Here is a 54,805-nt window from a genome sequence, read left to right on the forward strand (position 1 = left end):
CCACCAGGCCGTTGGCGGCGATGCTCACCGTGGAGCCCGGCGGCACTGTCAGCGCGCCGTTGTCGCCCACCACCGGGCGCCCGCCCATGGTGGTGAGCTGGCCGTCGGCGCCGATCTGCAGATTGCCCACGCGGGTGTAGGCCTCGCCGCCGTCGGGCGTCTGCACCACCAGCCAGCCCTGGCCGCTCACGGCCACGTCGAGCGCACGGCCGGTCTCGGTGAGCGGGCCGTGGGTGAAGTCGGCGCCGGGCGTGGTGGCCGCCACGAAGGCGCGCGTGGGCGCCTCCTCGCCGACCACCGGCACCGCGCGGAAGTTGGCGATCTGCGCGCGGAAGCCCGGCGTCGAGACGTTCGCCATGTTGTTGGCGACGGCGGCCTGCTGTTCCATGACCTGCTTGGCGCCGCTCATGGCGACGTACAACATGCGATCCACTGGGTGCTCCTGGTGTCGGTCTTGCTGAAGCGCCGCCTCAGCGGATGTTCATGAGCGTCTGCATGACCTGGTCCTGCGTCTTCACCGTCTGCGCATTGGCCTGGTAGTTGCGCTGCGCGACGATGAGGTTGACCAGCTCGGAGGTGAGGTCGACGTTGGATGCCTCCAGCGCGCCCGACTGCAGCGAGCCGAGCTTGGTGCCCTCGCCCGGCGTGCCGGTCAGCGGGTTGCCCGAGGCCTGCGTCTCGGCCCACACGTTGTTGCCCTTGGGCTCCAGGCCGTTCGGGTTGGCGAAGGAGGACAGCACGACCTGGCCCAGCAGCTTGGTCTGCTCGTTGGAGAACTTGCCGGTGATGGTGCCGTCGGCGTTGATCGAGAAAGAGGTGAGCTCGCCCGAGCGGTAGCCGTCCTGCGCGAGCTTGCTCATGGCGTTGGCGGCGCCGAACTGCGTGGTGCCCGAGATGTCGAGCGTGGGAGTGAGTGCCGCGGCGCCGTTGGTGAGGTTGAGCGTGCCCAGGCTCAGCTGGCCGCTGGCCGGCGCGGTCATCTTGCCGGCGGAGTCGAAGGTCAGGGTGCCGAGCGCGGCGCCGGCGTTCAGCGCCGCACCGTCGGCCGTGCCGTACACGCTCCAGGTGTTGGCGGGCGTCGCGTTCTTCACGAAGTAGACGGACACGTCATGCGGGTTGCCCAGCGAGTCGTAGATGGGGCCGACGGCGTTCGAGTAGTTGAAGGTGTCGGAATCGGCCGCGTTGAAGGGCGTCTTGGTGGGCGCGGTCTTGCGCGCGTCGAGGTTGAACTCGGCGTCGATGCCGGTCGTGGCCTTGGGCGTCATGGGCGTGGTCGGGATCTGGATGGCCGCCGGCGTGCCGCCGCTGATGCCGCCGTTGGCGTTCGCGCCGAAGCCGGTGAGGCGCAGGCCCGAGGCGTTGACGATGTAGCCGTCCTTGTCGCGCGTGAACTGGCCGTTGCGCGAGTACATGACTTCGCCGGTGGCGCTGGTCAGGCGGAAGAAGCCGTCGCCGTTGAGGATGGCCACGTCCAGCGGGCGGCTGCTCGACTGGGTCACGCCCTGCGAGAAGTTCTGCGTCACGCCGGAGACCGAAGCGCCCAGGCCGACGCGCGAGCCGGCGTACACGTCCTGGAAGGTTGCGGCGGCCGACTTGAAGCCGACGGTGCCCGAGTTGGCGATGTTGTTGCCGATGACGTCGAGGTTGGCCGCGGCCACGCCGAGTCCGCTGATGCCCTGGGAAAAAGCCATGATGGTTCCTTGTCTGCCGTTGGATGCGGCGCGTTTGCGTTGGATGCGAAGAGGAAGGGAAAGAAGACGCTCAGAGGAACAGGCGCACGTCGGACAGGCTGATGTTGTTGCCTGTCATCAGTTCGAGCGTGACTCCGGCAGCGCCCTGCTTGACCGCCGCCACCTGCGAGAAAGTGAGCGCCGTGGCCTTCACGGTGGTTCCGCTGTTGCTTGCGTCCACGGTGAAGCGGTAGGCGCCCGCGGGCACCACGGCGCCCGTGTCGTCCTTGCCATCCCAGGTGACGGCGTTGACGCCTTCGGTCATGGAGCCGGCGTTGATGGTGCGCACGACCTTGCCGGTGGAATCGACGATCTTGATGTCGACGTCGGAGGCCGTGCCCGGCAGTTCGACGGCGAAGGCCTGCGACGCGGGCTCCTTGCCTGCCTCGGGCTCCTTGGTGGTGAGCGAATCGCCCGGCGACAGCACGTTGTAGCCGATCAGCGAAGTGGCCTGCAGCAGCTGGTTGGAGCTGGTCTGGTTCACCAGGCCCGAGAGCGTGCTGTTGAGCTTCTCGATGCCGCTGACGGTACTCATCTGCGCCAGCTGCGAGGTGAGCTCGGCGTTCTGCATCGGGTTGAGCGGGTCCTGGTTGTTCAGCTGCGTGACCAGCAGCTTCAGGAAGCGCTGCTCGCTGTCGACGTTGGAGGTGCTGCTGTTGCCGCCAACCGCCGAGGTGGCGTTCTGTCCGGTGATGGACGAGGTATCGGAAATGGCCATGGCGCGTTCGTGCCTGTTCTTTCTTGTGCGTCTTGCGGGACTTGGGGAGTTACTGGCCGAGGGTCAGCGTCTTGACCATCAGCGTCTTGGCGGTGTTGAGCACTTCGACGTTGGCCTGGTAGCTGCGCGAGGCGGAGATCATGTTGGTCATCTCCTCGACCACGTTGACGTTGGGCATCGCCACGTAGCCTTCGGCGTTGGCGTGCGGGCTCTTCGGGTCGAACACGAGCTTCGGCGGGGACGGGTCTTCCACCACGCCGGCCACCTTGACGCCGCCGATGTCCCCGGCGCCGTACGACGAGGGAGCGACCTGGAACACGACCTGCTTCGCGCGGTAGGGCATGCCGTCGGGGCCGGCCACGCTCTCGGCGTTGGCCATGTTGCTCGCGGTCACGTTCATGCGCTGCGACTGCGCGGTCAGGGCCGAGCCGGCCACGTTGAAGATGTTCATGGAGGTGCTGTTGAAGGGCATGGAACGGGCTCTGGCTGCTTACTGCTGCACCGCAGAGAGCAGCGACTTGATCTTCGCGTTGATGACGGTGAGGTTCGATTCGTAGCGCAGCGCGTTGTCGGCGAAGGCGATGCGCTCGACGTCCATCTCGACGGTGTTGCCGTCGAGGCTGGACTGGTTGGGCACGCGGTAGAGCAGGTCCTTGTCGGGCATGGCCTGCGCCTGTCCCGCGAGATGGCGCGACGAGGTGGTGGCCAGCGACATCGACTGCGATGCGCGGCCGCGCTCCACGGCTTCGCTCAGGCGTGCGCTGAAGTCGAAGTCGCGCGCCTTGTAGTTGGGCGTGTCCGCATGGGCGATGTTGGCCGCGAGAACCTCCTGGCGTTCCGCGCGGAGGTTGAGGGCTTCGCGGTTGAAGCGAAGCGCCGCATCCAGCTTGTCGAGCATGTTTGTTCCATCCGTTGAGGCGTCGCCAGTGCGCGGGGCGCAGCGACAGATGGAAAGCGAGTCTATGCACGAGCCGCTTTTGCAATCGCCCGAACAAAGGGGGTTTTCGCCTGCTGCTCGCAACTTCGATAGCCGCGCGGATTTCTAGAATTTCCGTGCGGCGGCATGCGTTGCTCCTGTGTGACGCACCGCCGCCGAAGCCACCACCCACACATATCCGATGACCCTTCCAACGCTTGCCGAGCTTCGCGACCACGCACTGCGCACCGTGCTGCCCGCAGCGGCATTGGCGCTGTCGTGCTGCTGCGCGGCCAGCGCAGCAGGCGCAGCCGAAGGCGCTGCTTCCGCCGACGCGGTCATCGAGAAATACCTGCAGGCGCAATCGGCCGGGCTGCCGGGCAAGGTGACGATCAGCCTGGAAGGCCGCGGCACCTCGGCCCTGCCCGCATGCGACGCGCCCGAGGCCTTCCTGCCGCCGGGCGCGAAGCCGTGGGGCCGCGTCTCGGTGGGCGTTCGCTGCCAGGCGCAGCGGCCCTGGACGCGCTTCGTGCAGGCGCACGTGTCGGTGGAAGGCAGCTATTTCGTGGCCGCGCGCGCGATCGACGCGGGCCGGCCGCTGGGCGCGGGCGACGTCGCGGAGCGCACCGGCGACCTCACGCGACTGCCGCGCTCCATCGTCACCAGCGCGGCCGAGCTCGCCGGCGTGGTCACGGCCAACCGCGTGGCGCCCGGCGCGCCGCTGCGCAAGGAGCTGCTGCGCGGCGTCACCGTCATCCAGCAGGGGCAGGCGGTGAAGGTGGTGGCGCAGGGCCAGGGCTTCGTCATCAGCACCGAGGCCAAGGCCATGACCGGAGCGGCTGCAGGCGCCGCGGTACAGGCCAGGACGCTGGACGGCCGGCTGGTCAGCGGCGTGGCGGACGAAGAGGGGCAGATCCGGCTGGCGCAATGACGCGCCGCACAAAAGCCGCCATGCACGCCATTCCTAAAGTTCTTGCGCGGGCTGCCGATATACGGGTCAGCCCCTGAGGAATCACCTTGAAAATCGATCAACCCGCCCCCTCGGCCACGCCCCTTCACCGAACGACGCCAGCCACCGCCGGTACGGCAGGCACGACCGCTTCGGCCGGCGCCGACGCCGCCCAGCGCACCGCGAAGGCGGCGGCACCTGCCCCGTCGGCGCACGTCCACTCGCTGCCCAGCGCCACGGGCGCCGCCAGCGATTTCGACGCGGCCCGCGTGGCGGCGATCCGCGAGGACATCCGCGCGGGGCGCTACCAGATCCGCCCCGAACGCATCGCCGACGGCCTGCTGGCCAGCGTGCGCGACCTGCTCACGCCCGGCGCGCCCGATGCGCCCGCGGGCAACGGTCAGGACGTGAAGAAGGGCGAAGGCGAATGAGAAAGCAGCAGTCCGACCTGCTGGCCCACCTGCGCACCGAGGCCGCCTGCATCGAGGAATTCGTATCGGTGCTCGACCGCGAGGCCGAGGCCATGTCGGGCGGCAGCTTCACCGACCTGGCGGCCATCGCCGCGGAAAAGACCGTGCTGCTGGACCGCATGGCCGAACTCGACGCGCAGCGCGAGGCGCTGCAGGCGGCACTGGGCTTCGGGCCCGGCCGCGAGGGCGCCGATGCGGCCGCCGCCGCTGCCGGCCCGCAGGCGCGGCAGGCCTGGGAGGAACTGCTGGAACTGGCCGGGCAGGCGCGCGGCCACAACCTGCGCAACGGCTCGATGGTCTACGCGCATCTCGATTTCACCCAACAGGCACTGCACTTCCTGCAGGCCAGTGCGCAGCTGTTCTACGGACCGGACGGCGTGCGCAAGACGCAGGCGGGCTCGGGCAACCGCCTCGCGGCGGGCTGAGCGCGTGCGGGCGGCGCTGCTGGTCGCGCTGTGGCTGTGCGCCGCCGCCGGGCACGGCACGGCGGGCGCTGCCGGGGGCGTGGCGATCTCCAACCTGGCGCCGGGCGTGCAGCCGGGGGACGCGGTCAGCGTCGGCCAGCTGAGCCAGACGGGCGCGGTGCTGCGCGACGTTGAGCGCGTCGCTTATTCGGGCACCGCCATGGCCGTGGCGATGACGGCCGCCTACGTGCCCGCCCTCCAGCCCGGCGAGAAGACCGTGGGCCTCGCCTTCGGCAGCTACAGGGGCTACACGGCGGTGAGCCTGGGCTTCAGGACTCTTTCGGATGACGGGCGGACTGCCTGGGGCATGACCCTCGCCAGCGCGGGGCGGGACTGGGGATTCAACGCCGGCATCGGCTGGAAGCTGCCACGCGCCGGCGAGCGCTGAACGCGGGCAACCCTCATCACCCACCGCCGCCACCAACACATGGAAGCTTTCGACATGAACAACGATGCTCGCGGCGACGCGCGGCAGGTGGCCATGGTGGGTTGCGACGAAGCCCAGACGCGCGCGTGGGGCCAGAAGCTGCGCCTGATGGGCTGCACGCCGGTTTCATTCGACAACAGCGCCGACTTCCTGCATGCGGCGACGCACGGCACCAACCACTTCGACCTGTTGCTGGTGGTGCTGAAGGACGAAGGCGCGTGGCCGGTGCTGACCTCGATGTGCCAGGCGCTGCGGGTGCCGATCTTCCTGGTCGCCAATGCGCTGCAGCGCGAGCTGCTGGCCGAGGTGCTGTCGGCCGCCGAGCCCGAGTCGAAGGGCCCGGGCATCGATTTCGCGGTGCTGCCGGTCGACGATTTCGAGGTGGAACTGCGCGTTCGCGAGGCGCTGCGGCGCAACGACACGCTGCTGCATCCGCAGGCGACGAGCGCGCTGTTCGGCGACTACCGCTTCATCGGCAACCGCAAGGTGGTGGTGCGCAAGGGCGAGGAAATCCGCCTGAAGCCGCGCGAGTTCGAACTGGCGCTGCTGCTGTTCCGCAACGCCGGACAGCTGCTGGAGCGCGATTGGCTGCTGGGTTCGCTGTGGCCGGATTCGCGCGTCGAGCGCAAGAGCCGGGTGCTCGACTGCTGCGTGGCGAACATCCGCCGCAAGCTCTCGCTGCACAAGGCGAACGAGTTCGTGCTGCACTCGGTGTACGGCCGGGGCTACGAGCTGCGGCACGCGGCCGTGCAGCCGATGGCTGGCACCGGGACCGTGGACGACTCGGGCTTTCCGGATACGTCCAACGAGCCGAACTGGCTGGGGGAAGCCGCCCGCGCTTAGCGCAGGCGGCAAGGAAGACGTGACGATCGCCGGCCTCGAGGAACCGCCCGCATCAAGCGGCGCGGGTGCCAGTGGCAACCTCTACCAACGCCAGCGGACCGTCGACTCCAGTATGGAACTGCAAACTTAAGCCGGGCTGAATCGGGCGAGGGCCGGACGCCGCCGGGGCAGGCCAGAATCCTGCGCATGCAATTGCAGATCGATGCGCACCAGGTCCACCTCTGGCACCTGTACGTGCCTGAACAGGACGACCCCGCCGGCGACGCGGCCATCATGGCCCTCCTGACGACCGAGGAGCGGGAGAAGCACGGGCGTTTTCATTTCGCCCGGGACAGGCGCCGCCATCTGATGACACGAGGGCTGATCCGCTCACTGCTCTCGCGCTACGTTCCCCAGGTCGCTCCAGCGGACTGGCGCTTCGAGAACAACGAATACGGTCGCCCGCGGATCGCCAATGCGCTGCCGCAGGCGCAGCGCATCCGCTTCAACATTTCGCACAGCGCGTCGCTCGTGGTGGCAGCGCTGGCGGTGGAGCGCGAAGTGGGCGTGGACGTCGAGCACACGGCAAGGAACGCGCCGCTGGAGGTCGCCGGGCATTTCTTCTCGGCAAAGGAGGCGCAGGCGCTGCAGCAGCTTCCGGCCGCGCAGCAGCCGTCGCGCTTCTGGGATCTGTGGACGCTCAAGGAAAGCTACATCAAGGCGCGCGGCATGGGCCTTTCGATTCCGCTGGACCGCTTTTCCTTCGACCTGGACGGAAGCGGCAGCCAGGCCATCGGATTCGGGCACGCCCTGGAGGACGACGACGCCACCGGCTGGCAGTTCTGGCGGCTGCAGCCCGACGACGCCCATGCTGTCGCGCTCTGCCTCGAGCGGGCACGCGATGGCCGCGAGGCGCGGATCCTGTGCCTGAAGGCGACGCCGCTGCTCGCGTCGGTGGAGGAATTCCCGGGCACGGTGACGCGCCGATCGGCGGCCGCCTGAGGCCTGCCCGCCGGCTGCTACTGCCGATCCTTGTTCGCCTCGAATTCGGCGCGGTTCCACAGACCGAAATACAGCACCTCCGACCATTGAAGGCCGGGCGGATGCTTCGTCGCGCCGTTGCGGTGCCGTCGCAGGCATTCCAGGCAGGAGGCCGCTTTCCGCGGTACCTGGGAGCGGTCTTTTGACCCGGGTCAAAAGCTTTGGCGCCAAATAAATTTAATTCTTAAGAATTAACAATTAAGAACTCCTTACCCAACATTACAGAATTACGAGTGAATTGTTCCCAATTGAAACCGTTGCGTCCGCTCCCGTGCCACACTGTGGGGCACTCGGAGCCATCCGGCTTGCACTAGCGACAGGATCGAACCATGTCTTTGTCCATCTGGGCCAGGATTCGCCTGCCGGTTGTGATCTTCATACTCGGCACGGCGCTGTCGATCGCCCTCGGAATTTATGCCCATCAGGAAATCGGGCGCAGCGCGCGGACGCGCTTCGACGCTACCGCCCTCGATCTGGCGCGGAAGGTCGAAAGCCGGTTCGACGACTACATCGCCGTCCTGATCGGCCTGCGCGCGCGCTTCAATACCTCGGAGGGAGTGACCCGCAGCGACTTCCGGGACTACGTCTCGGGCCTGAACCTGCCGAGCGCCTACCCCGGCTTCCAGGCAGTCAACTACGCGCCCCGCGTCATGCCGGAGGACAAGCAGCTCTTCGAGGAGCAGGTTCGCGGCGACGACAGCCTCGACGCGGCCGTCAGCTCCGGCTTCGCCATCAAGCCGGGCGGCACGCGGGATATCTATTACCCGCTGGCCTTCATCGAGCCTCTGGCGGGCAACGAGAAACTGCTGGGCAACGACCTGGGCGCCATGCCCGACCGCGGCGACGCACTCGAACAGGGGCGCGACACCGGCGGGCTCGTCACCTCCGGCCGCAAGATCCGCATCGCGGGCCGCGGCTCGGACGTCGGGCTGGCGATGCGGCTGCCGGTGTACCGCCCGAAGATGCCGGTCGATACGCTGGAGCAGCGGCGCCAGGCCTACATGGGCTCGGTGGGCGCGGGCTTCAGCATCACGGGCATGCTGCGCGACGTGATCAGCATCGAGGCCGCGAAGACGCTGCGCCTGCGCCTGGCCGACGCCGGTCCGGGCCGGGGACCGATCGGAACGCGCATCGAAACCAGGTTCGTGACGCCGATCGCGTTCAGCGACCGGCAGTTGCTGTTCGACAGCGCCGCCCTCGCCAAGCCCGTTGCCGAACCCGCGAACAGCCTGGAGCGCACGCTCGGCTTCGAGCTGGGCGGCCGCTCCTGGGTGGTCGAGGTGAAGCAGGACGAGAGCCAGATCCTCGGCCCGCTGGACAAGACCATACCGTGGCTCGTGTTCGTGGGCGGCCTCGCCACCAGCACGCTGCTGGCCGGCATCATGCTGTCGCTGGCCACCACGGGCAGCCGGGCCCAGGTCCTGGCGGACGAGATGACCAGCCACCTGCGCGCGAGCGAGCGGCAGCTCGAGGACGCGCAGCACCTGGCCAGCCTGGGCAGCTGGACGCTCGACCCCGAAACCGGCGCGCTGCAATGCTCCGAGGAGGCGCGGCGCATCCTGGGCTTTGCCGACGACCCCTTGCCGCTGGACCTGCACGCCCTGCTCTCGCGCGTGCCGAACATGGAGCGCGGCACGGTCGAGCGGCAGATCGCGCTGGCGTCCCAGTCCACCGAGCGCAGCGAGTTCGAGCACAGGCTCTGCCTGCCCGACGGAACCGAACGCTGGCTGCATGTCATCGCGCAGTCGGGCGAAGACGCGGGCAGGAGGCTGGTGCGCGGCACGGTGCGCGATGCCACGCGGCCGCGCAAGGATGCGCTGCGCCAGAAGCTCGAATACAAGATCGCGCGCCTGCTGGCCGGTGACGGCAGGACCGAGACGGTGATCGCGCTGGCCCTTGAAGCGATATGCACCGACCTGCGCTGGGACTGCGGCGCGCTGTGGAGCGTCGGCGAGGACGGCCTGGCCCATTGCGCCGTGGCCTGGCATGTGGACAACGACCCGGCGGTGCGGGGCTTCGTCGAGGCCAGCCGCCTGCTCACCTACCGCTCCGGCGAAGGCTCGCTGGGCCGCGCGTGGGGAATCGGCAGCGTCGTGCGCATCGACACGCAGGCATCGCCGAGCCACTTCACCCGCGACGCGATGGCGCGCGAGGCGGGGCTGACCACCGGCCTGGTGGTACCCATGGTCGCGCCCGAGGCGACCACGGCGCTGGAACTCTTCGGCGCCAGTCCGTACGTCGCGGACGCCGAGACGCTGGAGTCGCTGCGCGTCATCGCACTGCAGATCGTCCAGTACCGGCAGCGCAAGCAGGCCGAGAAGACCCTGCGCTTCATGGCCAGCCACGACGAGCTGACGGGGCTGCTCAACCGCTCGGCGCTGCAGCACGAGCTGGCCCGGGCCATCAGGCGCAGCAACCGCCAGCAGAAGCAGTTCGCCGTGATGTTCGTCGACCTGGACCGCTTCAAGCACATCAACGACACGCTCGGCCACGGCGTGGGCGACGAGATGATCAAGACCTGCGGCAAGCGCCTGAGGAAGCTGCTGCACGACAGCGACGTGGTGGCGCGCTTCGGCGGCGACGAATTCGTGCTGCTGATGGAAAACCTCGACAGCGCGAACGACGCCGCAGTGCTGGCAGAGAAGGTGCTGGACCGCTGCGCCGAGCCCTTCATCATCGAGGGCCGCGAGCTGCATGTGAGCGCCAGCGTGGGCGTGAGCATCTACCCGGAGAACGGCGGCGATGCCGAGACGCTGCTGAAGAACGCCGACACCGCCATGTATCGCGCCAAGGAAAAGGGCCGCAACACCTACCGCTTCTACGCGGCGAAGATGAACGCACAGAGCACCGAGCAGCTCATGCTGGAAAGCGCCCTGCGCCACGCCCTGGAGCGCGGCGAACTGGAAATGCACTACCAGCCGAAGATGAACCTGCAGACGCAGCGCATCGTCGGCGTGGAGGCGCTGATGCGCTGGCGCCATCCGGTGCTGGGCATGATCCCGCCGGTGCAGTTCATTCCGATCGCCGAGGAGCTCGGCCTGATCGTGTCGATGGGCAAGTGGGCGCTGGAAAGAGCCTGTGCCGACGCGCTCGCATGGCAGAAGCACGGCCTGCCGGAGGTGCTGACCAGCGTCAACCTGTCGCCGCGCCAGTTCGAGAGCCGCACGCTGGTGGCCGACGTCAAGGCCATCCTGGAGTCGTCGGGCCTCGATCCTTCGCTGCTCGAGCTGGAGATCACCGAGAGCGCGATGATGGCGAACCCCGAGCACGCGGCAAAACTGCTGCGGACCATCCGCGACATGGGCGTGGGCCTGGCCATCGACGACTTCGGCACGGGGTACTCGTCGCTGTCGTACCTGAAGCACTTTCCGCTCTCCACGGTCAAGATCGACCGCTCCTTCATCAACGACCTTTCGCAGGACGCGGACGCGCGCGCTCTCATCGACGGAATCATCACGCTGGCCCACGGGCTGCGGATGAAGGTGGTGGCCGAAGGGGTGGAGACGCCCGTCCAGTTCAACTACCTGCACAGCCACGGATGCGACGAAGCCCAGGGCTACTGGCTGTGCAAGCCTGTGCCGGCCGACGAGGCACGCGATTTCATGGCGCGTCACCTGCGCACCCAATTTGCCCCGTCGGCGCTGGCCTGAAGGCCGCGCCTTCGCGGCAATCGTTACCGGGCACGTTCGCTCGGGCTTCCCCGAAACTTCACAGGAGCATTCATGACCGATTCAACCCAGAACAAGCCGCTGGAACAGACGATCGCGGCGATCCACGCGCTCGACCTGACGCCGATCAAGTTCAAAGCCACCCGCGAGGAGGACGGCTACGGCTGGTCGGCAAGCTACGCGGACCAGATGGAAGTGGCATACAAGCGCTACCTGATCCTGCACGCGAAGCACCCCGAGCTGACCCTCGCGCCCGAACAGGACGTCGACCGCTTCTGGCACATGCACATCCTCGACACGAGGAAATACGCCGCCGATTGCGAAGCCACCTTCGGATATTTCCTGCATCACTTCCCATACCTCGGCCTGCGCGGCGAGGACGACGCGAAGGCGCTGGAGGCGGCCTTCCAGCAGATGCAGCGACTGCTTGCCGAGGAGTTCGGCGAGCCGATGCCGGCGGCTGCGAAGGATTCGGCTGTATGGTGTTCGGCGGAGGCCACCAAGACCTCGGCTGCATGGTGCTCGGCGGAGGCCGCCAAGACCTCGGCTGCATGGTGTTCGGCGGAGGCCACCAAGACCTCGGCCGCATGGTGCTCGGCGGAGGCCACCAGGACCTCGGCCGCATGGTGCTCAGCGGAGGCCGCCAAGACCTCGGCTGCATGGTGTTCGGCGGAGGCCACCAAGACCTCGGCCGCATGGTGCTCGGCGGAGGCCGCCAGGACCTCGGCTGCATGGTGCTCGGCGGAGGCCACCAAGACCTCGGCCGCATGGTGCTCGCTCGAAGCGGGCAAGGCTCAGCCTCAGGCCGCGTGGTGCTCGCTCGACAAGGAAGGCACGATCGCCACTGCCGCCACCGCCCGCCCTTCGGCGCAGGCCGGCACGGGCGCTGCGGCGAACGGCTGAGACCGGCAGGAGCCGGACTATCCGCAGTAGGCGCGGACGATCTTGCCGCTGGCCGCGTCCGTCTCGATGGTCACGCGCTCGCGGCGATAGTCCATCGTCACGGGCTGTCCCGGCTGGATCTGGCGCACGATGGACGCGCCTGTCGCCTGCCGGGCATCGGCGTCGCTGATGCGGCTCTTGCCCGTCAGGGCGGCTGCGGCGTCCTGGCGACACGCGGCGGGCGCTGCGGGCGCCGCGGCGGCATCCTTCGCCTGCGGCACCGAGCAGGCGGCGATCGACAGGATCGCCAACGCCGCAGCAGCGCTGGAAATCAACCTGGGATGGAGCTTCATGGCGGATCCTTTCCTGGGAGTACGCAGAGTCTTGCAGGCAGACCGTCGATCCAAAAGAAAACGGCCTGATCCACGTTCTACATGGATCAGGCCGTCATTTTTTGGAGGAGAGGGAGGGATTCGAACCCTCGGTACTATCGCTAGTACGCCTGATTTCGAGTCAGGTACATTCGACCACTCTGCCACCTCTCCGGTGCTGTCGAGCCTGCGATTCTAGCAGACAAAAACGGGGCTTTTGAAGCCCTCGCCATCAAGCCTTCAAAACTTCGAGCCCGCCGAGGTACGGACGCAGCGCCGTGGGCACGTTGATCGAGCCGTCTTCGTTCTGGTGGTTCTCGAGCACGGCCACGAGCGTGCGGCCCACTGCCAGGCCCGAGCCGTTGAGGGTGTGCACGAGTTCGTTCTTGCCCTGCGCGTTCTTGAAGCGGGCCTGCAGGCGGCGCGCCTGGAAGGCTTCGCAGTTGGAGACGGAGCTGATCTCGCGGTAGGTGTCCTGCGCGGGCAGCCAGACTTCGAGGTCATAGGTCTTGGTGGAGCCGAAGCCCATGTCGCCGGTGCACAGCAGCACGACGCGATACGGCAGCTCCAGGGCCTGCAGCACGGCTTCGGCGTGGCCGGTCATCTGCTCGAGCGCGTCGTAGCTCTTCTCGGGGTGCACGATCTGCACCATCTCGACCTTGTCGAACTGGTGCTGGCGGATCATGCCGCGCGTGTCGCGGCCAGCGCTGCCCGCTTCGGAGCGGAAGCACGGCGTGTGGGCGGTGAGCTTGATTGGCAGCTGCGACTCGGGCACCACCTCGTCGCGCACGAAATTGGTCAGCGGCACCTCGCTGGTCGGGATGAGGTACAGCGCCGAGTGGTCGGGCGCGGGCTCGCCGTCCTGGCCGCCCTTCTTCGCGGCGAACAGGTCGCCCTCGAACTTGGGCAGCTGGCCGGTGCCGCTAAGGGTGGCGGCGTTGACGATGTAGGGCACGTAGCACTCGCTGTAGCCGTGCTTCTCGGTCTGGATGTCGAGCATGAACTGCGCGAGCGCGCGATGCAGGCGGGCGATCGGGCCCTTCATGACGGTGAAGCGCGAGCCAGCGAGCTTGGCGCCCGTCTCGAAGTCGAGGCCCAGCGGCGCGCCGAGGTCGACGTGATCCTTGGGCGCGAAGCCCAGCGGCGTGGCGTTGGCGCCCGCACCGCCCTTCGGAGCCCAGCGGCGCATCTCGACGTTGCCGGTCTCGTCCTCGCCCACCGGCACGCTGGCGTGCGGCAGGTTGGGCACGGCCAGCAGCAGCGCGTGCAGCTCGGGCTGGATCTCGTCGAGGCGCTTGGATTGCGATTCCTGCTCGGCCTTCAGCGCATTCACTTCGGCCATCAGCGCGTCGGTCGATTCGCCCTTGGCCTTGAGCGGGCCGATCTGCTTGTTCAGCGCGTTGCGGCGGGCCTGGATTTCCTCGGTGCGGGTCTGCAGCGTCTTGCGTTCGGCTTCGAGCGCGGTGAATGCCGAAACGTCGAGGTACGGCTGGTTCTTCTTGCGTTTTTCGAGGCCGGCCACTGCGGAGGCCAGGTCTTTGCGGAGCAGGGTGATGTCGAGCATGGGGGGATTTTAGGTGGGCGTACGCTGGCCGAAGGCGGCAGGCTGACGATGCCCGCCGACAGGGTCGGCGTGGCCCGGAGGGTGAACCGCGAGAAGCCGGAAGCCCTCAGGCGACCGTGGCGGGATCGACATTCGCCCCGCAGACGATCAGGCAGACCTTCTCGCCCGCGCGCGGCTTGTAGGCACCGGTCTGCAGCGCCGCCAGCGGCAGCGCGGCGGCGGGTTCCACGGCCAGCTTCAGTTCCTTCCACAGCCACTGCTGGGCCGCGCGGATGGACTCGTCTGACAGCAGCAGCGCGTCCTGCACCTGCTGCTGCGTGATTTCCCAGGCGATGGCGCCGATGCGGCGCGCGCCCAGCGAATCGGCCGCGATGCCGCCCACCTCCACGTCGACCGGCTCGCCGGCCTCGCGGGCACGGAACAGCGTAGGCGCCTTCTCGGGCTCCAGCGCGACCACGCGGGAGCGCTTTTCGAACCAGCCGGCCAGGCCGCCGATCAGGCCGCCGCCGCCCACGCTCACGAGCACCGCATCGGGCAGGCCGCCCTGCTGCTCGATCTCGCGGCCCAGCGTGCCGGCGCCGGCCACCACTTCGGGCTGGTCGTAGGCGTGGGTGAGCAAGGCGCCCGATTCCTTCTGGCGTGTCAGGCAGGCGGCCAGCGCGTCGGGGTACAGCTCGCCGACCACCACGACCTCGGCGCCCAGCGCACGCAGCCGCGCGCGCTTGGCTTCGGGCGACACGCCCGGCAGGAACACCTGGCAGGGCACGCCCAGCGCGCGCGCCGCCGCAGCCGTGGCGATGCCTGCATTGCCGCCCGAGGCCACGATCACGCCGCCTGGCGGAATCTCGTTGGCCAGCAGCCGGTTCATCATGCCGCGCGCCTTGAAGCTGCCGCTGACCTGCATGTGCTCCAGCTTGAGCCAGATTTCCGCGCCGCTCGCGTCGATGCCGAAGGCCGAAGCCGGCAGCTTCCACAGCGGGGTCTGGCGCAGGAAGTGGCCGGCACGCTCGGCCAGGCGTTGCGATGCGCTATCTATTTCGGAGCGCCAGCCGGCGGTCTGCGTGGTGTTCAAGAGATGTGTCCAGGGGGAGGAATGTCGTCGAGCTTGAGGCCCTTGGGCAGCGGAAACTTGATGGTTTCCTCGATGCCGTCCATCTTGCGCACCGACACCGCGCCGAGGGCGCGCACGCGGTCGATCACCTCGCGCACCAGCACTTCGGGCGCCGAGGCGCCGGCGGTGATGCCGATGCGCGCCTTGCCCTCGAACCACTCGGGCTTGAGCTCGGCGGCCGAATCGACCATGTAGCTCTGGGTGCCCAGGCGCTGCGCCAGTTCGCGCAGCCGGTTGCTGTTGGAACTGGTGGGGCTGCCGACCACGATCACGAGGTCGACCTGCGGGCTCATGATCTTCACCGCGTCCTGGCGGTTCTGCGTGGCGTAGCAGATGTCCTGCTGCTTGGGTTCGCGCACCTTGGGAAAGCGCTCGCGCACGGCGGCGGCGATGTCGGCGGCGTCGTCCACGCTCAGCGTGGTCTGCGTGACCACGGCGAGCCTGTCGGTCTGCGACGGGGCGACCCTGGCGACGTCTTCCACGTCTTCAACCAGGTGGATGCCGCTGGAGAGCTGGCCCATCGTGCCCTCGACCTCGGGGTGCCCCTTGTGGCCGATCATGATGAACTCGTAGCCTTCCTTCGCGAGCTTGGCGACCTCGACGTGCACCTTGGTCACCAGCGGGCAGGTGGCGTCGAAGATCGAGAAGCCGCGGTCGCGCGCCTCCTGCTCCACCGCCTTGCTCACGCCATGCGCGCTGAATACCAGCGTCGCGCCGGGCGGCACGTCGGAGAGCTCCTCGATGAAGATCGCGCCCTTGGCCTTGAGCTCGTTCACCACGTAGGTGTTGTGCACGATCTCGTGGCGCACGTAGATCGGCGCGCCGAACTTCGCGATGGCGCGCTCGACGATCTCGATGGCACGGTCCACGCCCGCGCAGAAGCCGCGCGGCTCGGCCAGGATGACTTCGGAGATTCCGGGGTTCATAGCACGCCGATGAGCTTCACTTCGAAGGTCACGGGCTGGCCCGCGAGCGGATGGTTGAAGTCGAAGCGCACCGCGGTGTCGTTCGATTCGATGACCGCGCCCGCGTAGCTGCCCGTGCCGTCGGGCGTGGGGAACTGCACCACGTCGCCGACGGCGTACTGCTCGTCGGGGTCGCCCATCTGGGCAAGCAGCTTCCTGGCCACCCACTGCTGCATGTCGGGATTGCGCTCGCCGAAGGCCTCGCCCGCGGGCAGCTCGAAGGTGGCGTGCGTGCCCTCTTCCAGGCCCATCAGGCGCTGCTCCATGGCGGGAGAAAGCTCGCCGGTGCCCAGCGAAAGCGTGGCGGGCTTGTCGGCGAAGGTGTTGATGATGTCGCCCGCAGGACCGGCCAGCCGGTAGTGCAGGGTGAGAAAGGAGCCGGAATTCACGACTTGGGACATGGTGCAGCGGAGGTGTGCGGAGACAGGGAGGTGTCCCGATAAACTGGCCTCATTTTAAGGACCGGGGCTTCCACCCGGCTCCGCCAAGGTTTCACCCGGGGTTTCATGTCTTTCAAGGATCTCCCTCTCGATGCCCGTCCGCGCGAAAAGCTCATCGCGCGCGGCGCGGCCGCGCTGGCCGACGCCGAACTGCTGGCCCTGCTGCTGCGCACCGGCGTGGCGGGCAAGAACGTGCTGCAGCTCGCGCAGCAGCTGCTCGAGCGCTTCGGCGGGCTCTCGGGACTGCTGCACACCGGCGCCGACGACCTCAAATCGGTCAAGGGACTGGGCGGCAGCGCCAAGCGCTCCGAGCTGATCGCGGTGCTCGAGCTGGCGCGCCGCGCCATGGGCGAGAAGCTGCGCGAGCGCGCAGTGTTCGACTCGCCCGACGCGGTCAAGCAGTATCTGCAGCTGCACATCGGCCCGCGCCCCTACGAAGTGTTCGCGGTGGTGTTCCTCGACGTGCAGCACCGCATGCTCGCGCTGGAGGAAATGTTCCGCGGCACGCTCACGCAGACCAGCGTCTACCCGCGCGAAGTGGTCACGCGCGCCATCCACCATCACGCCGCTGCCGTGGTGCTGGCGCACAACCACCCGAGCGGCAGCATCGAGCCCTCGCGCGCCGACGAATCGCTCACGCAGACGCTGCGCGCCGCGCTGGCGCTGGTGGACGTGCGGGTGCTCGACCACATCATCGTGAGCCCCGGGCAGAGTTTCTCCATGGCCGAAAAAGGACTGCTCTGATGCCCGCGCGCGCGCCCTCGATCAAGAACCTCGCCGACCTCAAGCAGGTGCAGCGCGTACTCGCCGAAACCCGCGAGCGCGAAGCCGCCGAGGCCGCGGCCAAGGCGCAGGCCGAGCGCAAGCGCGCGGCCGAGAAAGACCTGTTCACCCGCGCCATCGGCGCCACCGAGCCGCTGCGCCGCAAGGCCGTGGTGCCGCTCGCGCCGGAGCCGCCCGCGCCCATCCCGGTGCAGCACCAGCTCGACGAGCAGCGCGTGCTGCGCGAATCGCTCTCGGACGAGTTCGACGTGACCACGCTGCTCGACGTGGACGACGCCATGAGCTTCCGCCGCCCCGGCATCGGCACCGACGTCACCGCGCGGCTGCGCAAGGGCGACTGGGCCATCCAGGCGCAGGTCGACCTGCACGGCCTGCGCAGCGACGAGGCGCGCGAGACCCTGGGCGGCTTCATCCGCAACGCCTACAAGCAGGGCCTGCGCTGCGTGCGCGTGGTGCACGGCAAGGGCCTGGGCTCGCCGGGTAAGCAGCCGGTGCTCAAGACCAAGACGCAGCGCTGGCTGATCCAGAAGAACGAGGTGATCGCCTTCGTGCAGGCGAAACCGGCCGAAGGCGGCGCCGGCGCGCTGGTGGTGCTGCTGGCGCCCGCGCGGCGCTGAGCAGCCTATTAAGCTCAGGCCAGCAGGTTCTTCAGCGGCACCGAGGCATCCGCCACCAACGCCGCATCGGGATTGCGGCCCGCTTCGAGCAGCTTGCGGCTCATCATGTGGTCGACCGGCGCGTTCACCGATTCCACGCACACGAGCTTTCCATCGACGTAGTGGAACAGCGAGAACGCATCGGGCTTCGGGCCCGCGCGGCGCACGCTGCTCAGGCCGGGAGTTCCTTCGGCGGGCATCAGGCCCACCATCTGCAGGCGCATGCCGCCCTGGTCGGACCAGAACCACGCGACCGCGTCGTGCGCGCGTGCCTCGCCGGTGAGCGTGGCAACGGCCGTGCGCGCCTGGTCGTTGGCGTTCTGCACCGATTCGAGCCGCAGCGCGCGGCCCGCGCGGCGATCGGGGAAGCGCGTGCAGTCGCCCACCGCGAGCACGTCGGCCGCGCTGGTCTGCATGTGGCCGTCGACCACGATGCCGTCCGCGCACTCGATGCCGGCTGCCTGCGCGAGCGCGGTCTCCGGCACCGCGCCGATGCCCAGCAGCAGCAGGTCGACAGGCTGCTTCACGCCATTGACCTGCAGCGAAACCAGCCGGTCGCCCTCGATCTCGAAGGCGCCGGTCTGCGCGCCGAGCACGATGTCGATGCCCGCCGCGCGATGCGTGGCCAGCACGTGCGCCGAGAGTTCGGGCGACACGGCGCGGCCCAGCAGGCGCGGCGCGCTCTCGATGACCTGCACCGTCTTGCCCAGCGCCTTGGCAGTGGCCGCCACTTCGAGCCCGATGAAGCCGCCGCCGAGCACCGTCACCTTCTCTGCCGCCGCGAGGCGCGTGCGCAGGCGATGCGCCTCGTCGGCCGCGCGCAGGCTGGCGACGTTCTCCAGGCCCGGCTTCAGGTCGGGCATCTGGCGAGCGCGCGTGCCGGTGGCCAGCACCAGCTGCTGCCACGGCAGCACCGCGCCCGAACGCAGCGTGACGGTGTGCGCCTCGCGGTCGATGGTCACGGCCGCATCGCCCAGGTGCAGCGTGATGCCGGCTTCGCGATACCAGTCGGCAGCCTTGTGCGGCTGCGTGGTTTCTTCCGCGCTCTTCAGGAAGGCCTTGGACAGCGGCGGCCGGTGATAGGGCTCGCAGGCCTCCTCGCAGACCAGGTGCACGCGCGCGCCCTGCCCGGCTTCCGCAAGCCCCGCACAGAGCTGGGCCGCGGCGTGGCCGCCGCCGATGATGACGATGGAATTCATGATGGAAGAAGCGTCTTTCGGAAATCGTTGCTCGTGTGTCTGGCCGGCGATCATTCGCCTCTATTGCGCATCCAGTCAGCGGTCTTGAAGAAGGAGTCGCGAAGGCGCGCGCGCAAGTCCTCGGGCACGCCCGTCTCGCCCATCGCCTGGTCCATGCAGGCGAGCCACTGGTCGCGCTCCTTGATGCCGATGGTGTGGCCGCCGATGCTCTGCGGCAGGTGGCGCGCGCGCAGCATCGGGTGGCCGAAGCGGTCGGTGTAGTACTGAGGCCCGCCCAGCCAACCGCAGAGGAACCAGAACAGGCGCTGGCGCGCGTTGTCGAGGCTGGTGCCATGCACCGCGCGCAGCTGCGCGTAGGCGGGCTCGAGGTCCATCAGGTCGTAGAAGCGCTCGACCAGCGCCTCCACCTTCGCCTCGCCGCCAATCCAGTCGAACGGCGTGCCGGCGGGCGGCTTTTCTTGAATCTGCATGGGCGGGAGTATCCCTTGAGGGGCCTGCTAAAGCTGCACGATGCCCGGAATGCCCACATCGGGGTTCACGTCGGCCTCGTAGTCCACGCCCTCCACCGCGAAGCCGAAGAGCCGCAAAAACTCGGTCTTGTAGCCCGCGAAGTCGGTGAGCTCGTACAGGTTCTCCTTGGTCACCTGCGGCCACAGCTCGAGCACGCGGGACTGCACCTGCGGCGCCAGTTCCTTGTAGTCGGCGCGCAGGCGGCCTTCGGCATCGATGTGCGGCGCACTGCCGTAGAGGCTCTCGGCGTAGAGCCCGTACACCTGCTCAATGCAGCCCTCGTGCACGCCCTGCTCCTTCATCACCTTGAACAGCAGCGACAGATACAGCGGCATCATCGGAATGGCCGAGCTGGCCTGCGTGACCACCGCCTTCAGCACCGACACGCGCGCGTCGCCGCCCTTGGCCGCGAGCTGCGCGCGGATGCCCAGCACCTTCTGGTCGAGGTCCTTCTTGGCCGCGCCGATGGAGCCGTTCCAGTAGATGTCGTGCGTGATCTTCTCGCCCAGGTAGGTGAAGGCCGTGGTCTTGGCGCCATCGGCCAGCACGCCGGCCTGCTGCAGCGCGTCGATCCACATCTGCCAGTCCTCGCCGCCCATCACGGCCACGGTGTTGTCGATTTCCTCCTGCGTGGCGGGCTCGAGCACCGATTCCTTCACGGTCTCATTGTCGGTGTCGAGGCCGCGCAGGTTCACCGCCTTGCCCACGGGCTTGAGCACCGAGTTGAAGACCTGACCGGTCTTCGGATGCGTGCGCCGAGGTGCGGCCAGGCTGTAGACGACGAGGTCGACCTGCCCCAGGTCGGCGCGGATGGTATCGATGACCTGCTGCTTCATCGCGTCGGAAAAACCGTCGCCGTTGATGCTCTTCGCATAGAGGCCCTCGGCGTGCGCGGCGCGCTCGAAGGCGGCGGTGTTGTACCAGCCGGGCGAACCGGGCTTGGTCTCGCTGCCCGGGCGTTCGAAGAAGACGCCCAGCGTGCCGGCGCCGCAGCCGAAGGCGGCGGTGATGCGCGCGGCGAGGCCGTAGCCGGTTGATGCGCCGATCACCAGCACCTTCTTCGGGCCGCCCTCGATGGCGGGCCTGGCCTTGACGTATTCGATCTGCTGGCGGACGTTGGCTTCGCAGCCGGCGGGATGGGTGGTGACGCAGATGAAGCCGCGCACGCGGGGTTTGATGATCATGAGGATCTCGCTCGAAGAGATGCGGAGGGAGGCGGAGGAAAGACGCCGGAAGCGCGTTTTTGCGCCGCGAATTTAACCCAGCCCGCAAAAGCGGCCTTCAGCCTGACCATATGCATATGTCGATTGACGATTTAATAATCAGCGGTTTTATTGATATGGTCCCGCCCCTTACGCTTTCCATCAAGGAGAAGAACATGCGCATGAAACTGATTGCAGCCGCGGCCCTCGCCGCCTCCACTTTCCTGTTCGGCACCGTCGCCCATGCCGACCAGCTGGCCGACATCAAGAAAAAGGGCGAGCTGGTCGTCGGCGTGCTCGGCACGGATGAGCCCGCGACCTTCGTCGACCCCAAGACCCGCCAGATCGTCGGCTACGAGGTGGACCTGGTGAACGCCATCGCGAAGAAGATCGGCGTGAAGCCGGTGCTCAAGCAGATCGCGGTAGCCGCGCGCATTCCGGAGCTGCAGCAGGGCCACGTCGACCTGGTGGCCGCTGGCCTCACGCACAACAAGGAGCGCGAGGCGCAGATCGACTTCTCGCTCACCACCTTCGTCACCGGCCAGAAGGCCATCGTGAAGAAGGACAGCGGCATCACCGAGGTGCCGCAGCTCGCCGGCAAGAAGGTGCTGACCATCCGTGGCGGCACGCAGGAGCCCAACATCCGCAAGGCCGTGCCCAACGTGGAGGTCGTGACCTTCGACACCAGCCAGCAGGCCTTCCAGGCCCTGCAGCAGGGCAAGGGCGTGGGCTACGTCGACGACGAGGCCGCGCTGCTGCGCAGCTACGCCAAGCTTGGTCCTCAGAAGGCGCAGTACGTGGTGCTCAAGCAGAACCTGAGCACCGAGGCGCTGGCCATCGGCATCAAGAAGGGCGAGAGCGGCCTGAAGGCGGTGGTGGACGACACGCTGCGCGAGCTCGAGAAGTCGGGCGACGCCGAGAAGATCTTCATCAAGTGGTACGGCCCGAACACGGCTTCGGGCTTCCAGTCGCGCGACTTCAAGCTCGAGAGCGACAAGATCGACTGAGCCTGAATCCCCGGCCTTCGCCCTCGGGGAAGGCCGGAGAGACGACAGGATGAGGCCGGACGACGGGCTCCGGCTCTTTCTTTCCTCGCGGCGGTGATACTGTCGCCCCCCATGCCCCTGTTCGACTATTCCTTGCTGCTGACCGGCAAGTACCACGACATGCTGGTCGCGGGCCTGCTGCTGTCGCTGCAGCTGCTCGCGGCCTCGCTGGCGCTGGCGCTGCCCATCGCGCTGGTGGTGGCGCTGCTGCGGCTGTCGCCCTTCGCGCCGCTGCGCTGGCTCGGCTTCGCGTACGTGGAGTCGATCCGCAACATTCCGCTGCTGGCGCACATGCTCTTCTGGTACTTCGGCGCACCCGAGCTGCTGCCGGAAGACATCAAGCAGTGGCTCTACGCAGGGCACATCGAGGCCTACAGCGCCATCATCGCGCTGGCGCTCTACACGGCCGCCTTCATGGCGGAAGACATCCGAAGCGGCATCCGCGCCATTCCCACAGTGCAGTTCGAGGCCGGCCGCGCGATGGGCTTCAGCTACCTGGCCACCATGCGCCGCGTGGTGCTGCCGCAGGCGCTGCGCGTGACCATTCCGCCGCTCATCTCGCAGACGCTGAGCCTGTGGAAGAACACCTCCATCGCCACCGTGATCGGCGTGGCCGAGCTGATGTACCAGGCCGGCCAGGTCGAGAGCGCGACCTTCCGCAGCTTCGAGTCCTTCGCGTTCGCGAGCGCGGCCTACCTGACGGTGTCGCTGGCCATCACCGGACTTGCCACCTGGTACCACCACCGTTACCCGGTGCGGACGATCTGAGGAAAGCGACGGCGCGATGCTTCAGATCATCAACGACTACTGGGTCTACTTTCTCATCGGGCAGTACCCGAACGGCCCGCTCGGCGGGCTGGTGCTCACGCTGCTGCTGGCCTCCTGCGGCCTGGTGCTGGCGCTGCCGCTGGGCATCGTGCTGGGGCTGGCGCGGGTGAGCCCGTGGCGCTGGCTGCGCTGGCCGGTCACGGGCTTCGTGTTCGTGGTGCGCGGGCTGCCCCTGCTGATGGTGATCTTCTGGGCCTACTTCTTCCTGCCCAGCGTCACCGGCGTGAAGACCGACCAGTTCACCACCATGCTGATCGCGCTGGTGGTGTTCGACGCCGCCTACCTCGCCGAGATCGTGCGCGCCGGCATCCAGGGCCTGCCGCGCGGGCAGATGGAAACCGCCCGTGCGCTGGGCCTGAGTTATGGCAGCGCGATGCGCCTCGTGGTGCTGCCGCAGGCGCTGCGCAGCATGCTGCCCTCGCTGGTGAACCAGTTCGTCTCGACCATCAAGGAAACCTCGCTGGGCTACATCATCGGGCTGGCCGAGGTGTCGTTCATCGCGACGCAGATCAACACGCAGGTGTTCACCAAGCCCGCGCAGATCTACCTGATCCTGGGCGGGACGTACTTCATTCTCTGCTTCGGCCTCTCGCGCTTCGCCTACTGGCTCGAACGCCGGCTCGCGCGCCGCGGCATCTCCACCGCCGCCACCAAGGTGTCCGCATGATCGAACTCGAAAAAGTCAACAAGTGGTACGGCAGCTACCACGCGCTGGTCGACGTGACCGAAACCATCCAAAAGGGCGAGGTGGTCGTGGTGTGCGGGCCCTCGGGCTCGGGCAAGTCGACGCTGATCCGCACCTTCAACCGGCTGGAGCCGATCCAGTCGGGCCGCATCGTGGTGGACGGGCAGGACATCCACGCGCCGGGCCTGGACGTGAACGAATTCCGCTCGCGCATCGGCTTCGTGTTCCAGCAGTTCAACCTGTTTCCGCACCTGACGGTGCTGCAGAACTGCACGATGGCGCCGATGCAGCTGCGCGGCCTCACGCGCAAGCAGGCCGACGAGCGCGCGATGGCGCTGCTGAGCCGCGTCGGCCTGTCGAACAAGGCCAACGCCTGGCCCGGCGAGCTCTCGGGTGGCCAGCAGCAGCGCGTGGCGATCGCCCGCGCGCTCGCGATGCAGCCGCCGCTGATGCTGTTCGACGAGCCCACCAGCGCGCTCGACCCCGAGATGGTCGGCGAGGTGCTGCTGGTGATGCGCGACCTGACGCGCGACGGCATGACCATGGTCTGCGTGACGCACGAGATGGGCTTCGCGCGCGAGGTGGCCGACCGCGTGCTCTTCATGGACGAAGGCAAGGTGCTGGAGCGCGCCACACCCGACGACTTCTTCAACCGGCCGCAGCATCCGCGCGCCCAGCAGTTCCTGGCCGACATCCGCTCCCCCTTCGCGAGAGACGCATGACCGACGCAGCCCTTCCCCTCATCGATGTTTCCGCGCTCGTTGCCGGCACCGCCGGACGCGACGCCGTCGCCGCGCAGATCGGCGCCGCCTGCCGCGCCCACGGCTTCTTCTACGTGACCGGCCATGGCGTCGACCCGGCGCTGGTGAAGCGGCTCGAAGAACTCAGCCACCGCTTCTTCGAGCTGCCCGAGGAAACCAAGATGCGCTGGCGCATGGCCCTGGGCGGGCGCGCCTGGCGCGGCTACTTTCCGCTGGGCGGCGAGCTGACCTCGGGCCGGCCCGACTGGAAGGAAGGCCTCTACCTCGGCACCGAGCTGCCCGCCACGCACCCGCTGGTACAGGCGAAGACGCCGGTGCACGGCCCCAACCTGTTCCCCGAAGTGCCGGGCTTTCGCGAGACCATCCTCGACTACATGGCCGCCGTCACGCAGCTGGGCCACCGGCTGATGGAAGGCATCGCGCTGAGCCTGGGCCTCGAGGCAGGCTACTTCGCGAAGCGCTACACGGCCGACCCGCTGATCCTGTTCCGCCTCTTCAACTACCCCTCGCAGCCAGTGCCCGAGGGCCTGGACGTGCAATGGGGCGTGGGCGAGCACACCGACTACGGGCTGCTGACGATCCTGCACCAGGACCACATCGGCGGCCTGGCGGTGCACACGCCCGGCGGCTGGATCGACGCGCCGCCGGTTGCGGGCTCCTTCGTATGCAACATCGGCGACATGCTCGACCGCATGACCGGCGGGCTCTACAAGTCGACGCCGCACCGGGTGAAGCGCAACACCTCGGGGCATGACCGGCTGTCGTTTCCGCTCTTCTTCGATCCGAACTTCGAGGCGCGGGTGCAGCGCATAGAGGGCCTCGCGGGCGCCGAAGCGCGCGACGACAGCGCCGAGCGCTGGGACCGCGCCAACGTCCACGCCTTCAGCGGGCGCTACGGCGACTACCTGCTGGCGAAGGTGTCGAAGGTGTTTCCGCAGTTGCGCGACGAGGTGCTCTGAGGCGCAGGCGCGGGCAAGAGGCCGGGCTCTTCAAGGAAAACGTCCTCCCAGCGCTCGACTTCGGCATCGGGGTCGGAAATGGGCACGAGCTTGTCGCTGCGGCAGTAGAAGGTCCAGCCCTCGAACAGCACGTCGTAGTAAGTGCCGGGCAGGTAGCGCTCGCTGGGCGCCTCATAGGGCGCGGACACCACCTCCACGATCCGGCCCACGGCACGCTCCGTGAAGGGCGACGCCAGGCAGCTGTCGACCACGTGGCAGAGGGTGCCGATCTTGATCATGCCGTTACACCTTTTGCATGGCCTGTTGCGGAAACCAGCGCGGCAGGTGCGCCAGTGCGTCGTGCAGCGAATCGAGCACGTGGAAGGCCCGCTCGACGATCGATGCGGGCGGATGCTTGAGGTCGGGCACCACCACCACCCGCAGGCCCGCTGCCAGCGCCGCCCTGGCGCCGTTCTCGCTGTCCTCGAAGGCGATGCAGTCGGCGGGGTCCACGCCCAGCCGTTCGGCCGCGAGCAGGTAGAGCGCCGGATCGGGCTTGGCGCGCGCCACTTCGTCGCCGCCCGCGAAGGCCGAGAAGTGGTGCAGCACGTCGAGGCTGCCGAGGCAGGCCTGGATCTGCACGCTGGTCGATGAAGAGGCCACGGCGCAGCGCGTGCCGCGTTCGCGCAGCGCCGCCAGGAATTCAGCCGCGCCGGGCTTGATCGGGAACAGTGGCGTACCGTCGGAGCGCTCCAGCTGCAGGCGCTGTCGCACGAGGCCCACCGCGTGGGTGTAGGCGGCCGGCCCGCCCAGCAGCGAAGCGAGGACGACTTCGGACTCCACCGTGGACAGCCCCACCACCTGCAGGTACTGGCTGTGCGAGAGCTCGATGCCGAGCGTGCGGGCGACCTCGATCCAGGCGGCCATGATGGGGCGCTCGGAATCGATCAGCAGCCCGTCCATGTCGAAGATTGCAGCGGCGAACATCGGGGCATCGTAATGAATGACCCGTCCTGAAATGCGTTGACACCCAAACAGCCGGCCTCAGCCGACCATGGACGCCCGGTGCACGGCATCGGGCGTTTGCATTTTGAGCGACAGATGGGGTCGCTCGTGGTTGTAGATCTGCACGGACTCAGCCACCAGTCGTCTGGCCTGAGCCAGGTCAACTGGCCGGCTCAGCAGGAATTCGGTCTTGAGGATGCCGTTGATGCGCTCGGCCAACGCGTTCTGGTAGCAGTCGTAGCCGTCGGTCATCGAACACTTCAGGCCATGGCGGCGATGCAGCGCCTGATAGTAGTTCGAGCAGTATTGGATGCCGCGATCGGAGTGATGTACGAGTTGCTCGCGCGTCTGTCGCCCGCGCAGCGCCATCTTCAGGGCCCGCGCCACCTCCTCGGTCTGCAGGCTGGCATGGACGTGCCAGCCCACGATCTTGCGCGAATGCGCATCGGTGACCAGACTGAGGTAGACCACTTTGTCGGCCGTAGGCAGGTACGTGATGTCGGCCACCCACAATTGCTCGCTGCGCGTGACGCGAATCTGCGCAGGCCCCGCCTTGACCAGGTTCGGGTGGCGGCGAAAGCGATGATGGCTGTCCGTCGTCTTGTGGTACGCCCGGCGGTTTGCCACAAGCAGCCGCGCGTTGCGCAGCACATCGAACATCGCATCACGTCCCAGCTCGATGCCTTGGCGCTGCAGCGGCTCGCGCAGCAGGTAGTGCAGCTTGCGCGTACCCAGCCTGGGCTGGCGCATCCGCTGCTCTTTGACCAACTGCACCACCGTTTCGGCGCGTTCGTGGCGCCGGGCGGCCCTGTGCCGGCCTTGGTAGTACGCCTGACGACTCATGCCCATGTGGCGGCAAGCCCGGGTCACGCTCAGCCCTTGGACGAGGCCTTGCGCAAGGACTTGCCCGAAGGCTTTTTTACAACACGCACGCCGTGATCCTTCTTCAGGACCTCCAGCACCGCTTCGAACAACCGGGCCTTTTCCTGTGCTCTGGCCAGTTGCGTCTCCAATTCTTTGATCCGCTGTTCCGGCGTCGGTGCAATGGCTGTCTTGTCGATCGGCATAGCCGCCGATGATGCCGCACGCCCCCACCCCTGGCGACCGTGTTTGCGCAGCCAGTTCAATACGGTCGAGTTGCCCTGAATCCCATAGCGGCTCTGCGCCTGGCTCCAGGTCATCTCCCCTTTTTCCACTTGCTCGACCACAGCCAACTTGAAGGCCATCGTGTAGTCGCGCTGCGTTCTCTTCGCGCCTGTGTCCATTGCGTTTTCTCCTTTCGTCGATGAAAGGTGTCAACGCTGGGCAGGACGGGTCAGAAAAACGAAAAAGGGACCTCGAAGGTCCCTTTTTCGTGGTTGCGCGGAAAAGACTCAGTCCCGCGCCAGCGCCCGGTTGAGCCCCAGGGCCGCCAGCGTGGCGATAGCACCCGACAGCAGGTAAACGCTCACGTAGGCCAGGCCGAAGTGGGCCGACAGCCCCAGGGCCACCAGCGGGGCGAAGGCCGCGCCGATCAGCCAGGCCACGTCGGCCGTGAGCGCGGCACCGACGTAGCGGTACTTGGGCGCGAAGTTGGAGGTCACCGCGCCGGCCGCCTGGCCGTACGACAGGCCCAGGATCACGAAGCCCAGCAGGATGAAGATGTCCTGGCCGATGCGGCCGCCGTCGAGCAGCGTGGGGGCGAAGCCGCTGAAGGCGGCGATCACCGCGGCCAGTCCGCCCAGCGTGAAGCGGCGGCCGATGCGGTCGGCCAGCAGGCCCGAGGCCACGATGCCGGCGGCGCCAAAGGCCGCGCCGATCATCTGGATCACCAGGAATTCGGTGACCGACTGGTCGGAATACAGCGTGATCCACGACAGCGGGAACACCGTGATCAGGTGGAACAGTGCGTAGCTAGCCAGCGCGGCGAAGGCGCCGATCAGGATGTTGCTGCCCTGCGAGCTGACCAGCTCGGTGACGCTGGTGGGTTCGAGCTCGCGCTCTTCGAGCAAGCGCGAGTATTCGTCGGTGGCCACCAGGCGCAGGCGGGCGAAGAGCGCCACCACGTTGATCGCGAAGGCCACGTAGAAGCTGTAGCGCCAGCCCCAGTCGAGGAAGTCTTCCGACGGCAGGCTGGAATACAGGTAGGCGAACAGAGCGCTGGCGATGAAGAAGCCGATGGGCGCGCCCAGCTGGCCCAGCATGGCGTACCAGCCGCGGCGGTTGGCCGGCGCGTTCAGCGCCAGCAGCGACGGCAGGCCGTCCCAGGAGCCGCCCAGCGCCAGGCCTTGGCCGAAGCGGAACACGGACAGCAGCACGATGGCCGTGAAGCCCAGGCTCGCATAGCCCGGCAGGAAGGCGATGCCGGCGGTGGAGGTGCCGAGCACGAAGAGCGCCAGCGTGAGCTTGGCTTCCCGCCCGAAACGTCGCTGGATCATCATCGAGATGACAGTTCCGAACGGACGCGCGATGAAGGCGAAGGAGAAGACCAGGAACGAATAGAGAACACCCTCGAGGTGCTGCTCGAACGGGAAGAAGACCGCCGGGAACACCAGCACCGAGGCGATGCCGTAGACGAAGAAGTCGAAATATTCGGAGGCGCGGCCGATGACCACACCGACCGCGATCTCGCCGGGGGCGATGTGCGAGTGGTCGTCGCCCTGCCGGGCGCCGCCGTGATCGGCCGGGTTCGGCAGCGGCTGTGCGCCTTGCGAAATGATGCTGGACGTCGTCATTGCTTGCTGTAATTCAGGTGTAACGCCGCGGCGCGACACCATAAGACCATGGGAGACCCCAGAGCGTCGCACCGAATCACATTTACCGCCATAGGACAAAACGTCCAATAGGCGAAACCCGTCTTCGGGCGTAGATTGTGGGGTCTTTTTGCGTCGCCCCTGCACCTCTTTTCCCCCGGCATGCACATCCTCAAGAACCTTCGCCGAGCACTCCTGCTGCTCTCCGCCATGCTCCTGGCGGGCTGCAACACGGTGCTGATGAACCCATCCGGCGACATCGCCCACCAGCAGGGACGACTGATCGTCGTCTCCACCGTGCTGATGCTGATCATCATCATTCCGGTGATCGCCCTGACCATCTTCTTTGCCTGGCGCTATCGCCAGTCCAATAAAGAGGCCACCTACAGCCCCGACTGGGACCACTCCACCCAACTCGAGCTGGCCATCTGGGCAGCCCCGCTGCTCATCATCATCGCCCTGGGCGCCATCACCTGGATCAGCACCCACACGCTCGACCCCTACCAGCCGCTGCGCCGCCTCGACGCCCAGCGCGCGATTCCGGCCGAAACCAAGCCGCTGACGGTGGAAGTGGTCGCCCTCGACTGGAAGTGGCTCTTCATCTACCCCGAGCAGGGCATCGCCACGGTGAACGAGCTGGCCGCCCCGGTGGACCGCCCGATCAGCTTCAAGATCACGGCCTCCTCGGTCATGAACTCCTTCTTCATCCCCGCGCTGGCCGGCCAGATCTACGCCATGCCGGGCATGGAGACCAAGCTGCACGCCGTCATCAACAAGCCCGGCGAGTTCGAAGGCTTCTCCGCCAACTACAGCGGCGCCGGCTTCTCCGGCATGCGCTTCAAGTTCCACGGGCTGAGCAACGAAGGCTTCGACCAGTGGGTGCAGAAGGTCAAGTCCGGCAAGGACGGCGAACTCTCCCGCGAGCTCTACAAGAAGCTCGAAGTGCCCAGCGAGCGCGAGCCCGTGCGCCACTATCCCACCGTTGCATCCGACCTGTACGACGCGATCCTCAACCAGTGCGTGGACCGCAACAAGATGTGCATGAAGGAAATGATGGCCATCGACGCCGGCGGCGGCATGGGCAAGCCCGGCGCCTTCAACGTTGCCACCAAGCAGGCCTGGGACATCGAATCCCTCGATACGCCCAAGCGCAAGTACGTCACCGCGATGTGCACCACCGAAGAATAAGATGTTGCAGAACCTTGACCTGACGAAGCTCGTCTTCGGCCGCCTCTCCTGGGAGGCGATTCCCTTCCACGAGCCCATCCTGCTCGTGACCTTTGCCGGCGTGGTGCTGGGCGGCCTGGCCGTCCTGGGCGCACTGACCTACTTCAAGCTGTGGGGCATGCTGTGGCGCGACTGGATCACCAGCATCGACCACAAGAAGATCGGCATCATGTACATCATCCTGGGCCTGGTGATGCTGCTTCGCGGCTTCGCCGACGCGCTCATGATGCGCGCCCAGCAGGCCATGGCCTTCGGCGACAACGCCGGCTTCCTGCCGCCGCACCACTACGACCAGGTCTTCACCGCCCACGGCGTGATCATGATCTTCTTCGTGGCGATGCCGCTGGTCACGGGCCTCATGAACTTCGTGGTGCCGCTGCAGATCGGCGCGCGCGACGTGGCCTTCCCGTTCCTGAACAACTTCAGCTTCTGGATGACCACCTTCGGCGCCGGCCTGGTGATGGCGTCGCTGTTCGTCGGCGAGTTCGCCAAGACCGGCTGGCTGGCCTATCCGCCGCTGTCGGGCATCCTCTTCAGCCCCGACGTGGGGGTCGACTACTACATATGGTCGTTGCAGATAGCGGGGGTGGGCACGTTGCTGTCCGGCGTGAACCTGCTGGCCACCATCGTGAAGATGCGCGCGCCCGGCATGACCATGATGAAGATGCCCGTCTTCACCTGGACCGCCCTGTGCACCAACGTGCTGATCGTCGCCGCCTTCCCGGTGCTGACCGCCGTGCTGGCCCTGCTGTCGCTCGACCGCTACGCAGGCACCAACTTCTTCACGAACGACCTCGGCGGCAACGCCATGATGTACGTGAACCTGATCTGGATCTGGGGCCACCCCGAGGTGTACATCCTGATCCTGCCGGCCTTCGGCATCTTCTCGGAAGTGGTCTCCACCTTCTCGGGCAAGCGCCTCTTCGGCTACGCCTCGATGGTGTACGCCACGGTCGTGATCACCATCCTGTCGTACCTCGTCTGGCTGCACCACTTCTTCACCATGGGCTCCGGCGCCAGCGTGAACTCGTTCTTCGGCATCACGACGATGATCATCTCGATCCCGACGGGCGCGAAGATCTTCAACTGGCTCTTCACCATGTACCGCGGCCGCATCCGCTTCGAGCTGCCCATGATGTGGACCATCGGCTTCATGATCACCTTCGTGATCGGCGGCATGACCGGCGTGCTGCTGGCCGTTCCCCCGGCCGACTTCGTGCTGCACAACAGCCTGTTCCTGATCGCCCACTTCCACAACGTGATCATCGGCGGCGTGCTGTTCGGCATGCTGGCGGGCATCACCTACTGGTTCCCGAAGGCCTTCGGCTACAAGCTCGACCCGTTCTGGGGCAAGTGCTCGTTCTGGTTCTGGATCGTCGGCTTCTGGTTCGCCTTCATGCCGCTGTACATCCTGGGCCTGATGGGCGTCACCCGCCGCATGAGCCACTTCCAGGACATGTCGCTGCAGATCTGGTTCCAGGTCGCCGCCTTCGGCGCGGTGCTGATCGCGCTGGGCATCGCCTCGTTCCTGATCCAGCTGGTGGTGAGCTTCATCCGCCGCGACCAGTTGCGCGACACCACGGGCGACCCGTGGAACGGCCGCACGCTGGAATGGGCGACCTCGTCGCCGCCGCCGGCCTACAACTTCGCGTTCACGCCGCGCGTGCACGACAACGACGCCTGGTCCGACATGAAGGCCCGCGGCTACCAGCGTCCGCTGGAAGGCTTCAGCCCGATCCACATGCCCAAGAACACGGCCGCCGGCTTCATCATCGCGGCGCTGAGCGCGGTGTGCGGCTTCGCGCTGATCTGGCAGATGTGGCTGCTGGCCGGCATCGGCTTCGTCGCCATGCTCGCCGCCGTGATCATCCACACCTTCAACTACAAGCGCGACTACTACATCCCCGCGGAAGAAGTCGTCCGTACCGAAGAAGCGCGCACGCGCCTGCTGGCTGCCAATGTCTAACAGTACCGCCCTCCACTCCAGCCACACGAACACCGTGGGCAACGCCGCGAGCGTGCCCACCTTCGAGGTGTTCAACGTCCGCAACGAAGACCACCATCCCGAGAACGGCACGCTGCTGGGCTTCTGGCTCTACCTGATGAGCGACTGCCTCATCTTCGCCTGCCTGTTCGCGGTGTACGGCGTGCTGGGCCGCAGCTACGCGGCCGGCCCTTCGGGCGCCGACCTGTTCGACCTGCCGCTGGTGGCGATCAACACCTCGCTGCTGCTGCTGTCGTCCATCACCTACGGCTTCGCCATGCTGCAGATGCAGCAGCGCCGCATGGGCGGCGTGCTGGTCTGGCTGGCCATCACCGGCCTGCTGGGCGCGGGCTTCATCGGCCTGGAGCTCTACGAGTTCGCGCACCTGATCCACGAAGGCGCGGGCCCGCAGCGCAGCGCCTTCCTGTCCTCGTTCTTCGCGCTGGTGGGCACCCACGGCCTGCACGTGACCTTCGGCATCGTCTGGCTCATCGTGCTGATGATCCAGCTGCCCAAGCACGGCTTCACCGCCGCCAACCGCCGCCGCCTGATGTGCCTGTCGATGTTCTGGCACTTCCTGGACGTGGTCTGGATCGGCGTCTTCACCTTCGTGTATCTGATGGGATCGCTGCAATGAGCGCGCACACCGAAACCGCCGGCCACGGCGCACATGGCCACAACGACCATGGTCATGACCACGGGCACGGCCACGACGACGGCCCGGTGAGCCACAGCACCTTCAAGGGCTACATGACCGGCTTCGTGCTGGCCGTGATCCTCACCGCCATCCCGTTCTGGCTCGTGATGGGCAAGGTCTTCGACAAGCCCAACACCACCGCCCTGGTCATCCTGGCCTTCGCCGTGGTGCAGATCGTGGTGCACATGGTGTACTTCCTGCACATGGACGCGAAGTCCGAAGGCGGCTGGAACATGCTGGCGCTGATCTTCACGCTCGTGCTCGTGGTCATCACGCTGGCCGGTTCGCTGTGGGTCATGTACCACATGAACACCAACATGATGCCGCACTCGGTGCACGACATGAAGAACATGCCCTGATGGCGGAACAGGCCGTCCGCCAGCGCTCCACCGCCGCACGGGTGGCACTGGCGGTCTGCGCCGTCCTCGCCTTCGCCGGCTTCGTCGCGCTCGGCACCTGGCAGGTCGAGCGCAGGGCCTGGAAGCTGGATCTCATCGCACGCGTCGACCAGCGCGTGCACGCCCCGGCCACCGCGGCCCCCGGGCGGACCGAATGGCCCACGGTCAACGCGGCCAACGACGAATACCGGCATGTCCGCCTTGCCGGCACCTTTCTCCACGACAAAGAGACGCTAGTGCAGGCCAGCACCAAACTGGGCGCCGGCTTCTGGGTGCTGACCCCGCTGCGCAACAGCGCCGACGGCACCGTGGTGCTGGTCAACCGCGGCTTCGTGCCGCCCGAAGCGCAGAAACGCGAGGCGCGCGCCGCCACCGAGCCCCAGGGCGAAACCACCGTGGCCGGCCTGCTGCGCCTGACCGAACCCAAGGGCGGCTTCCTGCGCAAGAACGATCCGGCCGGCGAGCGCTGGTTCTCGCGCGACGTGCAGGCCATCGCCGCCGCGCGCGGCCTGAACGACGTGGCGCCCTACTTCGTCGACGCCGAGGCCGCGCCAGCCCAGCCGGGCGCCGCGGCCACCGATGCCCCCGCCTGGCCCGCCGGCGGGCTGACCGTCATTTCCTTTCCCAACAGCCACCTCGTCTACGCCCTGACCTGGTATGGCCTGGCCCTCATGGTGCTGATCGCGGCCTGGTTCGTGCGGCGCAGCGAAAATGCGGCCCATGCCGACGCCCGCCCCGCCGACCAAGATGCCCGCCGCGACGGCTGAATCCGCCGCTGTAGCGGGCGAGCTGCACCCGCCCCGCGCCGGCGTCGCGAGCCTCGACAACGCCATCGGCCACCAGAACATGCAGCAGCTGATCCAGCTGCGCTGGTTCGCGGTGGTCGGGCAGGTCGCCACCATCCTCGTGGTGCACTACGGCTTCGAGATCCGGCTGCCGCTGGACCACATGCTGCAGGTGCTGGCCTGCCTCGCGCTCTTCAACATGGTGAGCCTGCTGCGCTCGCGCAGCCACCGGCGCGTGACCAACGGCGAGCTGTTCGTCGCGCTGCTGGTCGACGTGGCCACCCTCACCGCGCAGCTCTACCTGAGCGGCGGCGCGACCAACCCCTTCGTATTCCTCTTCCTGCTGCAGGTGACGCTGGGCGCTGTGCTGCTGAAGGCCTGGTCGACCTGGACCATGGTGGTCATCACCAGCATCTGCTTCGCCGGGCTGGCGCTGTTCTCGCGCCCTCTCGCGCTGCCGCTGGACCACGACCGGGGCCTGTGGAGCCCCTACATCCAGGGCATGCTGGTGTGCTTCGCGCTGAACGCGGCGCTGCTCGTCATCTTCATCACCCGCATCAGCCGCAACCTGCGCGCGCGCGACGCGCGGCTGGCCGACCTGCGCCAGCGGGCCTCCGAAGAGGAGCACATCGTGCGCATGGGCCTGCTGGCCTCGGGCGCGGCGCACGAACTGGGCACGCCGCTTGCCACGCTCGCGGTGATCCTCGGCGACTGGCGCCGGCTGCCGCACTTCAGCTCCGACCCCGAGCTGCTGACCGAGGTGGCCGAGATGGAACTGCAGATCGAGCGCTGCAAGAGCATCGTCAGCGGCATCCTGCTGTCGGCCGGCGAGGCGCGCGGCGAGTCTTCGGAGGAAACCACCGTCAGCACCTTCCTCGACGACCTCGTCGAGGAATGGCGCACCACCCGCCCGGTGGAAGACTTCGAGTACGACAACCACTTCGGCCGCGACCTGCCCATGGTTTCCGACTCGGCCCTCAAGCAGATGATCTGCAACGTGCTCGACAATGCGCTGGAGGCGTCGCCGCACTGGCTGCGCCTCGAGGCGGCGCACGACGCCGACGCGCTGACGATCACCGTCACCGACGCAGGGCCTGGCTTCCTGCCGGCCATCCTCAAGGAGTTCGGCAAACCCTACCAGTCGAGCAAGGGCCGCGCTGGCGGCGGACTGGGGCTGTTCCTGGTGGTGAACGTGGCGCGCACCGTGGGCGGCCGCGTCGCGGCGGCCAACCGGCCGGAAGGCGGCGCCGTCGTGAAGATCACGCTGCCGCTCGCGGCCATCGTGCTCGAGGAAGAAGAGACGGAAGTGGACGACGACGCGGACGACGAGGAAGCCCTCGCGGCCGCTGGCAGGACCATCGGAATGGAAGGCAATGAGCGAAACCGGAGCTGAAGCGCAGCGCCAACTGCTGATCGTCGAGGACGACGGCGCCTTCGCGCGCGCGCTCGGCCGCTCCTTCGAGCGCCGCGGCTATGCCGTGACGCACGCGAGCAACCTCGCCGAGGTCGAGTCCCTGCTGGCCGGCTCCTCGCCCGGCTACGCGGTGGTCGACCTCAAGCTCAACGGCGAGGCCTCGGGCCTGGCCTGCGTGCAGATGCTGCACCGGCACAACCCCAAGATGCTGATCGTGGTGCTCACGGGCTTCGCGAGCATCGCGACCGCGGTGGAAGCCATCAAGCTCGGCGCCTGCCACTACCTGGCCAAGCCCTCGAACACCGACGACATCGAGGCCGCCTTCGGCCGCGCCACCGGCACCACCGAGGTGGAGCTGACCAACCGCTCCACATCCATCAAGACGCTCGAATGGGAGCGCATCCACGAGACGCTGGCCGAGACCGGCTTCAACATCTCCGAGACCGCGCGCAGGCTCGGCATGCACCGGCGCACGCTGGCACGCAAGCTGGGCAAGCAGCAGGTCAAGTAGACCGATCTTCAAACCACACGCACTTGCGCACGGACAGACGATGACCTTTTCGCCACCCTCTCCCCCGCCCACGCAACGCAGCAAGACCGCCGTCCTCGCCGCACGCGACCAGACCGCGATGGAGGAGCTCTTCAACGCCCTGAGCCACGGCCTGGGCCTTGCGCTGGCGATCGCCTCGCTGCCGATCCTGGTCTACAGCGCCGCACAGAAGGGCCAGGCCGCGGCCGTGGTCGGCGCCAGCCTGTTCGCGGGCACGGCCATCGTGCTGTACCTGATCTCCACGCTCTACCACGCGCTGCCCATCGGCCGGGCGAAGGCCTGGTTCAACCGGCTGGACCACGCGGCCATCTACCTCTTCATCGCGGGCAGCTACATGCCCTTCCTGTTCGGCGTGCTGCGCGGCCCGCTGGGCTGGACGCTGTTCGGCGCCATCTGCGCGGCGGCGGCGCTGGGCGTGGGCGCCAAGCTGTTCAACCGGCTGAAGCATCCGCTGTGGTCCACCGGCCTGTACGTGGCGATGGGCTGGATGGCGCTGATGGCGGCCGTGCCGCTGTACGAGCGCATGTCGGCGGCGGGCCTGGGCTGGCTGGTGGCCGGCGGGTTGTTCTACACGGCCGGCGCGGTGGTTTTCCTGTTCGACAACAAGGTGCGCTTCGCGCACTCGGTGTGGCACTTGTTCGTGCTCGCGGGCAGCACCTGTCACTTCTTCGCCGTGCTCTGGCATGCGCACGGGTAACTCCCCCAGGCTTCGCGCACTTCGTGTCGCTTCGCCACCCCCCTCGCCCGGGGCAGCACCTGCGGCCCGGCAAAGCCGGTTCCGCGGTGCTCCGCGAAAAGTCGTCGATCAATAGTGCGGGGGTAACTCGTCACGTGGGTTGCGCGCGGCGCCGTCCTGGCCTGAGCTCTGCATCTGCTCCTTCAACTGCGTGACCTGCAGGATCAGCCGATCGATCTGCTGCTGTTGGCGGTAGATCGTCATGTTCAGCTGGTCGAGCATGTCCTCGGCGTAGCTGGACTTGATCTCGAGTTCGGTCACGCGCTCGGCAATGAGATGGTCGTGGGGCGGGTTTTCCATGCCGCTATTGGACAGGAATACCGCCCCGCTCTTTGTGACGCCCCGCTTAGCGACGCACCTTCGCCTCGAGCAGGTCCGCCATGCCGATTCGCTTGGCGAATTCGATGCGCACCCGCTCCGACACCTCGAACACCTCCTGAGCGCCGTCGCCCACGAAGTCGATCAGCGAGCGCATCGGCCGTGTGCCCGCGGGCAGGCCCACGATGCGCACGATCTCGTCGGCCACGGCCTGCGGGTCGGCGTTGTCGGGCGTCAGCGCCGAGAGGCGCGCGCCGATCTGGTCCATGAGGCCGTCGTAGCGGGCGTAGGCGGCGGCGGTGGTGGCATCGGCCGGCTTGCCGGCGCTCGGGAAGTGGTCGGTGCCCCTGGTGAAGGCGCCCGGCACGACGATGGAAGTCTCGATGCCGAAGCGGGCGATCTCATAGGCCAGCGTGACGGCCAGCGAATCCATCGCCGCCTTGGCCGCGCCATAGGGCCCCATGAACGGCGGAAAGCCGCCCTTGGTGGTGGTGCTGCTGATCCACAGCATCAGCCCCGACTCCTGCGCCCGCAGGTACGGCAGCACCGCGCGGTTCACACGCTGCGCGCCGAGCACATTGGTGTCGAACACCTTGACGATCTCATCCGGCGTGAAGGCCTCCGTGGGGCCGACCACCAGGTGGCCGGCGTTCTGCATCACCACGTCGAGATGACCCTGCTCCCGCACGATGGTCGCGGCGGCCGCATCGGCCGACTCCTGCGAGAGCACGTCGAGCTCGAGCGGGTGCAGCTGGACGTTCTTCGCCGCGGCCAGGGCGCGCAGCTCGGCGGCGCGGCCGTTGTTGCGCCCTGCGATGTCGCGCATGGAGGCGTAGACGACGTGGCCCGCTTCGGCGAGCGACAGGGCCGTGAGCTTTCCGATGCCGCTGCCGGCGCCGGTGACGAGGACGATCTGCTTCTTCATGGCGTGTCTCCTCCTTCAGGCGACACCGCCGTTGGCGCGCAGGATCTGGCCGTTGACCCAGCCCGCATCGGGCCCGGCGAGGAAGGACACCACCGATGCGATGTCCTCGGGCTGGCCCAGGCGCTGCAGCGGCGGCATCTTCGCGAAGGCCTGGACCTGCTCCTCGGTCTTGCCGTCGAGGAAGAGCGAGGTGGCGATGGGGCCTGGCGCCACGGCGTTCACCGTGATGCTGCGTCCGCGCAGTTCCTTGGCGAAGACGTGCGTGAAAGCTTCGACCGCCGCCTTGGTGGCGTTGTAGATCGCGTAGCCGGGCATGTTCAGCGCGAGCGTGGTGCTCGAGAAGTTGACGATGCGACCGCCCTCGTTCAGGCGCGTGGCGGCCTCGCGCAGCGTGTTGAAGGTGCCGCGCACGTTGATGTCGAAGGTCTGGTCGTACTGCGCGTCGCTGTGCTCGGCCAGCGGCAGCGTCCGGAGCACGCCGGCGTTGTTGACCAGGACGTCGACCTTGCCGAGTTGCGCCTCGACGGCGTCGAACATGGCGCGCACTTCCTCGGCGCTGGCCACGTCGGCCTTGACGGCGAAGGCACGGCCGCCGGCGGCCTTCAGCTCGGCGACGAGGGCATCGGCCTGCTCCGGGCTCGATGCGTAGTTGACGGCGACGGAGAAGCCGTCCCTGGCGAGGCGCTGCGCGACGGCGGCGCCGATGCCGCGCGATGCGCCGGTGACGATGGCGACCTTGGGAGTGGATGACTGGTTCATGGCTGGCTGTTCCTTTGCAGGGGTGGTGGGTTGGTGAGACGAATCTTCGATCGTTCCATCCAAAAGATAATCAGCCTCTAATCAACATTACTATTCCATTTATCTCAACAATAGATCGGCCAACCGCCCATGGACCGCTTCCAGGAAATGCAGGCCTTCGTGCGCATCGCCGAGCGCCAGAGCTTCACGCAGGCCTCCGAGGACCTGCGCATTCCCCGCGCGACCGTCACGAACCTGATCAAGCGCGTGGAGCAGCGCCTCGGCACCCGGCTGCTGGAGCGCACCACCCGCACCGTGCGCCTGACGCAGGACGGCGAGGCCTACTACCGCCGCTGCGTGCGGCTCTTGGCCGACGTGGAGGAAGCCGAGGGCCTGTTTCGCGACGAGGCGCCCAAGGGCCTGCTGCGCGTGAACCTGCAGGGCACGCTGGCGCGGCATTTCGTGGTGCCGGCGCTGCCGGGCTTCCTGGCGCGCTACCCGGAGCTGGAGCTGCACATCGGCGAGGACGACCGGCTCGTCGACCTTGTCCGGGAAGGCGTCGACTGCGTGCTGCGCGCGGGCACGCTGCAGGACTCATCGATGATCGGACGCCGCGTGGCGCTGCTGCCGCAGGTCACGGTCGCGAGCCCGGCCTACATCGCAGCCCACGGCGAGCCCAAAAGCATGGAAGAGCTGGCATCGCACCGCGCCATCCACTACATATCCAGCGCAACGGGAAAGCCGGTGCCGCTCGAATTCACGGTCGACGGGCAGCTGACGAACGTGCAACTGGGCGGCATCGTCTCGGTGACCGGTGCCGACCTGTACACCGGCTCGGCCGTCGCGGGCCTCGGGCTGGTGCAGGTGCCGCGCTACCGCGTGGCCGGCGAGCTGGCGGACGGGCGGCTCAAGGTGCTGCTGCCGGAGTTCGCGCCGCCGCCGATGCCGGTCTCAGTGCTCTATGCGCAGAACCGGCAGCTGTCGTCGCGCGTGCGCGTGTTCACGCATTGGCTGCGCGACATCTTCGAGGCCGCCAGGGCAGCCTGAATCAGCAGGCCGTCGACTCCAGCGCCACGGCGCCGGCCTCGGCATGCGTCTCGCCGCGCAGGAAGGCGAACACCACAATCGCCGTCGCCACGGTCACGCCCGCGAGCACCCACAGCAGCGTGCCGAACGCTGCGCCGTAGGCGTGGAGCACTGCCGCGCGGTCCATGCCGGGCAGCAGGGCCAGCGCCTGCGAGATGTCTCCGGTGGTGACGCGCTGCGCAGCGCGCGATGCCGCCTCCGCATGACCCAGCCGCGCAGCCACCAGCGCCGTCAGCCCCGCGCCCACGAGTGCCAGCGCGATGCCCTCCCCCGCCACCCGCACCGTGTTGAAGATGCCCGATGCCATGCCCGCGCGCTCGCGCGGCACCACGCTCACGGCCAGCCCGTCCATCAACCCCCACGGCAGCCCGATGCCCGCGCCGATCAGCAGCAGCGGCCACACCATCGCGCCCAGCGGCGTGCCCGGCGCGCAGCGGCTGAGCCAGAAAAGCCCCACGGCGCACACCAGCAGCCCCACGGCCGAGATCGCGCCGGCCGAGAACCGGTGCGCCAGCGACGCAGCCAGCGTCGGCACCACGAGGATCGGCCCCGAGAGCGCGAACATGAAAGCCCCCGCCTCGATCGCGCCGCGCCCTTCGAGCCCGATGAAGCGGATCGGCAGCAGCACCAGCAGCACGACGAAACCATAGGCCGGCGCGGCCGCCAGCAGTTGCACGCCGACGAAGCGCGGAAAGCGGAAGAGCGACAGGTCGAGCATCGGATGCGCCACCCTCCTTTCGATGGCGACGAAGACCGCGCCCATCGCCGCCGCACCCGCCAGCGCCCCGAGCACCCACGGACTGCCCCAGCCGCTGTCGGGCGCCTGCAGCACGCCCAGCGTCAGCAGGCTCAGCGCGGCGGTGAAGCTCAGCGTACCCGGCACGTCCAGCCCCATGGCCTGCGGGTTGCGCGACTCACGCATCGCGAGCGACGCGATGCCGAGTGCCAGCAGGCTGACCGCACCGGGGCTCAGCATCACCGCCTGCCAGCCGAAGCTCTCGGCCAGCCAGCCCGAGAGCATCGAGCCGCAGGACAGCCCCACGCCGAACGAGGTGCCGATCAGGCTGAAGGCCCGCGTGCGCGCGGCGCCGTCGAACACCTGTGCCAGCGCGGCCGTGCCCGCCGCGAAGGCCGCCGCCGAACCCAGCCCCTGCAGCGCGCGCGCCAGCTCGAAGGCCACGATGCCCGGCGCCAGGGTCAGCAGCGAGGCGCTGAGCGCCACCACCGCGAGCCCCAGCAGGAAGACGCGCTTGCGCCCATAGGCATCGGCCAACGCGCCGGCCGCCATCAGCGTGGCGCCGAAGCTCAGCATGAAGGCGTTGGTCACCCAGTTGAGCTGCACCGGGCTGCCGCCGAGCGCGTCGCGCACGGCGGGCAGCACCACCGCCGGGCCGGTGAAGCTCAGCGGCATGCCCAGCGCCGCGAGGCAGACGGCGGCCAGGAGCCAGTTTCTGGAGGAAGAAGCGGGCATCGGGAATGTGCTTTCGCGGAAGGTGACAAGGAAGGCACGAAGATAGAAAGGAATCAATGCACTGAGAATTGCCGCATTGCTCCTCACACTCCCAACCAAAGGTTGCCAATTCATGGACAGCTTCAGCGGACTCGAATCCTTCGTGCGGGCGGCCGACCTGTCGAGCTTTGCCAAGGCCGGCCGGCTGCTGGGCATCTCGGCCTCGGCCGTGGGAAAGAACGTCGCCCGGCTCGAAGAGCAGCTCGGCGTGCGCCTCTTCAACCGCACCACGCGCCACATGCGGCTCACGCAGGAAGGCGCCCTCTTCCACGAGCGCTGCCGCCGCATCCTCGACGAGCTCGACGACGCGCGGGCCATGATGCAGGACGCCATCGCCGCGCCGCGCGGCCGCCTGCGCGTGAGCCTGCCGACCATCGGCTACCGCTTCCTGCTGCCGATGCTGCCGGCCTTCAGGGAGCGCTACCCCGAGATCGAGCTCGACCTCGACTTCAACGACCGGCTGGTCGACGTCATCGCCGAGGGCGTCGACGTGGCGATCCGCAGCGGCGACCTGGTCGATTCGCAGCTGGTCGCGCGCCGCCTCGGTCCGTTCCGGTTCGTGCTCGTGGCCTCGCCCGCCTACCTCGAGCGCCACGGCGTGCCGCAGACCCCGGCCGACCTCGCGCGGCACACCTGCCTGCGCTACAAGTTCGCCACCGGCGGAAAGATCGAGGACTGGGACCTGCCCGGCCTGCCCACCCACCTCCCGCCGGGCCTGCTGTGCAACAACATGGAAGCCATGCTCGGCGCCGCGGTCGCCGGCCTCGGCGTGGCCTACATGCCCGATTTCCTCGCGCGCGACTCGCTGTGCCGCGGCGAACTGCGGCGCGTGCTGGCCACGCACCTCGTGCGACAGGGCCAGTTCTCGGCTCTGTGGCCGTCGAGCCGGCAGCTGTCGCCGAAGGTGCGGGCGTTCGTGGACTTTGCGGGGGAGCATATGTTCAGGGAGGACGGCGTCGCGCCGTAGCCCGCCTCAGGTCGAGTCGGGCCGAGTTCAGACCACAATGAATTCGACCGGTCACGACACCAGGGATGAGCGCCATGAATTTCTCGACTCACGTCAAACCCATCAGCTACTTCAAGAGCCATGCCGCGGACATCGTGAAGACCTTGTCCGATACCCGCGAGTCCATGCTTATCACCCAGAACGGCGAAGCCAGGCTCGTCGTGATGGATGTTGGCTCCTACGAGGAGCGCGAAGCCACGCTCGCGCTTCTCAAGATCCTGGTGCTAGGTAACCACGCAATCGAGCAGGGCCAGTTCCGTCCGGCGGAAGAAGTGTTCGCAGATCTGGGCCGGCAGGCCGTAGAAGAAGAAAAGGACGCGAAATGAAGATCGTGTTCCCGCGGTCCGCGGACCACGATCTGAAGACCCTGCTCATGCGGCGCATGGTCGGCGCCGCATGAGTTCAAGCAGGCGCTGAGAGCGCCGTCCGTCAGGCGACTTCTGCCGGCTGCTCTGCTTGAGGGCTCACAACGGCCATCCGCTCTTCGACGCGTTGCATCACCGGTGCCTCGGCGGGCACGGCAGCCACGGCGACCGGGGTCTCGGCCACAGGCTCGGCAGACTTGATGCTCTCACCGGCCACCGGCTTCGCCGGTTCAGCCGTCACTGGTGCCGGCACTTCCGCAGGCGGGACGACCGGCGCGGCGACTGCAACAGGCGCTGCTTCTGCCGGTTTGACGCTTTCCACGACGACGGGCTTCGCAACCTCGGGCTTGACTGCCTCGATCTTTGCAGGAGCGGCAACCTTCGCCGGCTCAGGCATCGCGGGTGCAGGCAAGACTGCAGGTGCGGCCACTGCAACAGGTGCAGCTTCCACTGGCTTGGCGCTTTCCGCGACGACGGACTTCGCAGGTTCTGGCTTCACAGGCTCGGGCTTGACTGCCTCAGCGGACTTTGCCGACTTCGCAGGCTTCGCGCCCTCCGACGCGTTCTGCTTTGCGGGCGCCGGCTTCACCGATTCCTGCGTCGCAGCCACAGGCTTCGCGGCCTCCTGCTTCACCGGCTCACTGGCCATCCGCGCGAACGCCAGCGCCGCCTTCAACGGGAACAGCGTGCGCTCATCCCCCTGCGCGGTGTTGCTCACAGTCGTACCCGCGGTTTCGTCCAGGCTCGCCGTACGCACCGCGTCGAGCCGGTGCGTGGGCACCATGAAGGGCGAGTGCGTGGTGTAGATCACCTGGTTGCCGGCGAAGTCCTTTTCCAGGTGCGCCAGCAGGTCGGCCTGCGAATGGGCGTGCAGGTGCAGGCCGGGTTCGTCCAGCAGCAGCACGGCGTCTTCGGCCTGGCCGCCCCGGGTGTCGGCGAAGAAGGCGACGTAGAAGGAGAAGAACCACTGGAAGCCGCGGCTGCGCTCTTCCAGGTTCACTTCGACTTCGTAGGCGGCGTTCGGGTCCGACACCAGCGTGTCGAGGTACTGGCCGTCGAGGTTGAAGCGCACCTTCAGCGCGCGGTCCTTCCAGAGGCGGCGGATCTCGGCCGTCACCACCGAGCCGGCGCGGTTGACGAGCTGGTTGCGCGTGGCCTGGTCGTTCTTCTCTAGCAGGGCCTGCAGCTGCCGCAGGTCGAGCCCCGCGGCCTTGCACAGCCTGCCGAAGCTCTGCTGCTCGGGCGTGAGCTGGCCCCAGCCCTCGCGCCCCAGGAATTCGGCGATGTTCTGGCGGCCGGGCAGCGCCGGGTACTCGTCGACGTAGACGAAGCGCGGCAGCTTGCCGATCACCCATTGCTGCGCGCGCTCCAGCGCAGGCGCGTCGTTGGCGATGGAAAGCGCGGTTTCCTCCAGCTCGGCGAGCATCTGGTCCTGCTTGTCGCTGAGCTCGGCGCCGGCCACGGCCAGCGCCTTGCGCAGGGCCTGGGCCGCCTTGATGGCGCCCGCCGACCACTTGATGTAGTCGGGACTCATGATCATCGCGGCGTCGAAGACGTCGGCTTCTTGCTCGAGCGCGGCCTTCGCGGCTTCATCGGCAACCTTCTCCGCCACCGCCTTGACGGCGGGCACGATCTTGCGGACCTTGGCCTTGGTGTCGCTCACGTCGAGCGACAGGGCGCCGAGTCCTTCGAACCCGGCCGAGCGCGCGGCGGCATAGCCGCGGCTCGCAGTGACGTGGCGCACGCCGGCCGCGCGCGGCAGGATCGCGGCCAGTTCGGCCTGTTCGCTCTCGTCGAGGCTCCAGCGCGTGAACACGACCGGCGTGTCGCCCGTGCACTCATCCAGGCGGCGATGGCGCGGGAAGTCCTTGATGGGGCTGAGTTCGGCGACGCCTTCCGCCGGGTTCAGGCTGTGCAGCGCGCGCAGCAGGTTCGATTTGCCGCTGTCATTCCGGCCGAGGATCGCCGTGATCTGCGTGGAGTCGATGAGGCCGCTGTCGTTGATCGAGCGAAAGTTGGTGATCTGGAAAGACGCCAGGCGCATGCGGGAATTTCTCTCTTCTGAAATGGATACGGGGCCGGGGAATGTATTGCATCCCCGGCCCCGTCTTGCCTCGAAGAAAAGAAAAATTACTCGGCAGCGCGACGCAATGTATCGACCACCGGCCGGCGCAGCACTTCGCGCAGGCCCCACCACCCCGCGCCCAGCGCCAGCACCGCGCCCGCCAGCGCGCCTGCCACCGGCACCAGCGGCGATGCAGTCCAGGTGAACTCGAACACGTAGCGCGCAAGCCCCCAGCCGATCAGCGCGGCCACGATGCTCGCGAGGAAGCCCGCGAGCAGGCCCACGCCCGCGAGTTCGGCGCGCTGCACCTGCCGCAGCAGGCTGGCGCGTGCGCCCACCGCGCGCATCACCGCGAACTCGCGCGCTCGCTCCTCGCGCGTGGCCGTCACCGCGGCGAACAGCACCACGAGACCGGCCGCGAGCGTGAAGCCGAACAGGAACTCGACCGCGCGGATCACCTGGTCGAGCACGCGCTGCACCTGGTTGATGGTGGCGCTCATGTCGACGTTGGTCACGTTCGGATAGCTGCGCACCAGTGCGTTGTCGAAGCCGCGCGTCTCGGGCGCGCGGAAGGCGCCCATGTAGGTGGTGGGCACGTCGGCCAGCGAGGCCACCGTGTACATCACGAAGAAGTTGGCGTGCATCGAACCCCAGTCGACCTTGCGCAGCGAGGTGATGCGCGCGTCGTTCTGCATGCCACCGATGTCGAAGCGCAGCACGTCGCCCATCTTCAGGCCCAACGTCTCGGCCAGGCCCTCTTCCACGCTCACCTCGCCGGCCGCGCCGGGCGTCCACTTGCCGGCGGTGATGCTGTTGTGCGGGGGCGCCTCCAGGCTGTTGCTGAGGTTGAACTCGCGGTCCACCAGTCGCTTGGCGCGGTCCTCGGTGTAGTCGTCGGGCGAGACCGGCTTGTCGTTGATGGCCACGAGCCGGCCACGGATCATGGGGTACCAGTCGAACTTGCTCACGCCCGCGTCGCGCAGCGACTTCTGGAAGGCCTCGCTCTGGTCGGGCATGACGTTGATGACGAAGCGGTTCGGCGCGTCGGGCGGCGTGGCCTGGCGCCAGCTCGCCACGAGGTCGGTGCGCAGCAGCACCAGCAGCACCAGCGCCAGCAGCCCCACCGAGAGCGCGCTGACCTGCACCACCGCGTAGGCCGGCCGCGCCGAGATCTGCCGCGTGGCCAGCACCAGCCAGCGCGGCGCGGTGGTTTCGTTGACGCTGCGGCGCAGCACCTTCACCGCCAGCCAGCTCAGCAGCGCGAACACCGCCACCGCGCCCGCGAAGCCGCCGACGGCGATGAGCCCGAGCTTGATGTCGCTGCTCGCCGCCATCAGCAAGGCCGCGAAGCCCGCCACGCCCACGCCCAGCACCGCGAGCGACGCGGGCTTGAGGCCGCCCACGTCGCGCCGGATCACGCGCAGCGGCGGCACGCGCGCCAGCTGCAGTACCGGCGGCAGCCCGAAGGCGAACAGCAGCGTGAGCCCCATGCCCAGGCCGAAGGCCACGGGCCACAGCGTGGCCGCCGGCAGCGCGGTCTCGACCAGCCCGGCCAGCAGCAGCACGAACACGTAGTGCACCGCGAAGCCGATGGCCACGCCCAGCGCGCTGGCCACGATGCCGATCACCGCGAACTCGAAGGCATAGGCGATGGCGATGGTGCGCTGGCTCTGGCCGAGCACGCGCAGCATCGCGCAATCGTCGAGATGGCTGGCCGCGAAGCCGCGCGCGGCCAGCGCCACCGCCACCGCCGACAGCAGCGCCGCCAGCAGCGCGACCAGGCTCAGGAATTTCTCGGCGCGGTCGAGCGTCTGGCGCATCTCGGGCCGGCCGCTCTCGAAGGAGTCGAGCCGCACGCCGCGCAGGTCGCCCTTCTTGATGGTGGCATCGGCCCAGTCGGTGAAGCGCTTGACCGCCGCGTCGCTGCCCGCCACTGCGTAGCGATAGCCCACGCGGCTGGCCGGCTGCACGAGCCCGGTGCGGGCCACGTCGGCCTGGTTGAGCATCACGCGCGGCGAGAAGCTCATGAAGCCGGCGCCGCGATCGGGCTCCAGCGTGATGACGCGGCCGACGCGCAGACCGGTGTCGCCCAGCAGCAGCGTGTCGCCGACCTTCAGGCCCAGCGAGTCGAGCAGCGAGGCGTCGACCCAGGTCTCGCCCGGCGGCGGGATGTCGCGCGTGGCGGCGCCTGCGCCATCGATGGTGGTGGAGGTCTGCAGGCTGCCTCGCAGCGGATAGCCGGCCGTCACGGCCTTCAGCGCCACCAGCTTGCTGGCGCCGCCCTGCGCGTCCTCGGCGCGGGCCATGGTCGGGAAGCCGTAGGTGGATGTGCCCTGGAGCCCGAGCGACTTCGCCTGCGCCATGAAGGCCTCGGGCGTGGGGTTGTCGCTGACGATCACCGCGTCGCCGCCCAGGAGCTGGCGCGCGTCGCGCTTGAGGCCGCCCTGCAATCGGTCGGCGAAGAAGCCGACGGCCGTCAGCGCGGCCACGGCCAGCAGCACGGCGACGATCAACAGGCGCAGCTCGCCGGCGCGCAGGTCGCGCCAGAGCGTGCGCCAACCCAGGCGGAGGGAGGCGTTCATGGCGCGAACGATAGCCGACGCCCGGCCTCACGGCGGGATTCGAGGGTTATTGCGCGCCTGCGGGCCTTGATCCGGACATGATGCTGTCGCATGATGCGTTAAACGTATCCCGTTTGTCGCAAACCGGGCACACCGGCAAGCGAAAAACGAGGCCATAAAAACAGCCCGTTGTCGGACCCGTCCTTCCCACAAGGAGTGTCGATGCCACGATGTCAGCAGCGCCTGCAGATCATCGGCCTGTGCCTTGCCGCCGGCCTGATGGCGAGTGCATGCGATCCCAAGCCTCCCGCGCCGAAGGCCTCCGCCACCGCCGGCGCCACCGGAGCAAGCCCCACGGGCGTCGCCCCGGCCGCCTCCGGTGACAAGGTCGAATCCTCCGCATCCCATCAAGGCCCGTCCGAAGGCGGCGCGGCCGTGGGCGGCATGAGCGGACCGGGCGGCGCCACTGGTTCTTCCGGCGGCGCGGCGCCCGCGCCCAGCGGAGGCGACGGCACGGCGCCCAAGTAGCGCCGCCAGATTCATTCGAATTCGAGTTACCCGCCAGAAGAAAAGAAGACCACGATGAAAAACTCCATCACTTCACCGCCGCAGGGGGTTCCGTCATGGACATGAACCGCCGGCAATTCTTTCGCGTGAGCAGCGCGGGACTGGTCGGCTCCAGCATCGTCGCGCTCGGCTTCTCGCCGACCGCCGCGCTGGCCGAGGCCCGGAACTTCAAGCTCGCGCGCACCACCGAGACGCGCAACACCTGCCCGTACTGCTCGGTGGGCTGCGGGCTCATCATGTACAGCCTGGGCGACAAGGCGAAGAACGTGGTGTCCGACATCCTCCACATCGAGGGCGATGCCGATCACCCCGTCAACCGCGGCACGCTGTGCCCCAAGGGCGCCGGCCTGCTCGACTTCGTGCACAGCCCCATGCGCCTGAAGTACCCCGAGGTGCGCGAACCCGGGGCCACGGAGTGGAAGCGCATCGGCTGGGACGAGGCGCTCGACCGCATCGCCAGGCTGCTGAAGGCCGACCGCGATGCCAACTTCCAGACCACCAACGCCGACGGCAAGACCGTGAACCGCTGGACCAGCTCCGGCATGCTCTGCGCCTCGGCCTCGTCCAACGAAACCGGATACATCACGCACAAGGCATTCCGCTCGACCGGGATGCTGGTGTTCGACAATCAGGCACGCGTCTGACACGGACCCACGGTGGCCAGTCTGGCCCCGACGTTCGGCAGAGGCGCGATGACCAACCACTGGCAGGACATCCAGAACGCGGATGTCGTGCTGATCATGGGCGGCAATGCCGCGGAGGCGCATCCGTGCGGCTTCAAGTGGGTCATCGAAGCCAAGAAACAGAACAAGGCCCGTCTGGTGGTGGTCGACCCGCGCTTCACGCGCTCGGCCGCCATGGCCGACTACTACGCGCCGATCCGCGCGGGGTCGGACATCGCATTCCTCGGCGGGGTCATCAACTTCCTGCTGACCAACGACAAGATCCAGACCGAGTACGTCCGCAACTACACCAACGCGACCTTCATCGTCGGCCCCGACTACAAGTTCGAGGACGGCCTGTTCAGCGGCTACAACCCCGAGAAGCGCAACTACGACCCCAAGTCGTGGGGCTACGCGCTCGACGAGCAGGGCATGGCCAGGGTCGACATGAGCATGCAGGACCCGAACTGCGTGCTGCAGGTGATGAAGCGGCACTACGCGCGCTACACGCCCGAGATGGTGAGTCGCATCACCGGCACGCCGCAGGACAAGTTCCTGAAGGTGTGCGAGTACATCGCGAGCACCAGCACCTCCCAGCGCACCATGACCATCATGTACGCGCTGGGCTGGACGCAGCACAGCCAGGGCTCGCAGATGATCCGCACCGGCGCCATCGTGCAGCTGCTGCTGGGCAACATCGGCGTGCCCGGCGGCGGCATGAACGCGCTGCGCGGCCACAGCAACATCCAGGGCCTGACCGACCTGGGGCTGCTGTCGAACTCGCTGACCGGCTACATGTCGCTGGCGCGTGACAACGAGCAGACGCTGGAGGACTACTACAAGACCCGCGCGCTCAAGCCGCTGCGGCCCAACCAGATGAGCTACTGGCAGAACTATCCGAAGTTCTTCGTCAGCATGCAGAAGTCGTGGTGGGGCGACGCGGCCACGGCGGAGAACGACTGGGCCTTCCACTACCTGCCCAAGATCGACAGGCTCTACGACGTGCTGCAGGCCTTCGAGCTCATGAACCAGGGCAAGCTCAACGGCTACATCTGCCAGGGCTTCAACCCGGTGGGCTCGTTCCCCGACAAGAAGAAGATCGTCGACGGGCTCTCCAAGCTCAAGTTCCTGGTCACCATCGATCCGCTGCAGACCGAGACCAGCGAGTTCTGGCGCAACTTCGGCGAGTTCAACGACGTCAAGACCGCCGACATCCAGACCACGGTGTTCCGCCTGCCGTCCACCTGCTTCGCGGAGGAGGACGGCTCGCTCACCAACTCCAGCCGCTGGCTGCAGTGGCACTGGAAGGGCGCGGAGCCGCCGGGCGAGGCCAAGGGCGACATCGAGATCGTGGCGGGCATCTTCAACCGCATCCGCGCGGCCTACGCGAAGGACGGCGGCGCCTTCCCAGACCCTATCGTCAAGCTCACCTGGCCGTACAAGATTCCGCACTCGCCCTCCGCGCAGGAACTGGCGATGGAATACAACGGCCGCGCGCTCGTCGACCTGACCGACCCGAAGGACCCGACCAAGCCGCCGCTGGCCAAGGCCGGCGAGCAGCTCTCGGGCTTCGGACTGCTGCGCGACGACGGCAGCACCGCCAGCGGCTGCTGGATCTACGCAGGCGCATGGACGCAGGCCGGCAACCAGATGGCGCGGCGCGACAACGCCGACCCGTACGGCATCGGCATGGTGCAGAACTGGGCATGGGCCTGGCCCGCGAACCGGCGCATTCTCTACAACGGTGCCTCGACAGACCCGGCCACCGGCAAGCCGTGGATCGCGAAGCGCGGCCTGGTCTCGTGGAACGGCAAGCAATGGACAGGCGCCGACGTGCCCGACATCCGCCCCGACGCGAACCCGACCGACGCGGAGGCGGTGCGCCCCTTCATCATGACCGCCGAGGGCGTGGCGCGCCTGTTCGCCCCCACCGGCATGGCCGAGGGGCCGCTGCCCGAGCACTACGAGCCCTTCGAGTCGCCGCTGGTGAACAACCTGATGCACCCGAACAACGAGAAGGCGCGCGCCAACCCCGCGGCGCGCATCTTCAAGGGCGACCTGGAACGGCTCGGGGTGCCGAAGGACTTCCCGTACGTGGCGACCAGCTACCGGCTCACCGAGCACTTCCACTACTGGACCAAGAACGTGCGCACCTCGGCCATCATCCAGCCGCAGCAGTTCGTCGAGATCGGCGAAGAGCTCGCGAAGGAGAAGGGCATCGGCCACGGCGACATGGTCAAGGTGTCGAGCAAGCGCGGCTACATCAAGGCCGTGGCAGTGGTCACCAAGCGCATCGTGGGGCTGCAGGTGGACGGGCGCACGGTCCATACCGTGGGCCTGCCGAACCACTGGGGCTTCGTGGGCATCGCGAAGCCGGGGTATCTGGTGAACACGCTGACGCCGTTCGTGGGCGACGCGAACACGCAGACGCCGGAGTACAAGTCGTTCACGGTGAACATCGAGAAGGCGTGACATGAAGCACAGCACCATGCACGACCACAGCGCCCGGACCTGCTCCCTCTCCCGCTTGCGGGAGAGGGTTGGGGTGAGGGCCTACAGCGATGGAATCGCCGACGACGCCTGCAAGGCCGCCTCCCTCACCCTAGCCCTCTCCCCGCAAGGGGAGAGGGAACAAGAAAAAGCCCGGAGCCGCTGAGATGTCCTCCCTCCAGACCCTCGACATCGCCGCCCGCTCGGCCACGACCACGCCGTCGCCGGAGATCCGTCACCGCCCGCAGGTGCAGCCGGTCGCGAAGCTGATCGACGTGTCGGCCTGCATCGGCTGCAAGGCCTGCCAGGTCGCGTGCATGCAGTGGAACGACCTGCGCGACGAGGTCGGCACCACGCATGGCACTTACGACAACCCGGTCGACCTCACGCCCGCCTCCTGGACGGTGATGAAGTTCTCCGAGGTGGAGCCCGAGGCCGGCAAGCTCGAATGGCTGATCCGCAAGGACGGCTGCATGCACTGCGACGACCCGGGCTGCCTGAAGTCGTGCCCGGCGCCAGGCGCGATCGTCAAGTACGCCAACGGCATCGTCGACTTCATCAGCGAGCATTGCGTGGGCTGCGGCAACTGCGTCACCGGCTGCCCCTTCGACGTGCCGCGCATCAGCAAGGCCGACAACAAGGCCTACAAGTGCTCGCTGTGCTCCGACCGCGTGGGCGTGGGCCTGGAACCGGCCTGCGTGAAAGCCTGCCCCACCGGCGCGCTGCACTTCGGCACCAAGGAAGACATGCACGAGTACGCCTCGGAGCGCATCGTCGACCTGAAGGAGCGCGGTTTCGCCAACGCCGGCGTGTACGACCCGGCGGGCGTGGGCGGCACGCACGTGATGTACGTCCTGCAGCACGCCGACCGGCCGCAACTCTACGCCGACCTGCCGAAGGACCCGCACATCAGCCCGCTGGTGTCGCTGTGGAAGGGCGTGGCAAAGCCGCTCGCCATGGTCGCCATGATCGGCGCCGTGGTGGGCAGCTTCTTCCACTACATGAAGACCGGCCCCATCGAGCCCAAGGAAGACCACCCCGACGCCGACCGCGACGGCAGGCCCGACGACGTGGTGGTGATCGAGGAGCCGCCGGCCTCCACCTCTTCGACGCCCCCCACCGCACCCCGCGTATGAGGAGAAGAACGCGATGACACGCTATTACCTTCGCCGCTACCGCGACGCCACGCGCATGAACCACTGGTTCGTCGCGATCATGTTCTTCGCGGCGGCGCTCTCGGGCTTGGCCTTCTTCCACCCGAGCCTCTTCTTTTTGAGCGCTCTCTTCGGCGGCGGGCCATGGACGCGCATCCTGCATCCCTTCATGGGCCTGCTGATGGTGCTGGGCTTCGTGTTCCTGTTCTTCACGATGTGGCGAGAGAACATGCTCGACCGCAGCGATCGCGACTGGCTCGCCAACGCGCCGAAGATGCTCAAGGGAGACAAGTCGGGCATGCCGGCCGTGGGCAAGTACAACGCCGGCCAGAAGCTGGTGTTCTGGGCCTTCGGCATCAGCCTGCTGCTGTTGCTGGTGACGGGCTTCATGTTCTGGAGCCCGTGGTTCGTCGGCTTCTTCCCGATCCTCGTGCGGCGCATCGCAGTGGTGGTGCACGCGGCCTCGGCCGTGGTGCTGATCCTCTCGGTCATCACGCACATCTACGCCGCCATCTGGGTCAAAGGTACGCTGCGCGCGATGACGCGAGGCACGGTTACGGAGGGATGGGCCAAGCTGAATCACCCCCTGTGGCATCGCAAAATGACGCGAGGTAAGTGATACTGCGCCGATGACGAGTTCCACCGGCAGCCCACCGCCGATCCGGACCACCCGCGTCCTTGAGCCCGAGCAGATCGCGATGCAGGCCGGACGGCAGATGCCGTTCCTGCGCCTGCCGGTGCGCGCCCTCGCCTTCTCCGACCGGCAGCTCCGGCTGCGGCAGCTCGCGGCATCGCATCCGATGCGCGAGTACCTGATCTTCATCGCCGACCTCGCGCAGGCGCAGCACCAGGTGCTGCAGGACTACGCGCCGGTCGAGCTGCCCGAGACCGAAGCGCTCGAAGCCGCCGCGAAGGTGCTCAAGCCCCCGATGCCCGCCTTCGGCTGGACGCGCGATGCGGTGTGGCTGAAGGAATTGCGCCGGCTGCTCGCCCTCTTCCGCGCCAGGCTGCCCGAAGGCCCGGCGCGCGACACGCTCGACCACGTGGTGGCCGCCGACGACGCATGGATCGAACAGCAGGCCGACCGGCTCTCGCGCCGCATCATGTTCGGGCTCGACCTCGCGGCCGCCCCGCTCATCGCCGCCGGGCTGCAGGCCTACTGGACGCATCTGGTGCTGCAGGTGGCCGCGCACGCAGGCGAGAACATCTACGGCCGCACCGATCCCGGCAACGAATGCCCCTGCTGCGGCAGCGCGCCCACCGTGAGCATCACGCGTATCGGCGCCGACGAGGCGGGCTTTCGCTACCTGCACTGCTCGCTGTGCGGCACCGAGTGGCATTACGTGCGCATCAAGTGCACGCACTGCGAAAGCACCAAGGGCATCCACTTCGAGTCGCTGGCGCCGCAGCCCGGCGTGGAACTGCCCGCCACCGGCGCGCGCGAGGGCGCAGTGAAGGCCGAATGCTGCGACAGCTGCGGCCACTACCTCAAGCAGGTCGTGATGGAGAAAGACCCCGAGGTCGAGCCCGTCGCGGACGATCTGGCGAGCGTCACGCTCGACCTGCTCGTCTCCGAAGCCGGCCACCAGCGCAGCGGCCACAACCTGATGCTCCTTTTCGGCGAGCCCGAAACATGACCTCCCCCCCAGGCTTCCCGCACTTCGTGTCGGTCCGCCAACCCCCTACCGGGGGCAGGCCGGCCGCTTCGGGCGGCCGGGCGCGCCGCCCCCCCGACGACGGCGGAGGCGGCTGATGGCGATGCCCGAAGAGTCCGTGGTCCACGGCTCGACGGCAAGGCCCCAGGATCTGCCTTCTGTCGATCAATTGCTGCGCCTCGCCGTGCCGGGCGCCTTGCTGGCCGAGCATGGCCATACGCTCGTGGTGAAAGAGGCGCGCGGGCTGCTCGATGGCCTGCGCGCGAAAGCCGTTGCGGGCAAGCTCGCCGCTGCGGAGGTGCAGCCTGATGCACTGGGCGGCGCGCTCGCCGCGCGCATCCAGTCGCGCCTCGCGTCGCGCATGAAGGCAGTGCTGAACCTCACGGGCACAGTCATCCACACCAACCTGGGCCGCGCATTGCTGGCCGACGCTGCGCTGCAGCGGCTGCTCGCGGTGATGACATCGCCCAACAACCTCGAATACGACCTCGCCACCGGCAGCCGCGGCGACCGCGACTCGCTGGTCGAAGAGCTGATGTGCACCATCACCGGCGCCGAGGCCGCCACGGTGGTCAACAACAACGCGGCCGCCGTGCTGCTGACCATCGCCGCGCTGGCGCGCGAGCGCGAAGTGATCGTCTCGCGCGGCGAGCTGGTCGAGATCGGCGGCGCCTTCCGCATGCCCGACGTGATGGCCAGCGCCGGCGCGCGCATGGTCGAGGTCGGCACCACCAACCGCACGCATCCGCAGGACTACGAGCGCGCCATCAACGAACGCACTGCCCTCGTGATGAAGGTGCACACCAGCAACTACGCGGTGCAGGGCTTCACCGCCGCCGTAGACGAGGCCATGCTCGCGGGCATCGCGCATGCGCGCGGCGTGCCACTGGCCACCGACCTGGGCAGCGGCTCGCTCATCGACCTCGCGCGCTACGGGCTGCCACGAGAGCCGCTGCCGCAGGAGATGCTCGCCGCCGGTTGCGACGTGGTCACCTTCTCGGGCGACAAGCTGCTGGGCGGCCCGCAGGC

General features: G+C 67.9%; 55 protein-coding genes and 1 tRNA gene (2 of these 56 only partly in view). 32 read left to right on the plus strand and 24 right to left on the minus strand.

Annotated elements, in window-relative coordinates:
• From ABL843_RS24065 to flgB, 5 genes are all read right to left on the minus strand, one after another.
• Positions 1-433, minus strand: the 5' portion of a protein-coding gene (locus ABL843_RS24065) for a flagellar basal body rod protein FlgF (protein ID WP_418117592.1). 314 nt of this gene lie to the left of the window's left edge; only the first 433 of its 747 coding nucleotides appear in the window; it begins with the start codon at positions 431-433; its stop codon lies beyond the left edge, outside the window.
• A 37-nt stretch (positions 434-470) separates the two neighbouring features.
• Positions 471-1,691, minus strand: coding sequence for a flagellar hook protein FlgE (flgE, locus tag ABL843_RS24070; protein ID WP_126023285.1), 1,221 nt, complete (start codon positions 1,689-1,691; stop codon positions 471-473).
• A gap of 70 nt (positions 1,692-1,761) precedes the next feature.
• Positions 1,762-2,448, minus strand: coding sequence for a flagellar hook assembly protein FlgD (locus ABL843_RS24075; protein WP_418117593.1), 687 nt, complete (start codon positions 2,446-2,448; stop codon positions 1,762-1,764).
• A 49-nt stretch (positions 2,449-2,497) separates the two neighbouring features.
• Entirely contained in the window at positions 2,498-2,920 is a 423-nt protein-coding gene (gene flgC, locus ABL843_RS24080; RefSeq protein WP_126023283.1) for a flagellar basal body rod protein FlgC, read from the minus strand.
• A gap of 18 nt (positions 2,921-2,938) precedes the next feature.
• Positions 2,939-3,346: a flagellar basal body rod protein FlgB gene (flgB, locus tag ABL843_RS24085; protein ID WP_184641054.1), complete on the minus strand. Its 408-nt coding sequence runs from the start codon at positions 3,344-3,346 to the stop codon at positions 2,939-2,941.
• A gap of 220 nt (positions 3,347-3,566) precedes the next feature.
• Between flgB and flgA the strand changes: the two genes are divergently transcribed.
• The 8 genes from flgA (at position 3,567) to ABL843_RS24125 (ending at position 12,108) form a co-directional block, all read left to right on the plus strand.
• Positions 3,567-4,295: a flagellar basal body P-ring formation chaperone FlgA gene (gene flgA / locus ABL843_RS24090; RefSeq protein WP_369661076.1), complete on the plus strand. Its 729-nt coding sequence runs from the start codon at positions 3,567-3,569 to the stop codon at positions 4,293-4,295.
• A gap of 86 nt (positions 4,296-4,381) precedes the next feature.
• Complete coding sequence (gene flgM / locus ABL843_RS24095; protein ID WP_184641052.1) at positions 4,382-4,744, plus strand: flagellar biosynthesis anti-sigma factor FlgM; 363 nt, start codon at positions 4,382-4,384, stop codon at positions 4,742-4,744.
• Positions 4,741-5,208 (plus strand): flagella synthesis protein FlgN, encoded by a 468-nt coding sequence (locus ABL843_RS24100; protein WP_184641051.1) that lies wholly within the window; start codon positions 4,741-4,743, stop codon positions 5,206-5,208. Before flgM ends, ABL843_RS24100 begins: the two co-directional genes overlap by 4 nt.
• Positions 5,209-5,212: 4 nt before the next feature.
• Positions 5,213-5,635 carry a YadA-like family protein gene (locus ABL843_RS24105; protein WP_418117594.1) on the plus strand — a complete coding sequence of 141 codons (423 nt, stop codon included), beginning with the start codon at positions 5,213-5,215 and terminating at the stop codon, positions 5,633-5,635.
• A gap of 54 nt (positions 5,636-5,689) precedes the next feature.
• Positions 5,690-6,517 carry a winged helix-turn-helix transcriptional regulator gene (locus ABL843_RS24110; protein ID WP_126023277.1) on the plus strand — a complete coding sequence of 276 codons (828 nt, stop codon included), beginning with the start codon at positions 5,690-5,692 and terminating at the stop codon, positions 6,515-6,517.
• Between the two features lie 186 nt (positions 6,518-6,703).
• The gene (locus ABL843_RS24115; protein ID WP_126023276.1) at positions 6,704-7,498 is read left to right on the plus strand and encodes a 4'-phosphopantetheinyl transferase family protein; all 795 of its coding nucleotides are present in this window, start codon (positions 6,704-6,706) and stop codon (positions 7,496-7,498) included.
• Positions 7,499-7,866: 368 nt separating this feature from the next.
• Complete coding sequence (locus tag ABL843_RS24120; RefSeq protein WP_418117595.1) at positions 7,867-11,187, plus strand: EAL domain-containing protein; 3,321 nt, start codon at positions 7,867-7,869, stop codon at positions 11,185-11,187.
• 72 nt (positions 11,188-11,259) lie between these two features.
• Positions 11,260-12,108 carry a hypothetical protein gene (locus ABL843_RS24125; RefSeq protein WP_418117596.1) on the plus strand — a complete coding sequence of 283 codons (849 nt, stop codon included), beginning with the start codon at positions 11,260-11,262 and terminating at the stop codon, positions 12,106-12,108.
• A 17-nt stretch (positions 12,109-12,125) separates the two neighbouring features.
• Here the strand turns inward: ABL843_RS24125 and ABL843_RS24130 are convergent, their stop codons facing one another.
• The 6 genes from ABL843_RS24130 to ABL843_RS24155 form a co-directional block, all read right to left on the minus strand.
• Positions 12,126-12,440 carry an I78 family peptidase inhibitor gene (locus tag ABL843_RS24130; protein WP_126023274.1) on the minus strand — a complete coding sequence of 105 codons (315 nt, stop codon included), beginning with the start codon at positions 12,438-12,440 and terminating at the stop codon, positions 12,126-12,128.
• A 102-nt stretch (positions 12,441-12,542) separates the two neighbouring features.
• Positions 12,543-12,632 (minus strand) — tRNA-Ser (locus ABL843_RS24135).
• 58 nt (positions 12,633-12,690) lie between these two features.
• Positions 12,691-14,022, minus strand: a complete 1,332-nt coding sequence (gene serS, locus ABL843_RS24140; RefSeq protein WP_369661071.1) for a serine--tRNA ligase — start codon at positions 14,020-14,022, stop codon at positions 12,691-12,693.
• A gap of 106 nt (positions 14,023-14,128) precedes the next feature.
• Positions 14,129-15,094 carry a threonine/serine dehydratase gene (locus ABL843_RS24145; protein WP_369661070.1) on the minus strand — a complete coding sequence of 322 codons (966 nt, stop codon included), beginning with the start codon at positions 15,092-15,094 and terminating at the stop codon, positions 14,129-14,131.
• Positions 15,091-16,059, minus strand: a complete 969-nt coding sequence (gene ispH / locus ABL843_RS24150; protein WP_418117597.1) for a 4-hydroxy-3-methylbut-2-enyl diphosphate reductase — start codon at positions 16,057-16,059, stop codon at positions 15,091-15,093. Before ispH ends, ABL843_RS24145 begins: the two co-directional genes overlap by 4 nt.
• A complete protein-coding gene (locus ABL843_RS24155; RefSeq protein WP_019656687.1) occupies positions 16,056-16,499 on the minus strand; it encodes an FKBP-type peptidyl-prolyl cis-trans isomerase in 444 nt (147 codons plus the stop codon). Before ABL843_RS24155 ends, ispH begins: the two co-directional genes overlap by 4 nt.
• A 105-nt stretch (positions 16,500-16,604) precedes the next feature.
• Between ABL843_RS24155 and radC the strand changes: the two genes are divergently transcribed.
• Positions 16,605-17,282: a RadC family protein gene (radC, locus tag ABL843_RS24160; protein WP_126023269.1), complete on the plus strand. Its 678-nt coding sequence runs from the start codon at positions 16,605-16,607 to the stop codon at positions 17,280-17,282.
• The gene (locus ABL843_RS24165) at positions 17,282-17,938 is read left to right on the plus strand and encodes a Smr/MutS family protein (RefSeq protein WP_126023268.1); all 657 of its coding nucleotides are present in this window, start codon (positions 17,282-17,284) and stop codon (positions 17,936-17,938) included. Before radC ends, ABL843_RS24165 begins: the two co-directional genes overlap by 1 nt.
• Before the next feature lie 14 nt (positions 17,939-17,952).
• On the opposite strand, the gene ABL843_RS24170 is transcribed toward ABL843_RS24165, so the two are convergent.
• Genes ABL843_RS24170 through fabV form a run of 3 tightly spaced genes read right to left on the minus strand, consistent with a single transcriptional unit; the run spans position 17,953 to position 20,870 of the window.
• Entirely contained in the window at positions 17,953-19,176 is a 1,224-nt protein-coding gene (locus tag ABL843_RS24170; protein ID WP_418117598.1) for an NAD(P)/FAD-dependent oxidoreductase, read from the minus strand.
• Between the two features lie 50 nt (positions 19,177-19,226).
• Complete coding sequence (locus ABL843_RS24175; RefSeq protein WP_019656683.1) at positions 19,227-19,646, minus strand: group II truncated hemoglobin; 420 nt, start codon at positions 19,644-19,646, stop codon at positions 19,227-19,229.
• A gap of 27 nt (positions 19,647-19,673) precedes the next feature.
• Positions 19,674-20,870 (minus strand): enoyl-ACP reductase FabV, encoded by a 1,197-nt coding sequence (gene fabV, locus ABL843_RS24180; RefSeq protein WP_418117599.1) that lies wholly within the window; start codon positions 20,868-20,870, stop codon positions 19,674-19,676.
• A 194-nt stretch (positions 20,871-21,064) separates the two neighbouring features.
• Between fabV and ABL843_RS24185 the strand changes: the two genes are divergently transcribed.
• The 5 genes from ABL843_RS24185 to ABL843_RS24205 all read left to right on the plus strand — a co-directional run bounded on the left by ABL843_RS24185 (position 21,065) and on the right by ABL843_RS24205 (position 25,167).
• Complete coding sequence (locus ABL843_RS24185; RefSeq protein WP_369661065.1) at positions 21,065-21,895, plus strand: ABC transporter substrate-binding protein; 831 nt, start codon at positions 21,065-21,067, stop codon at positions 21,893-21,895.
• Between the two features lie 111 nt (positions 21,896-22,006).
• Positions 22,007-22,702, plus strand: a complete 696-nt coding sequence (locus ABL843_RS24190) for an amino acid ABC transporter permease (protein WP_184640997.1) — start codon at positions 22,007-22,009, stop codon at positions 22,700-22,702.
• A 16-nt stretch (positions 22,703-22,718) separates the two neighbouring features.
• Positions 22,719-23,429, plus strand: coding sequence for an amino acid ABC transporter permease (locus ABL843_RS24195; protein ID WP_126023262.1), 711 nt, complete (start codon positions 22,719-22,721; stop codon positions 23,427-23,429).
• The gene (locus ABL843_RS24200; RefSeq protein WP_418117600.1) at positions 23,426-24,169 is read left to right on the plus strand and encodes an amino acid ABC transporter ATP-binding protein; all 744 of its coding nucleotides are present in this window, start codon (positions 23,426-23,428) and stop codon (positions 24,167-24,169) included. The genes ABL843_RS24195 and ABL843_RS24200 overlap by 4 nt, the downstream gene beginning before the upstream one ends.
• Entirely contained in the window at positions 24,166-25,167 is a 1,002-nt protein-coding gene (locus ABL843_RS24205) for an isopenicillin N synthase family dioxygenase (RefSeq protein ID WP_418117602.1), read from the plus strand. The genes ABL843_RS24200 and ABL843_RS24205 overlap by 4 nt, the downstream gene beginning before the upstream one ends.
• On the opposite strand, the gene ABL843_RS24210 is transcribed toward ABL843_RS24205, so the two are convergent.
• The 4 genes from ABL843_RS24210 to ABL843_RS24225 form a co-directional block, all read right to left on the minus strand.
• Positions 25,110-25,445 carry a hypothetical protein gene (locus ABL843_RS24210; RefSeq protein ID WP_418117603.1) on the minus strand — a complete coding sequence of 112 codons (336 nt, stop codon included), beginning with the start codon at positions 25,443-25,445 and terminating at the stop codon, positions 25,110-25,112. The two genes, ABL843_RS24205 and ABL843_RS24210, sit on opposite strands and share 58 nt — an antisense overlap.
• A gap of 4 nt (positions 25,446-25,449) precedes the next feature.
• Positions 25,450-26,133 (minus strand): HAD family hydrolase, encoded by a 684-nt coding sequence (locus tag ABL843_RS24215; RefSeq protein WP_418117604.1) that lies wholly within the window; start codon positions 26,131-26,133, stop codon positions 25,450-25,452.
• A 57-nt stretch (positions 26,134-26,190) separates the two neighbouring features.
• Positions 26,191-27,416, minus strand: a protein-coding gene (locus ABL843_RS24220; RefSeq protein WP_418117605.1) for an IS3 family transposase whose coding sequence is annotated in 2 segments (ribosomal slippage) — positions 26,191-27,072 and positions 27,075-27,416 — 1,224 coding nt in all. Because the reading frame shifts where the segments join, the coding sequence is not laid out codon by codon here.
• Between the two features lie 108 nt (positions 27,417-27,524).
• Entirely contained in the window at positions 27,525-28,865 is a 1,341-nt protein-coding gene (locus ABL843_RS24225; protein ID WP_418117606.1) for an MFS transporter, read from the minus strand.
• 180 nt (positions 28,866-29,045) lie between these two features.
• Between ABL843_RS24225 and cyoA the strand changes: the two genes are divergently transcribed.
• From cyoA to trhA, 8 genes are read left to right on the plus strand one after another with little or no spacing between them, the layout of a single operon-like run.
• A complete protein-coding gene (gene cyoA, locus ABL843_RS24230) occupies positions 29,046-30,071 on the plus strand; it encodes a ubiquinol oxidase subunit II (RefSeq protein WP_184640992.1) in 1,026 nt (341 codons plus the stop codon).
• A gap of 1 nt (position 30,072) precedes the next feature.
• A complete protein-coding gene (gene cyoB, locus ABL843_RS24235) occupies positions 30,073-32,076 on the plus strand; it encodes a cytochrome o ubiquinol oxidase subunit I (protein WP_418117607.1) in 2,004 nt (667 codons plus the stop codon).
• Complete coding sequence (gene cyoC, locus ABL843_RS24240) at positions 32,069-32,731, plus strand: cytochrome o ubiquinol oxidase subunit III (RefSeq protein ID WP_184640990.1); 663 nt, start codon at positions 32,069-32,071, stop codon at positions 32,729-32,731. The genes cyoB and cyoC overlap by 8 nt, the downstream gene beginning before the upstream one ends.
• On the plus strand, positions 32,728-33,150 hold the full coding sequence (gene cyoD, locus ABL843_RS24245; RefSeq protein ID WP_418117608.1) for a cytochrome o ubiquinol oxidase subunit IV: 423 nt from the start codon (positions 32,728-32,730) through the stop codon (positions 33,148-33,150). The genes cyoC and cyoD overlap by 4 nt, the downstream gene beginning before the upstream one ends.
• Complete coding sequence (locus tag ABL843_RS24250; protein WP_418117609.1) at positions 33,150-33,956, plus strand: SURF1 family protein; 807 nt, start codon at positions 33,150-33,152, stop codon at positions 33,954-33,956. The genes cyoD and ABL843_RS24250 overlap by 1 nt, the downstream gene beginning before the upstream one ends.
• Positions 33,910-35,367 carry an ATP-binding protein gene (locus ABL843_RS24255; protein WP_418117610.1) on the plus strand — a complete coding sequence of 486 codons (1,458 nt, stop codon included), beginning with the start codon at positions 33,910-33,912 and terminating at the stop codon, positions 35,365-35,367. Before ABL843_RS24250 ends, ABL843_RS24255 begins: the two co-directional genes overlap by 47 nt.
• Positions 35,348-35,899 (plus strand): response regulator transcription factor, encoded by a 552-nt coding sequence (locus ABL843_RS24260; RefSeq protein ID WP_184640987.1) that lies wholly within the window; start codon positions 35,348-35,350, stop codon positions 35,897-35,899. Before ABL843_RS24255 ends, ABL843_RS24260 begins: the two co-directional genes overlap by 20 nt.
• Before the next feature lie 40 nt (positions 35,900-35,939).
• Positions 35,940-36,635, plus strand: coding sequence for a PAQR family membrane homeostasis protein TrhA (gene trhA, locus ABL843_RS24265; RefSeq protein ID WP_375792105.1), 696 nt, complete (start codon positions 35,940-35,942; stop codon positions 36,633-36,635).
• Positions 36,636-36,743: 108 nt separating this feature from the next.
• On the opposite strand, the gene ABL843_RS24270 is transcribed toward trhA, so the two are convergent.
• From ABL843_RS24270 to ABL843_RS24280, 3 genes are read right to left on the minus strand one after another with little or no spacing between them, the layout of a single operon-like run.
• Entirely contained in the window at positions 36,744-36,974 is a 231-nt protein-coding gene (locus tag ABL843_RS24270) for a SlyX family protein (RefSeq protein WP_418117611.1), read from the minus strand.
• Positions 36,975-37,020: 46 nt separating this feature from the next.
• On the minus strand, positions 37,021-37,917 hold the full coding sequence (locus ABL843_RS24275; RefSeq protein ID WP_418117612.1) for an SDR family oxidoreductase: 897 nt from the start codon (positions 37,915-37,917) through the stop codon (positions 37,021-37,023).
• A gap of 15 nt (positions 37,918-37,932) precedes the next feature.
• Positions 37,933-38,676, minus strand: a complete 744-nt coding sequence (locus ABL843_RS24280) for an SDR family oxidoreductase (RefSeq protein WP_369661057.1) — start codon at positions 38,674-38,676, stop codon at positions 37,933-37,935.
• A gap of 129 nt (positions 38,677-38,805) precedes the next feature.
• On the opposite strand from ABL843_RS24280, the gene ABL843_RS24285 reads away from it, so the two are divergent.
• On the plus strand, positions 38,806-39,702 hold the full coding sequence (locus ABL843_RS24285) for a LysR family transcriptional regulator (protein ID WP_418117613.1): 897 nt from the start codon (positions 38,806-38,808) through the stop codon (positions 39,700-39,702).
• 1 nt (position 39,703) lies between these two features.
• Here the strand turns inward: ABL843_RS24285 and ABL843_RS24290 are convergent, their stop codons facing one another.
• Entirely contained in the window at positions 39,704-41,212 is a 1,509-nt protein-coding gene (locus tag ABL843_RS24290) for an MFS transporter (RefSeq protein ID WP_418117614.1), read from the minus strand.
• 112 nt (positions 41,213-41,324) lie between these two features.
• On the opposite strand from ABL843_RS24290, the gene ABL843_RS24295 reads away from it, so the two are divergent.
• Both ABL843_RS24295 and ABL843_RS24300 read left to right on the plus strand, forming a co-directional pair.
• Positions 41,325-42,218: a LysR family transcriptional regulator gene (locus tag ABL843_RS24295; protein WP_418117615.1), complete on the plus strand. Its 894-nt coding sequence runs from the start codon at positions 41,325-41,327 to the stop codon at positions 42,216-42,218.
• 74 nt (positions 42,219-42,292) lie between these two features.
• Positions 42,293-42,583, plus strand: a complete 291-nt coding sequence (locus ABL843_RS24300) for a type II toxin-antitoxin system Phd/YefM family antitoxin (protein WP_418117616.1) — start codon at positions 42,293-42,295, stop codon at positions 42,581-42,583.
• A gap of 103 nt (positions 42,584-42,686) precedes the next feature.
• Here ABL843_RS24300 and ABL843_RS24305 read toward each other — a convergent pair whose 3' ends face one another.
• A complete protein-coding gene (locus tag ABL843_RS24305) occupies positions 42,687-44,666 on the minus strand; it encodes an AAA family ATPase (protein WP_418117617.1) in 1,980 nt (659 codons plus the stop codon).
• 86 nt (positions 44,667-44,752) lie between these two features.
• Complete coding sequence (locus tag ABL843_RS24310) at positions 44,753-47,269, minus strand: ABC transporter permease (RefSeq protein ID WP_418117618.1); 2,517 nt, start codon at positions 47,267-47,269, stop codon at positions 44,753-44,755.
• 201 nt (positions 47,270-47,470) lie between these two features.
• Here ABL843_RS24310 and ABL843_RS24315 point away from each other — a divergent pair, with 201 nt between their 5' ends.
• The 6 genes from ABL843_RS24315 to selA all read left to right on the plus strand — a co-directional run.
• Positions 47,471-47,776: a hypothetical protein gene (locus ABL843_RS24315; RefSeq protein WP_418117619.1), complete on the plus strand. Its 306-nt coding sequence runs from the start codon at positions 47,471-47,473 to the stop codon at positions 47,774-47,776.
• A gap of 95 nt (positions 47,777-47,871) precedes the next feature.
• Positions 47,872-50,949 (plus strand): formate dehydrogenase-N subunit alpha, encoded by a 3,078-nt coding sequence (gene fdnG, locus ABL843_RS24320; RefSeq protein ID WP_418117620.1) that lies wholly within the window; start codon positions 47,872-47,874, stop codon positions 50,947-50,949.
• Positions 50,950-51,134: 185 nt separating this feature from the next.
• The gene (fdxH, locus tag ABL843_RS24325; RefSeq protein ID WP_184640979.1) at positions 51,135-52,103 is read left to right on the plus strand and encodes a formate dehydrogenase subunit beta; all 969 of its coding nucleotides are present in this window, start codon (positions 51,135-51,137) and stop codon (positions 52,101-52,103) included.
• 13 nt (positions 52,104-52,116) lie between these two features.
• On the plus strand, positions 52,117-52,740 hold the full coding sequence (locus tag ABL843_RS24330; protein WP_418117622.1) for a formate dehydrogenase subunit gamma: 624 nt from the start codon (positions 52,117-52,119) through the stop codon (positions 52,738-52,740).
• A gap of 10 nt (positions 52,741-52,750) precedes the next feature.
• Positions 52,751-53,758 carry a formate dehydrogenase accessory protein FdhE gene (gene fdhE, locus ABL843_RS24335; RefSeq protein WP_418117623.1) on the plus strand — a complete coding sequence of 336 codons (1,008 nt, stop codon included), beginning with the start codon at positions 52,751-52,753 and terminating at the stop codon, positions 53,756-53,758.
• A 115-nt stretch (positions 53,759-53,873) separates the two neighbouring features.
• Positions 53,874-54,805: the 5' portion of an L-seryl-tRNA(Sec) selenium transferase gene (selA, locus tag ABL843_RS24340; RefSeq protein WP_418117624.1), read on the plus strand. It continues 517 nt past the right edge of the window; 932 of the gene's 1,449 nt are visible here — the first part of the coding sequence; it begins with the start codon at positions 53,874-53,876; its stop codon lies beyond the right edge, outside the window.

This window comes from Variovorax sp. 350MFTsu5.1, assembly GCF_048302515.1.
In the GTDB taxonomy this organism is placed as follows: Bacteria; Pseudomonadota; Gammaproteobacteria; order Burkholderiales; family Burkholderiaceae_C; genus Variovorax; species Variovorax guangxiensis.

What these genes read in the sequence shown, in the direction of transcription:
- ABL843_RS24125 (WP_418117596.1), top strand. Translation starts at nt 11,260, where the DNA reads ATGACCGATTCAACCCAGAACAAGCCGCTGGAACAGACGATCGCGGCG.
- ABL843_RS24155 (WP_019656687.1), bottom strand. Translation starts at nt 16,499, where the DNA reads ATGTCCCAAGTCGTGAATTCCGGCTCCTTTCTCACCCTGCACTACCGG.
- ABL843_RS24195 (WP_126023262.1), top strand. Translation starts at nt 22,719, where the DNA reads ATGCTTCAGATCATCAACGACTACTGGGTCTACTTTCTCATCGGGCAG.
- fdhE (WP_418117623.1), top strand. Translation starts at nt 52,751, where the DNA reads ATGACGAGTTCCACCGGCAGCCCACCGCCGATCCGGACCACCCGCGTC.
- cyoD (WP_418117608.1), top strand. Translation starts at nt 32,728, where the DNA reads ATGAGCGCGCACACCGAAACCGCCGGCCACGGCGCACATGGCCACAAC.
- ABL843_RS24330 (WP_418117622.1), top strand. Translation starts at nt 52,117, where the DNA reads ATGACACGCTATTACCTTCGCCGCTACCGCGACGCCACGCGCATGAAC.
- ABL843_RS24270 (WP_418117611.1), bottom strand. Translation starts at nt 36,974, where the DNA reads ATGGAAAACCCGCCCCACGACCATCTCATTGCCGAGCGCGTGACCGAA.
- ABL843_RS24190 (WP_184640997.1), top strand. Translation starts at nt 22,007, where the DNA reads ATGCCCCTGTTCGACTATTCCTTGCTGCTGACCGGCAAGTACCACGAC.
- ABL843_RS24300 (WP_418117616.1), top strand. Translation starts at nt 42,293, where the DNA reads ATGAATTTCTCGACTCACGTCAAACCCATCAGCTACTTCAAGAGCCAT.
- ABL843_RS24165 (WP_126023268.1), top strand. Translation starts at nt 17,282, where the DNA reads ATGCCCGCGCGCGCGCCCTCGATCAAGAACCTCGCCGACCTCAAGCAG.
- ABL843_RS24290 (WP_418117614.1), bottom strand. Translation starts at nt 41,212, where the DNA reads ATGCCCGCTTCTTCCTCCAGAAACTGGCTCCTGGCCGCCGTCTGCCTC.
- ABL843_RS24110 (WP_126023277.1), top strand. Translation starts at nt 5,690, where the DNA reads ATGAACAACGATGCTCGCGGCGACGCGCGGCAGGTGGCCATGGTGGGT.
- ABL843_RS24260 (WP_184640987.1), top strand. Translation starts at nt 35,348, where the DNA reads ATGAGCGAAACCGGAGCTGAAGCGCAGCGCCAACTGCTGATCGTCGAG.
- flgC (WP_126023283.1), bottom strand. Translation starts at nt 2,920, where the DNA reads ATGCCCTTCAACAGCACCTCCATGAACATCTTCAACGTGGCCGGCTCG.
- fabV (WP_418117599.1), bottom strand. Translation starts at nt 20,870, where the DNA reads ATGATCATCAAACCCCGCGTGCGCGGCTTCATCTGCGTCACCACCCAT.
- cyoA (WP_184640992.1), top strand. Translation starts at nt 29,046, where the DNA reads ATGCACATCCTCAAGAACCTTCGCCGAGCACTCCTGCTGCTCTCCGCC.
- ABL843_RS24280 (WP_369661057.1), bottom strand. Translation starts at nt 38,676, where the DNA reads ATGAACCAGTCATCCACTCCCAAGGTCGCCATCGTCACCGGCGCATCG.
- ABL843_RS24315 (WP_418117619.1), top strand. Translation starts at nt 47,471, where the DNA reads ATGCCACGATGTCAGCAGCGCCTGCAGATCATCGGCCTGTGCCTTGCC.
- ABL843_RS24285 (WP_418117613.1), top strand. Translation starts at nt 38,806, where the DNA reads ATGGACCGCTTCCAGGAAATGCAGGCCTTCGTGCGCATCGCCGAGCGC.
- ABL843_RS24225 (WP_418117606.1), bottom strand. Translation starts at nt 28,865, where the DNA reads ATGACGACGTCCAGCATCATTTCGCAAGGCGCACAGCCGCTGCCGAAC.
- radC (WP_126023269.1), top strand. Translation starts at nt 16,605, where the DNA reads ATGTCTTTCAAGGATCTCCCTCTCGATGCCCGTCCGCGCGAAAAGCTC.
- fdxH (WP_184640979.1), top strand. Translation starts at nt 51,135, where the DNA reads ATGTCCTCCCTCCAGACCCTCGACATCGCCGCCCGCTCGGCCACGACC.
- ABL843_RS24115 (WP_126023276.1), top strand. Translation starts at nt 6,704, where the DNA reads ATGCAATTGCAGATCGATGCGCACCAGGTCCACCTCTGGCACCTGTAC.
- ABL843_RS24185 (WP_369661065.1), top strand. Translation starts at nt 21,065, where the DNA reads ATGCGCATGAAACTGATTGCAGCCGCGGCCCTCGCCGCCTCCACTTTC.
- ABL843_RS24120 (WP_418117595.1), top strand. Translation starts at nt 7,867, where the DNA reads ATGTCTTTGTCCATCTGGGCCAGGATTCGCCTGCCGGTTGTGATCTTC.
- ABL843_RS24200 (WP_418117600.1), top strand. Translation starts at nt 23,426, where the DNA reads ATGATCGAACTCGAAAAAGTCAACAAGTGGTACGGCAGCTACCACGCG.
- ispH (WP_418117597.1), bottom strand. Translation starts at nt 16,059, where the DNA reads ATGAACCCCGGAATCTCCGAAGTCATCCTGGCCGAGCCGCGCGGCTTC.
- serS (WP_369661071.1), bottom strand. Translation starts at nt 14,022, where the DNA reads ATGCTCGACATCACCCTGCTCCGCAAAGACCTGGCCTCCGCAGTGGCC.
- trhA (WP_375792105.1), top strand. Translation starts at nt 35,940, where the DNA reads ATGACCTTTTCGCCACCCTCTCCCCCGCCCACGCAACGCAGCAAGACC.
- ABL843_RS24255 (WP_418117610.1), top strand. Translation starts at nt 33,910, where the DNA reads ATGCCGACGCCCGCCCCGCCGACCAAGATGCCCGCCGCGACGGCTGAA.
- flgB (WP_184641054.1), bottom strand. Translation starts at nt 3,346, where the DNA reads ATGCTCGACAAGCTGGATGCGGCGCTTCGCTTCAACCGCGAAGCCCTC.
- ABL843_RS24075 (WP_418117593.1), bottom strand. Translation starts at nt 2,448, where the DNA reads ATGGCCATTTCCGATACCTCGTCCATCACCGGACAGAACGCCACCTCG.
- flgA (WP_369661076.1), top strand. Translation starts at nt 3,567, where the DNA reads ATGACCCTTCCAACGCTTGCCGAGCTTCGCGACCACGCACTGCGCACC.
- ABL843_RS24250 (WP_418117609.1), top strand. Translation starts at nt 33,150, where the DNA reads ATGGCGGAACAGGCCGTCCGCCAGCGCTCCACCGCCGCACGGGTGGCA.
- ABL843_RS24295 (WP_418117615.1), top strand. Translation starts at nt 41,325, where the DNA reads ATGGACAGCTTCAGCGGACTCGAATCCTTCGTGCGGGCGGCCGACCTG.
- ABL843_RS24205 (WP_418117602.1), top strand. Translation starts at nt 24,166, where the DNA reads ATGACCGACGCAGCCCTTCCCCTCATCGATGTTTCCGCGCTCGTTGCC.
- flgE (WP_126023285.1), bottom strand. Translation starts at nt 1,691, where the DNA reads ATGGCTTTTTCCCAGGGCATCAGCGGACTCGGCGTGGCCGCGGCCAAC.
- ABL843_RS24215 (WP_418117604.1), bottom strand. Translation starts at nt 26,133, where the DNA reads ATGTTCGCCGCTGCAATCTTCGACATGGACGGGCTGCTGATCGATTCC.
- ABL843_RS24170 (WP_418117598.1), bottom strand. Translation starts at nt 19,176, where the DNA reads ATGAATTCCATCGTCATCATCGGCGGCGGCCACGCCGCGGCCCAGCTC.
- ABL843_RS24275 (WP_418117612.1), bottom strand. Translation starts at nt 37,917, where the DNA reads ATGAAGAAGCAGATCGTCCTCGTCACCGGCGCCGGCAGCGGCATCGGA.
- ABL843_RS24310 (WP_418117618.1), bottom strand. Translation starts at nt 47,269, where the DNA reads ATGAACGCCTCCCTCCGCCTGGGTTGGCGCACGCTCTGGCGCGACCTG.
- ABL843_RS24130 (WP_126023274.1), bottom strand. Translation starts at nt 12,440, where the DNA reads ATGAAGCTCCATCCCAGGTTGATTTCCAGCGCTGCTGCGGCGTTGGCG.
- ABL843_RS24210 (WP_418117603.1), bottom strand. Translation starts at nt 25,445, where the DNA reads ATGATCAAGATCGGCACCCTCTGCCACGTGGTCGACAGCTGCCTGGCG.
- cyoC (WP_184640990.1), top strand. Translation starts at nt 32,069, where the DNA reads ATGTCTAACAGTACCGCCCTCCACTCCAGCCACACGAACACCGTGGGC.
- ABL843_RS24305 (WP_418117617.1), bottom strand. Translation starts at nt 44,666, where the DNA reads ATGCGCCTGGCGTCTTTCCAGATCACCAACTTTCGCTCGATCAACGAC.
- ABL843_RS24175 (WP_019656683.1), bottom strand. Translation starts at nt 19,646, where the DNA reads ATGCAGATTCAAGAAAAGCCGCCCGCCGGCACGCCGTTCGACTGGATT.
- ABL843_RS24100 (WP_184641051.1), top strand. Translation starts at nt 4,741, where the DNA reads ATGAGAAAGCAGCAGTCCGACCTGCTGGCCCACCTGCGCACCGAGGCC.
- cyoB (WP_418117607.1), top strand. Translation starts at nt 30,073, where the DNA reads ATGTTGCAGAACCTTGACCTGACGAAGCTCGTCTTCGGCCGCCTCTCC.